The following is a 56,978-nucleotide window of genomic DNA, read 5'->3' on the forward strand; positions in this document are numbered from 1 at the left end:
CGCTGCTGCGGGCGCTGTCCGGCACCGACGCCGGGGTGACCGTGCTCGACCCGGACCAGGCGCCGGACCTCACCGACGGGGTCGGCGCCGTGCTGCGGTACGTGGACGCCAGCACGCCGGCCGGCGGTGGCCGTGGCTGAGCGGGGGAGGTCGGCGATGGGTCGGACGACGGTGGCCGGATCGACGCGGACGATCGCGGATCTCGTGGTGGAACGACTGCGGGCCTGGCGGGTGCCCCGGGTCTTCGGCCACCCCGGCGAGGGGGTGGCGCTGATCGTCGAGTCGTTGCACCGGGCCGGCGGCGACCCGGCCTTCGTACCCTCCCGGCACGAGGAGGCGGCCGGTTTCATGGCCTCCGGGCACGCCAAGTTCACCGGCGGGGTGGGGATCTGCCTGGCCACCCAGGGGCCCGGCGCGCTGCACCTGCTCGGCGGCCTCTACGACGCCAAGCTGGACAGCAAGCCGGTGGTGGCGATCGTCGGGCAGCAGACACACAGCGCGCTGGGCAGCGCCTACCAGGAGATCGAGCTGCCCCGGCTGTTCAGTGACGTCTGCTCCCAGTTCCTCCGGATCGCGGCGGTGGGCGAGCAGGTGCCGTACCTGGTCGACCAGGCGATCCGTACCGCCGTCTCGACCCGGAGCCCGACCTGCCTGGTGGTGCCGCACGACCTGCTCGGCCAGGCGGTGCCGGACGGCATGCCGCACCCGGACGGCGGCGGCGTGATCGCCGCGTCGCCCGGGTTGCCGCCGGCCCGGGTGGTGCCGCACGAACAGGACCTGAACGCCGCCGCCCAACTCCTCGCCGCCGGGCAGCGGGTGGCCATCCTGGTCGGTCAGGGCGGGTACGGCGCCGCCGACGAGATCGTGGAGCTGGCCGACCGGATCGACGCCGGAGTGGCCACCTCCCTGCTCGGCAAGCCGGTCCTCGACGAGCGGCTGCCGTACCACACGGGGGTGCTGGGACAGGTCGGCACCGAGGCCAGCGCGCAGTTGATGGCGGGCTGCGACACCCTGTTGATGATCGGCACCAACGACCCGTGGACCGGCTACTACCCGGTGCCGGGGCAGGCGACCGCGGTGCAGATCGACATCGACGGCAGCCGGCTGGCCACCCGGTACCCGATCGACGTACCGCTGATCGGCGACGCCCGGGAGACGCTGCGCGGGCTGCTGGACCGGATCCCGGCCCGCAACAACCGGGACTGGCGGGACACCATCGAGATCGCCGTCGACCGGGCCCGGACCGAGTCGAGCGCGCGGGCCGACGCACCGGCCCGGCGGGTGAATCCCCGGCTGGTCCTGCACGAACTCTCGTCCCGGCTGCCGGTCGACGCGTCGGTGACGGTCGACGTCGGCTCGGTGACCTACTGGTACGCCCGGCACCTGCAGTTGCCGCCCGGGGTCCAGGCGCACCTGTGCGGCACGCTGGCCTCGGTCGGCTCCGCCCTGCCGTACGCGGTCGCGGCCAAACTCGCCGCGTCGGACCGTCCGGTCTTCGCGCTGCTCGGCGACGGCGCCATGCAGTCCAGCGGACTGGCCGAGCTGATCACCGTGGCGCAGCGCTGGCCGGAGTGGCCCGATCCGCGCTTTGTGGTGCTGGTGCTCAACAACGGGGACCGGGGTGGGCGGGCCGGCGACCCGGACCCGGAGGAGCGTGGCGCGGTGGACGCGCCGGCCCGGGCGACCGGGGCGGAATTGGACCGGCCGGCCGGTTCGGGCCTGCCCACGCCCGAGGTGGTCCGGACCGGCGACATCCCGTACGCCGGCTGGGCCCGGCTGCTCGGTCTGCACGGCATCCGGGTCGACCGGCCGGAACTGGTCGGGGCGGCCTGGGAGGAGGCGATCGCGGCCGACCGGCCGACGCTGATCGAGGCGGTGGTCGACGCCACGATCCCGTTGGACCCACCGGAGCGCCCGTTCGCCGACCTGCGTGGGCTCGCCGCCGACGGCGCCGGTGCGGACGCCGCCGCCCTCCAGTCGCGGGCCCGGACCCTGCGGGAGCGGGCCGCACACGGCGCCAACCTGGGATAGCCGGACATAACGGCTGTCTCCCTGAATTTCCCTCGCATGGCGCCTTCCCGCCCGTTTAGACCCGATACGGGCGGGAAGGCGCGCGGCAGTGACCGAGGGAAGGTGAGCCCGGTGCGGGAGATGCAGGAGTGGCGGGCCGTCAACGGTGCCGTGCCACCGGATCCGGAGCGGGCCGTGTCGCCCGAGAGCACCGTCCGCGTGCTGCTCGCGGTGGCCTCCCGGGCTGTCCAGGGACGGGACTGCGCCGATCTCGGCTACCACCCGCTGCTGTCGCGGTTCCGCGGCGCTCCGGAGGCGGTCCGGCGGAACGCGCTGGCGAGGGCCGCGGCCCGGACGGCGCTGACCGCCGACCAGGTCGCCGCACTCGACGCCGAACGGGTGGCCCGGTGGATGGTGGAGCACTATCCGACGCGCGACTATCCCGGTGCTGTGCTCGGCTCGCCACACGGCGCCGCGGTCCACCTGGCCGCCGCGATGGGGATGCCGTGGCTGCCGGCCGGGTTCGACGTCGCGGCGCACTGGCCCGGCGGCGCCGTGGACAGCCCGGCCGGGGCACTCGCCTTCGGCGCCCGGGTGGCGGCCGCGGTACTGCGGACCAACCCCGGGGTACGGGTCCGCCAGGTACACGACCCGGCGGGACGGGGGGTACTGGCCGGATCCACGCTGTCCCTGGTGCTGCACTGGCACCGGCTGCCCGTGGCGTACCGGGAGTTCCTCGGCACCCGACTGACCCCCGGCGCGCCGGTGCTGCTGCTCCGCGAGGTTCGTCCCTGGCCGGTGCTGGACGTCGGCGGTGGGCACAGCTTCCAACTCGGCACCCCGGCCAGTGGCCTGGAACCCGGCGACTTCCGGCCGGACAGCGCGCTGCTCGGGCAGGTGCTGCGAGGGGCCGGCGGCGACGGCTCCAGTTGGGACGCCCCGGACTCGGGCCGACCGGGGCACGCCGAGCAGGGGGTGGAGGCGGGCTTCGAGAACAGCCTGCTGGACTGGGCGGGGGCGGCCGGCAACCCGGTCCACCGGGTTCTCTTCCCGGAGCCGGAGCTGTTGAGCGCGGCCACCGCCGACGTGTACCGGGGTTGGCTGCGTGGCGCCGGCAAGAGCGGTGACCGCTGCGTGGTGGAGTGTGGTCGGCTGATCGACCCGTGGCAGGTGATCCGGGCCGGCCTCGTGCCGTACTGGTGCGAGAACGCCAGTCGGCGCAGCGTGACCGGCGCGGAGTGGTGGCTCGCCGGCAGCAGCCCGTTCAGCTCGTTGGACGTCCTGCCCGAACCACCCGGGATGCGGTCACCGGCGTTCGCCGGGTTGCCGCAGTGGCTCGCGGTCGCCTCGTTCGGCCGGCGCCGTCGGTCCCTGGACCGGATGGCCTCGCGCGGTTACCCGGTGGCCTCGGTGGCCACCCGGCACGCCACCGAGGTGCTCCGGAACCAGCCGTACGACCTGCCCGCCCCGACCCCGCTGCGGGCGACTGAGGCGCTGGACGGGCTGCGGGACAACGGTTCCCGACAGGGGCTGCGGGTCTGCTGAGCCGGTGACCGGCGTCGTCCGGGCGTGCGGGAACGCGGCCGCCGGCAAAAGTCCGCGCAGTAGTCACGTCTCGTGATTGAGTACCTACAGAGCGGGAAGAACGCCGACTGCGACCGGTCGACCACGCTTTGTTGGGGTCAGCGGTGTCCGCTCGCACGTACTCGACTGCATGTTCGCTTCCGGCTGGCTGCCGTGTTCGGCATCCGATGACCGGTTGTGCATCCCGGGCGGGGGACTCCTGAGGGAGGCGCGGATGTTCGGACAGATCACCACCACCACACCACCGGCGGAGCGCGGACTGGAGGACCTGGACGCCGCCGCGCTGGCGTACGCCGCGAGAATCGCCGGCCTGCCACCGGAACGACGGCAGGAGGCCCGGGACGACCTCGTGCGGTTCGCCCTGCCGTTCGCCGGACGGCTGGCCCGCCGTTACCGGGGGCGCGGTGAGCCGTTGGAGGATCTCGAACAGGTGGCCCGGTTGGGTCTGGTCAACGCGGTCGACCGGTATGACCCGGAACGGGGTTCCTTCACCGCGTACGCGGCCATCACCATCGTCGGCGAGATAAAGCGGCACTTCCGGGACCGGACCTGGGGTGTGCACGTACCCCGACGGTTGCGGGACCTGATCCTGGAGGTGGGGCAGGCGACGGCGGCGCTGACCAGCGAGTTGTCCCGGGCGCCCAGCGTGGCGGAACTGGCCGCGCGGCTGGAGACCCCGGAGGAGGAGATCCTGGCCGCCCTCGAGTCCGCCGCCGGCTACAGCCCGGCCTCGCTCAACGCGCCTGTCGGCGGGGAGAGTTCGGCCGAGTTCGGCGACCTGGTCGGCGAATCCGACAGCGACCTGGAGTCGGTGGACGACCGGGTCACGGTCAGCGGACTGCTCGGCCGGTTGCCGTGGCGGGAACGGCGGATCCTCGCCATGCGCTTCTACGGCAACCAGACCCAGGCCGAGATCGCCGCCCGGTTCGGGATCTCGCAGATGCACGTCTCCCGGCTGCTCTCCCGCGCGCTCACCTGGCTCCGGCAGGCGATGCTTGCCGACGCGCCCGCGCCCTGGCAGTCCGGTAACGGGGAGTCGGCCGGTCCGTCGGCCCGGCTCTCGGTCCGGCAGACCGGCGACCGGGTGGTGGTCGAGGTGACCGGGGAGGTCGACCGGGACATCGCCGAGCAGTTGCGTCAGACGGTGGTGGAGGCGGTCTCCGACGGGGATCCGGCGGAGGTGGCGATCGACCTCACCGACATCGACCGGCTCGACGGGCCGGCGTTGGCCGCGCTGGTCGCCGGACGGGACGCGGCACACCGTGCCGGGGTGCGCTGGCGGCTGGCCCGGGCGCAGCCGGCGGTCCAGCCCGCGCTCAACTCCGCCGGCCTGGTCGCGCTGCCCGCTGACTGACCTGCCGGTCCACTGCTCACCGCTCTTCTTCCTCCGCCCTCGTCTCCTCCGCCTCGCTGCGGGCGCGTCCGGTCCGCCAGCGCGGACTCTCCGCGCCGCCCCGGTCGGCGCTGTCGATGGACTGGTCGAGTTCGGCCGGTTCGAACGCCGGCCGGCGTACCTCGTCCGGCTCCGGTACGTCGATGGGCCGGGCGCCGGAACGGGCCGGCGGGTGGTGGTCGACCGCCGCCGGGGCCCCGTGCGCGCCCTCCGGGCTCGGCACCTCCGCCTCCGGGTGCCGGGTCTCGTGGTGCAGTTCCTCGCGGAGGTGCTGGGGCGGCCGGGTGGTGCGTTGCGGCAGGTCCCGTCCGAGGTCGGCGACGAGGGGCCCGTACTTGTCGTCGAAGGCGGGGCGCTCGGAGCGGATCCGGGGCATCCGGTCGAAGTTGCGCAGCGGCGGGGGGCAGCTGGTGGACCACTCCAGGGAGTTGCCGAAGCCCCAGGGGTCGTCGACGTCCACCATCCGGCCGAACCGCCAGGACTTCCAGACGTTGTAGATGAAGAACAGGGTGGAGGCGCCGAGGACGAACGAACCGAGGGTGGAGACCGTGTTGAGCATGGTGAAGCCGTCGGTGGGCAGGTAGTCGGCGTAGCGCCGGGGCATGCCCTCGGTGCCCAGCCAGTGCTGGACCAGGAACGTGGTGTGGAAGCCGACGAACATCGTCCAGAAGTGCGACTTGCCGAGCCGCTCGTCGAGCAGGCGGCCGGTCATCTTCGGGAACCAGAAGTACACCCCGCCGAACGCGGCGAAGACGATCGTGCCGAACATGACGTAGTGGAAGTGCGCGACGACGAAGTAGGTGTCGGTGGTGTGGAAGTCGACCGGCGGGCTGGCCAGCAGGACGCCGGTGAGACCGCCGAGCAGGAAGGTCACCAGGAAGCCGATGGCGAACAGCATCGGTGTCTCGAAGGTGAGCTGCCCCTTCCACATCGTGCCGATCCAGTTGAAGAACTTGACGCCGGTCGGTACGGCGATGAGATAACTCAGGATGCTGAAGAACGGCAGCAGCACCTGTCCGGTGCCGAACATGTGGTGCGCCCAGACGGTCATCGACAGGATCGTGATCGCGATGGTGGCGAGGACCAGACCCTTGTAGCCGAAGATCGGTTTCCGGGCGAAGACCGGAATGATCTCCGTGATGATGCCGAAGAACGGCAGCGCGACGATGTAGACCTCAGGATGGCCGAAGAACCAGAACAGGTGCTGCCAGAGCAGCGGCCCGCCGGTCGACGGGTCGTAGACCTGCGCGTTGAGTCGCCGGTCGGCGTAGAGCGCCAACAGCGCTGCGGCCAGCAGTGGGAAGACCAGCACCACCAGCAGGCTGGTGAAGAGCATGTTCCAGGTGAAGATCGGCATCCGGAACAGGGTCATCCCGGGCGCCCGCAGGGTGAGGATCGTGGTGATCAGGTTGACCGCGCCGAGGATGGTGCCGAGACCCGACAGGACCAGCCCGATCACCCACATGTCCGGCCCGATGCCGGGGGAGTGCTGGTCGAGGCTGAGCGGGGTGTACGCGGTCCAGCCGAAGTCGGCCGAGCCGCCCGGGGTGAAGAAGCCACCCACCACGATCGATCCGCCGCACAGGTAGAGCCAGTACGCCAGCGCGTTCAGTCGGGGGAACGCCACGTCCGGCGCGCCGATCTGCAGCGGCACGATGTAGTTGCCGAACGCGAACGCCAGCGGCGTGGCGAAGAGCAGCAGCATGATCGTGCCGTGCGCGGTGAAGAGCTGGTTGTACTGCTCCGTGGAGAGGAACTGCAGCCTCGGCCGGGCGAGTTCGGCCCGCATCAGCATCGCCATGATCCCGGCGATGATGAAGAACGCGAAGCCGGTGGTCAGGTAGAGCAGCCCGATCTGCTTCGCGTCGGTCGTACCGAGTAGCCGGATCAGGGTGCTGCCCCGGATCGCCTTGCGCACCGGGCCCGGATAACCCCCGGTACGCGCCGGCGCCAGGATCAGCGGCCCACGATCCCGCCCCGGTTCGGTAACCACCCGTTTCGGCATCCCACTCACCCCGTGCGACAGCTCAGCTAGGACGGGAAGGCGGCTACCCGGTATCCGGATGGCAAAACCCGGCACTGCGGAAAATTACCATTTTTCTGCTATGAAAGCCCGAAAGCGGACTCGACCCGGTGCCGGGTCAGGAGCGGTCGCGGCGGCGGCCGGTCAACAGGCTGAGCCCGATCATCACCACCCCGAGCCCGAAGTGCAGCCAGTTGTCGGCGGTGTTCACCGGGATGAAGTTGGCGGCGCTGCCCTGGTCGATCGCCAACCCGTAGACCCAGAGCACCAGGTAGAACGCGCCGGCGCCGACCAGGAAGACCCGGGCCCCGGTGGCGGTACGCGCCAACGCCAGCCCGACCACCCCGGTCACCAGGTGGATGAGGTTGTGCAGCATCGAGACCCGGAAGATGCCGAAGAGGTGGGCCTCGGAACGCCGGGCGGCCATCCCCAGGTCTTCGAAGTCGCTGGTGACGTCCGGGATGAAGCCGAGCACCCCGATCGCCAGGAAGACGAAGGCGACCGTGATCGCGGCGGTGCTGAGCGGGGATTTCGCCGTTGTCGGCCGGGTGGCCGTGGAACTGTGCCGATTCATCTCCCACCACCTCCGGACGCGCTGGTCGTCGGCAACCGGCGCACCTGTTCGTACAGCTCGACGTAGCGCCGCGCCATGGTCGCCGGGGTGAACCGCTGACCGGCCTCCCGCCGGCACTCCCGCTCGTCGAGCCGGGCGACGTCGGCCACCAGGTCGGCCAGACCGTCGCCGTCGTCCGCGAGCAGCCCGGTCCGGCCGTGCTCGATGAGTTCGGGCAGGCAGCCGCGACCGACCGCGACCACCGGGGTGCCCAGGGCCAACGATTCGATCACCGCCGTTCCGCCCGGCTCCTCCCAGCAGAGCGGGAAGAGACTCGCCCGGGCGTTCGCCACCAACTCGTCCCGCGCGGCACCGGCCACCATGCCGACCCAGCGCACCCGTACGTCGTCGACCAGCGGCGCCACCTGCTCGCGCCAGTACCGGACGTCCGGGTTCTGCCCCGCCTCCGGCCCGGCGGCCGCCAGTTCCTCCGGTCGCCGGTACGGCCCGACCGGCCCGGCCAGCACCAGGTCGAACCCGGCCTCGTGGGCCAGCCGCGCCCCGAGATGCTGCCCCTTGCCGGGGGTGATCCGGCCGAGGACCACCAGATGGTCGGCCTTGTCGCCGGGCGGCCGGCGTTCCGCGTCGACGGCCAGCGGGGTGGCCAGGTGGACGTGCCCGACCGCGTGTTCGCGCAGCGCCTGCGGGGCCCGGGCGAGCTGGGCCGCGGAGACGCCGTTGACCCGTACCCGGTCGCCGCCGTCGACGTGACCGTAGAGGTCGGGGTGTTTGCCCAGGTCCCAGTGCAGGGTGTGCAGGGCGGGGCGGGCCCGTGGCCCCATCGCGGTGAGGACGGCCAGCCCGACCGCCTCGACGTGGTCGTGTACCAGGTCGATGTCGTCGCGTTCCCGGACCGCCCGGACCACCGCGTTCTGGTGTGCGTGGGCGACCCCCATCACCTGGTTGTACGGGCGCTGCAGCGCGGCGAACTGGCCGTCGGGGAAGACCGAGATCAGGTCGTCGACCTCCAGCGTGCTCTCCCCGACCGAGGCGAGCACCACCCGCACGCCGAGCCGGCGCAGCTCGGGTACGAGCGTGGCGACCACGTTCTCGATGCCGCCGTACCCGGGTGGCGGTACGGCCAGCCACGGCCCGGCGTTCATCAGCACGGTCAGCCCCATCCCCGGCCCCTCCCGTCCGGTCGCCCGCCGCCCGCACCGGCCCGGCCGGTCACACCGGTGCTCCGCGCAGCGACTCCCGCAGCTCGACCAGGGGCGGCCGCTCCCGGACCGAGACGTCGCTGACCACGATCTCCCGGTCGAGGTTCGGCAGCGCGGTACGACCGTCCCGGCGGAACTGGACGAGCAGGTTGGCCGGCGGCTCGTCCCCGTTGACCCAGCCACGCCGGCACAGCCGCTGCCACACCGTGTGCAGGATCTGCCCGGACATCCGGCCGAGCGCCTCGGTGTCCTGGTGCCGGTGCAGCCGTTCGCCGAGGTCGACCTGGGCGAGCGAGTCCAGGCCGCACATCTCCAGCAGGTCGATCAGCATCGCGGTCTCGACGCCGTACCCGGAGACGAACGGGACCCGCTCCAGCACGTCCCGGCGGCCGGCGTACTCGCCGGCCAGTGGTTGGACGAAGCCGGCCAGCTCCGGCCAGAAGAGGTTGAACAGCGGCCGGGCCACCAGCTCGGTCACCCGTCCGCCGCCCTCCGCCTCGATGCCGCTGGTGCCGACCAGCGGCCGGTGGTAGAAGCCCTTCACGAACGAGACCGACGGGTCGCTGAGCAGCGGGCCGAGCAGTCCGGTGACGAAGTGCGGGCGGAACTCCCGCAGGTCGGCGTCGATGAAGGCGACCACGTCACCGTCGGAACCGGCCAGACCGGCCCAGAGCGCGTCACCCTTGCCGTCGAGTCGCGGCAGGCCCCGGGTCATCTCGTCCTGGCTGATCACCCGCGCCCCGGCCGCCGTGGCCACCGCGGCGGTCGCGTCCCGGGACCGGGAGTCGACCACCACCAGCTCGTCGACCAGCGAGACCTCCTCGACCAGGTACGCCCGGATCGCCGCGACGATCGCCCCGACCGTCGCCTCCTCGTCCCTTGCCGGGATGACCACGCTGACCGTCCGGTCGCCCTTCATGTGGGCGAGTTGTCGGGCCGTCCACTGTTCGGCCGCGCCGGTACGGCGGGTGGACCATGCTTCGAGCGCTGGTGACACGGCCGTTCGCGAGCGCCGCATGGGACCGACCTCCCCAGAGTGCCTCGGCCGGAGCCCTGTCGGGCCTCCGGTGCAGCCCCACGGCTTTCCCCGCCGGCCGGTCTCTAACCGGCGCCGCGGCCGGCCCGTCTCCCGCCGACCGGGCGACCGGCCGCCGGCCCCGGCGGCCGGTGGCTCAGGGCCGTAGCACCACCTTTCCGAGGTTCGCGCGGGCCTCGATGAGCTCGTGTGCCGTCGCCGCCTCGGTGAGCGGTATCTCCGCGTGTACGACCGCCCGCAGCCCGCCGTCCCGGTGCAGTTGCCAGAGGTGCTCGTGGTGCCGGTCGTACAGGTCCCGCCTGGTGTCGACGAACCGGGCCATGGTGAATCCGGTGATGCTCTTGGCACCGGCGAGCAGGTCGAACGCGGGCACCGTGCCGCCACCGGAGTTGAAGAAGAGCAACCGCCCGCCGGGGGCAACCGCCGCCAGCGCCCGGGGCAGCAGGTCGCCACCGACGCCGTCGAGTACCACGTCGACCGGATCGCCCCAGTCGGCGCTCCCGTACGTGACCACCTCGTCCGCGCCGAGGCCGCGCAGGAACTCCGCCTTGGCCGGGCTGCTCACCGCCGCCACCACCCGGCTGATCCCCTGGCGCTTGGCCAACTGGACCGCCAGGTGCCCGGCACCACTCGCCGCTCCGGTGATCAGTACGGACCCGGTGGCGGCCGGCCCGGCCGTGGCGAGCAGGGCGAGGGCGAGGTGCCCGCCCCGGACCAGCGCGACCGCCTGCACGTCGCTGGCATGGTCGGGGATCCGGCTGGCCAGCGCGGCGGGGGCCAGCACCAGATCGGCGTAGGAGCCGGTGAAGGTGAGCGAGGTGACGCGGTCGCCGACCGTGAAGCCGGTGACCCGGGTGCCCACCGCGACGACCTCTCCGGCGATCTCCCCTCCGAGGACTCCGGGCAGCGGTGGCCGGCCCTCGCCGCGGACCCGGCGCACCGCAGGCAGGGTCACCCCGATCGACCCGGTCCGGACCAGCAGGTCGTCCGGTCCGGGCTTGGGGACGGGCGCCTCCTCGAGGCGGAGGACCTCCGGTCCGCCGTAGGAATGGAAGCGGATCTGACGCATGAGATCGTTCCTGTTCGTCGGGGAGGTCCGAATCTTCGTTGGATCCGGGCCGATCGGTTGGGACATCCCAACGATAAGCCCATTTCCTTGGGATGTCCCAACCGTTTTCGGTAGAGTGCGGACCATGGCCGAGATCCCGTACGCCCCCGAGCGGATCCGTGTCCTGCCGAGCTGGCTGCTGGGCCGGGCGGCGGCCCGGGGGCACCGCCTGGTCGGCGAGGCGCTGGGGCGGGAGGGGATGCGGATGATGCACCACGCCGTCCTGGCCACGGTCGCCGAGCTGGGGCCGGTCTCCCAGGCCGACCTCGGGCGGGTCCTCCGGGTCGACCCGAAGGACATGGTCGCGATCATCGCCGAGCTGCACCGGGACGGGCTGGTGCGGCGTACTCCGGATCCCGCTGACCGACGCAAGAACGCGGTCTCCCTCACCGGAGCCGGCACGGAGCGACTGCGTCGTACCGCTCGACTCGGGGACGAGGCGAACGACCGGTTGACCGCCGCCCTGACCGCGGACGAGCGGGCGCAGCTGGTTGATCTGCTCACCCGGATCATCACGCCACCGGACGGCGGCGGCGACTGACGCCGTGCCGGTCGTACCCGTGCCGGTCCGGCCCCGGGTCGAGCGGGAGCCCGGTCGCCCGACGCACTGACAGATGTAGATCGGTTCTGTCGCCGGGCCGGTCGTCCGGCCTGCCGGGCGGGACCGTTCCCGCCGGTTCCGACATCCGGTCCGAGTCCGGACGAGACACCGGCCCGGCCGGGCAGCACATTCGGCGGGCAGTCGCGTACCGTTGCCCGACATGGGTGTGTCGCAACGGTTGAAGACCAGGGTCCGGCGTTTCCTCCAACGGCCGGGCACCACAGTTGATCTGGCGCCGCTGGAGAAGCTGCTGCCCACGATCGAGGCACGCGAGGAGGACCTCACCGAGCTCACTGACGAGGAGCTCACCGAGGCGGCCGGGCAGGCCGTGGACTTCGTGGAGATCTGTGCGGTCGGCCGGGAGGCCGCCCGGCGCGGCATCGACCAGCGGCCGTACGACGTCCAGCTGCTCGGCGCGATGTCCCTGCTGGCCGGCAAGGTCGCCGAGATGGCCACCGGTGAGGGCAAGACGCTGACCGCGACGATCGCCGCGTACGGGCACGTTCGGCGCGGCAACGGGCCGGTGCACGTGCTCACCGTCAACGACTACCTGGCCCGCCGGGACGCGGAGTGGATGGAGCCGATCTACCGGCTGCTCGGCCTGACCGTCGGCTGGGTGACCGAGGCCTCCACCCGTGCGGACCGCCAGGCCGCGTACGCCTGCGACGTCACCTACGTCTCGGTCAGCGAGGCCGGCTTCGACTTCCTCCGCGACCAGCTGGTCACCGACATCGACGACCGGGTGCAGCCGCCGCTGACCACCGCGATCGTCGACGAGGCCGACTCGATCCTGATCGACGAGGCCCGGGTGCCGATGGTGCTCGCCGGCGCGGTCTCCGGTGAGCAGGACCCGGTGCACACCGCCGCCGCCGTGGTGCGCGGGCTGCGCCCCGGCCGGCACTACGTGGTCGCCGACGACGGCCGCAGCGTCGCCTTCACCGACACCGGACTGGCCGAGATCGAGTCCCGGCTCGGCGGGATCGACCTCTACGACGACGAGCACGTCGAACAGCTCTCCGCGGTCAACGTCGCGCTGCACGCGCACGCCCTGCTGCACCGGGACGTCGACTACATCGTCCGCAACGACGGCGTCGAGCTGATCGACGAGATGCGTGGTCGGGTCGCGCAGCGCCGCCGCTGGCCGGACGGGCTGCAGGCGGCCGTCGAGGCGAAGGAGGGGCTGGACGCCACCGCCGAGGGCGAGATCCTCGGCAGCATCACCGTGCAGGCGTACGTCGCGCTCTACCGCACCGTCTGCGGGATGACCGCGACCGCGGTACTGGTCGGCGACCAGCTGCGGGAGTTCTTCAACCTCGAGGTCGCGGTGATCCCGTCGAACACCCCGTGCGTGCGGGTCGACGACCCGGACCGGATCTACGCGACCCGGGCGGAGAAGGAGGAGGCCCTGATCGAGGAGATCAGGGAGCAGCACGAGACCGGTCGCCCGGTGCTGATCGGCACCCTCGACGTACGGGAGTCGGAGCGGCTGGCGGCGGCGCTGCAGGAGGCCGGGGTGCCGTGCACGGTGCTGAACGCGAAGAACGACGCCGAGGAGGCCTCGATCATCGCCGAGGCCGGCGCGTACGGCGCGGTCACCGTCTCCACCCAGATGGCGGGTCGCGGTGTCGACATCCGGTTGGGCGGCAGCGACCAGGCCGACCGTGACCGGGTGGCCGAACTCGGCGGCCTCTTCGTGATCGGCAGCGGCCGGCACGACAGCCGCCGGGTCGACGACCAGCTCCGCGGCCGGGCCGGCCGACAGGGCGACCCGGGTCGGTCGGTCTTCTTCGTCAGCCTCGAGGACGAGCTGGTCATCCGGCACGCGGCGGACGCGATCCCGCCGTCGCCCCGGATGAACGCCGACGGTCTGGTCACCGACGAGCAGGTCGACTTCGCGGTCGAGCACGCCCAGCGGATCGCCGAGGGCGTCAACCACGAGATCCACCGCAACACCTGGCGGTACAGCGTGGTGATCGAGCAGCAGCGTAAGGCGCTCGCCGAGCGCCGGGAGCGACTGCTCACCACCGAGGTGGCGGCGGAGATGCTCACCGAGCGGTTCCCGGACCGGGCCAAGGAGATGGACGAGGAACTGCTCTCCCGGGTGGGTCGCTCGATCGCCCTCTACCACCTCGACCGGCTCTGGGCGCAGCACCTGGCCGAGCTCTCCGAGGTCCGGGAGGGCGTACACCTGCGGGCGTTGGGCCGGCTCGACCCGCTCGACGAGTTCCACCGGTCGGCGGTGCCGGCGTTCAACGCGCTCGTACCGGAGATCGAGACCCGGACGGTGGAGACCTTCGACGAGAGCGAGTTCGCCGAGGACTGGGAGCCGGACGAGTCGAAGCTGGTGCGGCCGAGCGCGACCTGGACCTACCTGGTCCACGACAACCCGTTCGGTTCCGAGCTCGACCGGCTGATCGCCGCCGTGGGCCGGCGCCTCAGCTCCGGTTCACGCTGACGGCACGGTAGACCCTGACGGGGTCGTCGTGGTTACCCCGGTACCCACGTCGACCCCGTCGCCATATTCGTTCTCTCCAGGTACGCGCGGTTTGTCCCCCTGCTTGTCGGGGTAGAAGCGCGGGTCGTACCGGCGCGGGGCCGGTGACGCACGGGAGAGGCGACCATGACACAGGCGAGGACACGAACCGGACGTACCGCGCGGGGCGCGGTGGCGGCGGAGGCTGCGGCGCGGTGTTGAGGTCGGGTACGGACGAGATCTCGGACGACGTTCCGGGTGTGCTGGAAACCGCCGCGTTGCTGCGTGAGGTGACCGCGGGGCTGATCGCCAGCGACGACTTCGACGCCGCGCTGGCCCGGCTGGCCAGGACCGCCCAGGACGCGATAGCCGAGGTCACCTGGTGCGGGGTCACCGTGCTCCGGTCCGGGGCGCCGGCCTCGGTCGCCGCCTCCGAGGCGCGGCTGCGCGCGCTGGACGACGTCCGGTACGGCACCGACGGGCCGGCGATGACCGCGATCCGACAGCGGGAGCTGGTCTGGTCGGCGGACCTGCGCGGCGAGACCCGCTGGCGACGCTGGACCGGGCAGGCGCTGGCGCTCGGCGTACGGGGGGTGCTGGCGGTGCCGGTGGACGTCGACGAGCACGTGATCGGCTCGATCAACCTGTACGCCCGCCAGCCGGACGCGCTGGGTGCGGCACAGCAACTCACCGCCATGCTGCTCGCCGAGCATGCCGGACTGCTGCTCGGTGCGGTACGGGACCGGGACCGGCAGGCCGAACTGGTCGGCGAGTTCGTCCGGAAACCGTCAGCCGGCCGGATCGTCGACCAGGCAATCGGGGTTATCATGACTCAACGTGGCTGTACCGCCACGGAAGCTCTGCAGGTGTTGCGTTCCGCGTCGGCGGCCCTGGCCATGCCGGTGCGGGATGTCGCCGAGCGGCTGGTCACCTCGGTGGCCCGCCCCCGGGACACCTGAGCACCCAGGCGCCGTCCGGTCCGAAGGTGTCGTTTGTGCACGGTCGCGTGGGGGTAGCACGGGCAAGGCCGGTCGAGGGGCGAGCCGGGGAGGGCCACGTCATGCAGAGCCGCCTGAGGGTGCACGGGCACCCGATCCAGCCGATGTTGGTGACCTTTCCGTTCGGCCTGTTCGTCTGCGCCACCGTCTTCGACCTGGCGGACCTCCTCGGTGGACCGGTGATCCTCGGGCTGGTCGGCTACTGGACCACGGTGGCGGCGCTGATCGCCGCCGGGCTCACCGCCATCGCCGGTCTGGTCGATCTGTGGGACGTGCCCGGCGACCGGACCCGGCGTACGGCGGTCACCTTCAACCTGGTGAACGCCGCGGTGGCGGTGCTCTTCGTCTTCGCCTGCCTGATCCGCTCCGGTGTGCCGGAGCACGGTGCGACCGGCGGCCTGCTCACCGTGGAACTGCTCGGGCTGGCGCTCGGGGCGGTGGGTGTCCGGCTGGGCAGCACCCTGGTCCGGCAGTTCGACCCGCCGACCGGGGAACCCGCCGGCTTCGACGCTTTCGGCCCGCCCGCCACCTCGGTCGCCGGTGGCTTCGGCCGCCGCCGGGCCGGCTGAACCCGATCCGCCTGGCGTCGCCGGGGCGGGGTCAGGAGTGCGCGTCGGCCCGGTGCGCGGCCAGTACGTCGTCACCGAAGTCGCTGTACGGCCGGCGCAGCACGGTGTGCGTGTGGTTGCCGTCGTCGCTGGTGTTGTCGTACTCGATCAACAGATCCTCGCCCTGGATCCGGTAGTAGTGCCGGCCGCCCGGACCGGGTGGGCCCTCCCAGGCGAAGTGGAGGTCGGCCCGGCCGATCCGGGCCGCCTCGGCGGCGGCCAGCTCCGGCGGTAACCGGTCCAGGTACAGGGCGACGAGCTGGTCCAGCAGTGCCCTCGACGTCGGGCCCAGTGTGCCGGCCCGCAGCCCGACCGGCTCGATCCGACCGGCGAGGCGTGGCCGGGTGGCACTGCGGATGTCGTGGGGCGCCTCGTCGGCGACGACCGCGTCGGCCCGTCCTTCCGGCCCGAGCGCGTCGAGCAGGGCGAAGGCCAGATCCTCCTCGGGGGCGAGCGGCCGGCTCACCGGGCGGCCGGCGTAGCTCACCCGGGCCGGGTTGGCGCCCAGGAAGACCGGGGCGGGGGAGACCCGGTCGCCGGAGACGGTCATGCTGACCGAGAGGTGATGCCCCTCGAAGCGCCACGACCAGGTGTCGTCCCGGGTCGGGTCGCCGAAGACGACGACCCGGTAGTCGTCGCTGTGCCGGCCCCGCCGCCAGTCCTCCTGCCGGTCGAGGACCTCCTCCAGCGCCATGATCGTGGCGGCCTGGGCGTACGCGTGCGGGCTCAGCGCGGTGGCGAGCAGGCGGTGGGCGGCCTTGCGCGCGGTCCGGTCGAGGTCGGCCAGGCACACGCCGGGCCGGGGGCGGGGTCGGTACTCGATCCACCGACGGCCCGCCTCGTCGGTGAACGGCCGGGTGGCCGACTCCCGGGCCGGACCGGGCAACGCGTCGAGCAGGGCGGCCGCCGCGGTCCGCATCCGTGCGGCGACCGGGGTGTCGGGCAGGCTCATCCGGGTGCCGTCATCCTTCCCGCCGCAGGACGGCGAGCATCTCGGGGAGGTTGAAGAAGGCCGCGGTGTCGATCGCGGAGGGATTGCCGTGCGCGGCGTCCGCACCCGCGTCGAGCAGCGCGGTCACCGCCCCGACCGACTGCCGGAAGGTCGCCGCGGCCAGCGCCGTCTGGCCCCGGTCGTTGGTCCGCGAATGGTCGGCTCCCCGGTCGAGCAGCGCGGCCACGGTCTCCGGGTGCGCGTGGTAGGCGGCCAGGATCAACAGGGTGTCGCCCTTGTTGTTGGTCAGGTTGACCGGTAGGCCGGCGTCCACCTGGCTGATGAGTTCCTCGGTCCGGCCGGCCCGCGCCAGGTCGAACATCCGGTGCGCGAAGGCCAGCGTCTCGTCGTCCAGTTCCTCGGCCACCTGACCAGCCTAGTTGTCACGCGCCGCGGGCCGACAGGGACGGGGTCGCGCGGAGCAGGGCGGCGGCCCGGGCCAGGTACCGGCGGTACAGGCGGACGGCGGGTGTCGGGGGACAGCTCGGGAGCCAGGGTTTGTCGCTGCCGACGAAGTGCAGCAGGGCCGGCGACGTCGGCGGTGGTCGCAGCCGGATGACGGAGACGATCCAGTCGCCGGTCTCCCGGTAGCGGTCGGTCTCGAAGGTGTTGAACTCGGCGCCGAGCGGTTGGGCGTTGTCGCGGTGCAGCACCGCGAGGTTCAGTGCGTCCTGGTCGTTGAAGTGGATGTGCCGACCGGCCCGGGACATGATCGCGGCCGCGTCGGAACGGAGCCGGGCCAGCAGCCGGGTGTGGCACCACATGACGCCAGCGTTGAAGTACGGCCGGCCTCGGAACGGCGGCCACCGCTCGGCCGCTCCGGGCAACGCGGGACCCTGCCCGACGGTGTGGTTGAAGAGGTCGCGGACCAGGCCGATCCGGGGTTCGGCGAGCCCGTTGAGCGGCGCGGTGATGTCACCCAGGACGAGGGTGTCGCTGTCCAGGTAGACGAGGTACGGCCGGTCGAGGAACCTCTGGTCGAAGTGGAACCGCAGGTACGTGGCGGCGGAGATGTACCCACCCTCGACCACCCGCCAGTGGGCGGCGGGGGTCTCCCGTCGTGCTTCGAAGGAGGCGAATCCGAGCCACCTGACGGCCGCCGCCAGGGCCGTCACGTCGGCCCGCGACAGGTCGGTGGTGATGACCCGGACCGCGATGGCCGCCCGGTCGTTGCCGGGGGTGGCCTCGGCCAGTGACACCAGCGTCACGAGTGACGGCAGCAGGTACCGCTGGTCGACGCAGAGCCCGACGGCGAGCATGTCAGTAGGGGAACCGGCGCAGCGCCAGCAGGGGGCGACCGCGACGGAGGGCCTCCCACGCGACCCCGGCGTCGAACGAGAGGTCCACCAGCACCCCCGACACGTGGCGGGCGAGGTGGGCCAGCCACCCCCCGGTACGCGGTGGGAACCCGTCGCGCCGTGCCGGGTCGGCGGCCCTGCCCAGGTCGCGGCGGGCCAGGTCGACGGCGAGGTACGCCAGCGGCGGCCCGAGGAGGACCAGTATTCCGATCAGGGGTGCCGGACCCGTGAACGGTAGGCAGGCCAACCCGGCGAGGACACCCAGGACGAACGGGTTGGCCCGCCACCGGCGCCGGGCGCGGTGGCGGGCGGTCAGGAAGACGTCGGCCCGCCCGTACATGAACTGCTTGTTCAGGATCTGGGGAAGTCGACCGGTGGCGTCGCGCCGGTGCAGGACGACCGCGCGCGGGCTGGCCGTCCAGCGGTAGCCGTGGTCGCAGAGGCGGGCGCCGAGGTCGACGTCCTCGCCGCCGACGGGGGTGAAGATGTCCTCGTCGAATCCGCCGAGGCGCAGGAAGACCGCGCGGAGGATCGACAGGTTGCTGGTCGGCCCCCAGACGACCGGCCCCTTCGGCGGGTCGGCGTCCGCCCGGCACCAGCGGCTGAAGTCGATCGGCTGCCAGGGCCGGGGTCCGTCGTCGAGGGCGACGGTCGCACCAACCACTCCGGCCACGTCCGGCGCGGCGGCCCGGAGCGCGTCGACATGGGCGGTGAGCAGATCGGCGGTCGCGAGGCAGTCGGAGTCGATGAACAACAGGAGGTCGAAGCGGGCTTCCCGGGCGGCGAGGTTGCGTTTCGCACCGGCCGGCCGGGGGCCGCGCAGGTGCCGGACGGCCAACTCGGCGCAGTGGCGGTCGAGTGCGTGGAACTCCTCGTCGGGTGAGTCGTCGACAACGATGATCTCGACCGGGACGGACAGCGTCCGCCGGGGCGCGGCCAGCGACGTGAGCAGGGCCGAGACGTAGCGGCCGCGACCCCGGTGGGTGGGAATGCAGATGGTCAGCCCCCGTACCTGTACCAAACGAACCTCCTCGGCCTCCGGTCGGTCGGACCCGGCCTGCGCACTACCTACCCTCCGGGCGGTGGCAGGTCGGCGGTCAGGTCGCCGACCCGGCTGGTGAGCCGCCGCGCCGCGTCGAGGTACGTACGGTAGAGCGTCACTGCGCGACACGGTGGACAGGTCCGCTGCCAGGGCTTGTCGGGCCCGACGAAGTGGAGTACGGCGGGGTCGGCCCGGTCGGGGTTGCCCGTCAGGTGGGCACCTCCTTCGAACCGCTCCAGTTCGAAGGTGTTCAGGGCGTCCCCGGCCGGCACGACCGCACCGGAGAACAGCGCCCACAGGTTCAGTGCGTCCTGGTCGTTGAAATGTATGTGCTGTTGCGCGCGGGCCATGATGGCGGCGATGTGCCCCCGCAGCCCGGGCAGGGTTCCGCTGGGGCACCACATGACGCCGGCGTTGTAGTACGGCCGGCCGGCGAACGACGGCCAGCGTTCCACCACCCCGGGCAGGGCCTGGCCCCGACCGACGGCGTGCACCAGCCTGTCGCGTACGAGGGCGATCTGGCCGGTGGCCAGCGAGTCGAACGGACCCGTGAGGTCGCCGAGCACGAGCAGGTCGGCGTCGAGGTAGACGAAGTACGGGCGGTCGACGAACCGACGGGTGAAGCCGAAACGCAGGTACGTCGCCGCCGAGATGTGACCGCAGCTCGCCAGGCGCCAGTTCGGGTCGGTGCGTTGCCAGCGCAGGTCGAAGGAGGCGAAGCCGAGGCGGTCGACGACGGCGGCCATGGTGGCTGCCCGGCTGCGGGCGAGGTCGGTGGTGAGGACGCGCACGCTGATGGACCTGACCTCGGCGGGTCCCCGGCTGTCGGCCAGGGAGGTCAGGGTGGCCAGCGCGGGCAGGAAATAGCTTTCGTCGATGCAGATGCCGACGGAGTACATCGACTCCTCCTCGCGCCCGGAGTCCTCATCCTACGGTCCTGTCTGGCCGGACGATCGAGGTGAACACGTGGAGTGGTCACGTGTACTGCTCGTGCCGGTTCGGTCGCAGGCTGCGGCGGCCGGCGCCGGTCCTGTCGGTGGGTCCGGTCGACGAGTTCCGATCATGGTCAATAATGTGAGCTAGATCACATCGACGGCAGGCTGGTCCAGGTAAGGTCTGGACATTCGTAAACCCCTTTCGAAGGGTGCCGCCAGATGTTCAAATTTCCCCCACAAGGGCCGCGGCGACTCCGGATCGTCGGGCTCGGCGCGCTCGCTCTCCTGGTGGCGAGCGCGGCCGTAGCCCCGGCGAGCAGCGCCAATCCGGCAGCGTCCACTGCGGAAAAGGCCACAGTGGACGTCGCCGCCCCACCCGGTGTGGACGAGATCGCCAGCAGTTCCAACCTGCGGCAGATCGCCAACATCCCCAAGCCGGGGCCGTTCAACACCACCGCCGCGCTCAACTCCGACCTGGCCTTCCAGGACCGGTACGTCTTCGCCGGCAACTACGACGGCTTTGTCATCTACGACGTCAAGAACCCCGCGCGTCCGTCCATCGTGTCCCAGGTGCTCTGCCCGGGCTCACAGAACGACATCACCGTCTACGGTGACCTGCTGTTCCTCTCCACCGACTCGCCGCGCAGCGACGACTCGTGCAGCAGCACGGGCGTGCCGAGCAGCCAGACGGTGTGGGAGGGCATCAAGATCTTCGACATCAAGAACAAGAAGGCGCCCCGGTACATCAAGTCGGTGGAGACCGCCTGCGGTTCGCACACCCACACCCTGGTGCCGGGTAAGGACCGCAAGTCGGTCTACCTCTACGTCTCGTCGTACGGGCCGTCGAGCACCTACGCCGGTTGCCCGACGCCGCACGACTCGATCTCGATCATCAAGGTCCCGGTGAAGAAGCCGACCGATGCCGCCGTGGTGGCCGTGCCGGACCTCTTCGCCGCGGACGGCGGCGGTAACCCGGGTGGCAACGGCAGCTCGACCACCAGCGGCTGCCACGACATCACCGTCTTCGCCAGCAAGGACCTGGCCGCCGGTGCCTGCATGGGCGACGGGATCCTGCTGGACATCCGCGACCGTGAGGCACCGCGGGTGATCAACCGGGTCCGGGACACGACCAACTTCGCGTTCTGGCACTCGGCCACCTTCAACAACGCCGGCACCAAGGTGGTCTTCACCGACGAGCTCGGCGGCGGCAGCGGCGCGACCTGCGTCGAGTCGGTGGAGCCGACCCGGGGCGCCAACGCGGTCTACGACATCACCGGTCGCGGTGACGGTCGCAAGCTGGTCTTCAAGAGCTACTTCAAGATCCCGCGGCTGAACACCTCGCTGGAGAACTGCGTCGCGCACAACGGCTCGCTGATCCCGGTGCTGGGTCGGGACATCATGGTCCAGGCGTGGTACCAGGGCGGGATCTCGGTGTGGGACTTCACCGACTCCGCCCGTCCGGTGGAGCTCGGCTACTGGGAGCGGGGCCCGCTCTCCGAGACCGAGCGGATCATCGGCGGATCGTGGTCGGCGTACTGGTACAACGGCCACATCTACTCCAACGACATCCAGAAGGGTCTGGACGTCCTGGAGGTGCGGGACTGGCGACTGTGGAGCGCGCAGTTGACCAAGTACAAGGAGTTCAACCCGCAGACCCAGCCCACCTACTGGGGCGGTCTGTAGGCACGACGGCACCACGGTACGGCCCGGTTCCCGCTTGCGGGGGCCGGGCCGTACCGCGTCCCGGGCCGGTCGCGACCGGTCGACCTGGGTCATCCAGGGGTGCTCCTCCCGGGAGGCGGAGTTCGCCGGCAGGCCGGCCGGGACCGGTACCCGCTCCCGTGGTAGCTTGCCCGACCGTTGAGGGGAGGGCGGTTGGACGAGGGCATCTACGTCGGCAACGCGGCCAAGGACGGCGCCGGCAACGGAGGCTGGTTGCTCGGTCACTTCATGCCGGCCGGCCTGGACGTGCGGCACAGCACCGACGTCGAGGTGAAGTGGGGAGTGCACCCGCCGGGCGACACCCGGGCGGAGTGGGTCACCGGCGAACGCCGTACCGCCCTGCTGGTGCTGGTCTCCGGTCGGTTCCGGATGGAGTTCCGGGGCCGTAGCGTCGTGCTCGCCGAGCCCGGCGACTACGTGGTCTGGGGACCGGGTGTCGACCACTCGTGGTACGCGCCGGAGGAGGCGGTGGTGCTCACCGTCCGGTGGCCCTCGGTGCCCGGTTACCGGGTGACCTCCGGGTGACCTCCGGGCTCGTCGTCCCACGCTGACCGGGGCCGGTTCCCGGACGGGTACGCCGGGAGACCGGCCCCGGCCAGCGCAGGCGGAGCCGGTCAGCCCAGGGCGCAGGTGACCGTCGGCGCCGGGTTGCTGCCGGTCCAGTTGCCGACGAAGCCGAACGTGGTCGACGCGCCGCCGGCCAGGGCCCCGTTCCAGCCCACGTTCCGGGCGGTGGCGAGGTTTCCGCTCTGGCTGAGTTCGGCGTTCCACGCCTGGCTGACCTGCTGGCCCGCGCCGAAGGTCAACTGGGCCGTCCAGGACCGGCTCGGCGAGGTGCCGTTGTTCCGGACGCTGACCTCACCCTGGAAGCCGCCCTGCCACTGGCCGATCGTCCGGTAGGTGGCCGCGCAGGCGCCATCGACCGGAGGGGTGCTGGGCGACGCCGTCGGTGACGTGGGAGGCCGGGTGGGCAGCGTGGGCGGGGTACCGGTCGGCGTGGTGGGCGGGACGGTCGGTGGCGGGGTCGGGATGACCCCGTCCAGTACGGCGGTCAGCGCCGGATACCACCGGTCGGACATCTTCTGGTCGCCGGCGGCGTTGGGGTGCACGCCGTCGTAGGTGTCACTGCCGGTGCTGAAGCCGGTCCACTGGTCGACCACCACGATCGGCGACTGCGCGGTGGTCTTTGACGACGCCCAGCCGCCGATCGCGTTGTTCAACGCCACCACCCGTTGGCCGCACTCGGCACAGCTGCTCGGCGCCATCGGGATGATCTTCGCGACCAGGATCCTCATGCCGGGGTTGCTGGCCCGCATCTGGTCCACCAGTTTGCCGTACGCCGCCAGGATGGTGGCCGGTGCCCGGTTGCTCCAGACGTCGTTGGTGCCGAAGTGCATCAGTACGACGTCCGGTCGGGTGGCGGAGAGCCAGGCCGGCAGCTGGTTCTGGTCGGCCACGGTGGTGACCAGGGCGCCGCCGTGCCCTTCGTTGTCGCCGTCGTACGGCTGGCCGCACCCCTGGGGGCCGAGGGTGCCGACGAAGTCGATGTTGGTGTATCCCGTGTTCTGCAGTCGGTTCCAGAGGATGGACCGCCAACAGCCGGGCGATCCGGTGATCGAGTCGCCGAGCGGCATGACGCGGACCGGGGCCGGGGCGGCCGGTAGCGCCGGTCCGGCGACGACGATCGTGCCGAGTGCGGCGACGAGCGCGGCCAGGACGGCGCCGAGCAGGGGCCTGCGGAGCATGGTGATCTCCTGTCACGGTGATGGGGTGGTACGTGACGGCCCGGTGCTCCCGGTGGATATTGAAGCAGGTAACTGTCGTGGAACTCAACCGGTCAAGTGTCCGCTCCGCTGGGCTGCCGGGCGGGGCCGTTACGCCCGCGGTGAACCGGTCTTGACGGTCCGCCGCCACCACCGAGAATGAGGTGATGACCGACGGCGGCGGCACGGTGCGACGACTGGACCTCGGCTATTTCGTCAGGCCGGCCGAGGAGGCGGGCCGGCCGCATCCCCGGGTCGAGCCGGTGTACGGCTACCTGGTCCGCCGGCCCGAAGGGTTGGTCCTCTTCGACACCGGGATCGGTGAGGTCGACCCGGGGACCGAGGCACACTACCGGCCACGGCGCCGTCCGTTGGCCGCCGCGTTGGCCGCCGCCGGGGTGCGTCCCGAGGACGTCTCGCTGGTCGTCAACTGCCACCTGCACTTCGACCACTGTGGCGGTAACCGGTCGCTGCCCGGGCGCCCGATCGTCGTCCAGCGGGCCGAGCTGGCCGCGGCCCAGGCTCCCGGGCACACCATCGCGGAACTTGTCGACTTTCCCGGTGCCCGCTACGAGGAACTCGACGGCGAGGCCGAACTCTGGCCCGGGGTGTGGGTGATCCCCACCGCCGGGCACACCGTCGGACACCAGTCCCTGGCCGTACGGCAGCCGGACGGCACGGTGGTCCTCGCCGGCCAGGCCCGGGACTTCGCCTCCGAGTACGCCTGGGACGTGCTGGCCCTGCGGGCGTCCCGGGACGGGGTCGCCGACCCGCTGCCGCCGGTGCCGGGATGGCTGGCCCGGCTGGTGGACCTCGATCCGGCCCGGGTGCTCTTCGCGCACGATGGCGCCGTCTGGGAGCCGTCGTAGGCGCGCCGGTGGGTCGCGGTGACGGGCTTCGCCCCCGGCCGGTTGGCGGCTTCCCTCGACCGGGCCTGCACGGGGGCGGCTCACCGCCCGGGTGTACCCGTCAGCCGCCGGTCGGGGCGGTCGCCCCGGGGCAGCCGCTGCCGGCGTAGCGGAAGAGGGAGTCGGAGATGTCGCTGCGGAGCGACTGGCGCCGGGTCAGCGTGTACGTGCTGACCACGGGTTCGGCGGCCAGCGGGTCCGGTCGGACCGGGCAGGCGTCGAGGCGGGTGAGCAGCCGCACCTGCTCGCCGCTCGGACCGGTGCCGTTGACGAAGGACAGGGTCAGCGCCGTGGTGCCGGTGTAGCGCGGTGGCGGGGCCGACTCGAGTGTGGGGCGGGTCAGGCAGGCCGGCGTGGTGTCGACGACGCGCGCCGTGATGACGGCGTGCCCGTCCGGGTCTTCGGTCGTCCGTACCGACCGGGGTTGCGGGGCGACCTCGATGCGCTGCCAGTCGTCCCAGAAGTTGCCGGTCGGGCCGGGCGTCGCCGCCGGTGGCGCGCTGCTCGGCAGGAGCACCTCGCACCGCCGCGCGTTGCGGTGCAGTTCCTGGAGGGCCGTGCTGTAGACGTTGTCGTGGTGCAGTGCGTCGAGGTACGGCGTGACGTCACTCGGGATCCGCGCGTCCAGCAACGTGAAGAGGCGGTCCAGATAGGCGTTCAGGAGTTCCGGTCCCGGGTCGACCTCGTCCGCCGGTATCGACAGCAGGTGACGCAGGCCGATCGGACACGTGCTGGCGAGGGACGGGGTGTTGGTGACGAGCGCGGCGGCCCGGACGGGATCGTTGCAGACCTCGGCGAACGCGGCCCGGTCCCGCGCGTCCTGCTCCGCGTCCAGCGACTCGGTGCGATGGTCGATGTACCAGGTCGCGACCGAGGCGAGCGCGATGAACGCGGCGCCGAGTACGGCACCTGTCGACCGCTTGCGGTGTCCGCCGGTTTCGGCGGGCTTCGAGCCGGTCTCCGCCGGCTCGGCGGGTTCGTGGTTGTCGTCTGTCCGTTCTGCCACGACAGGCACCTCCTGATCGTCCCGGCCTCACGGTAGCCAGCTACCACAAGATCGAGATTGGCTGACGCCCGTCGCTGGGGAGTGGGTTGTGGAAAACCCTACAAAGCAGATAGGTTTTATGGGCTATCATCGTGACCGGCCGTACCACCCGCTCCCGAGGACGTACCCATGATCTCCGGACCCTCCGATCCGCTTGCCGTCGCCCGCCGGTACGCCGCAGGCGCCAGCGGCCTGGCCGGTTGGCCGGTGCCGCTGCGGTTCGACCCGGCGCGGCGCTGGTACCACCGACTCGCCACCGCGACCGACCACGAGGTCTGGTTGCTCACCTGGCTGCCCGGGCAGCACACGGAACTGCACGACCACGGGGGATCGGCCGGGGCCTTCCTGGTCGCCGACGGCACCCTGACCGAGGAGACGGTGGTGGGTGGCCGGTTGCGCCCACGGGAACTCGGGCCGGGCACCGGGCGCCGGTTCGGTGCCCGCCACGTGCACCGGGTGGCGAACAACTCGGCGCGGCCCGCGGTCAGCGTGCACGTCTACCGCCCGGCACTGCGCCGGATGACCAGTTACCGGCTGGAGGCCGGTGTACTGCGGGTCGTCGAGGTGGCCGAGGCGGGAGTCGCCTGGTGAACACCGACGGCGCCGCGCGCCGGAGGTATCCGGCGGGTGTGGACGTGTCAGGGTCTGCGACATCGCCGGACAGGACGGGAAGGACCGTACGAGTGGAACTGACCAATCTCCGGGAGCCGACCGAGGGCTGTCGTGGCCCGGCGGCTCCGGTGGGTTCGCGGAGCATCGACGAGATCCTCGCCGCCGCGCGGCGACGGCTGCGTCGGCGGGAACCGGAGCAGGCGCATCTGGCCGCGCGCGCCGGCGCCGTCCTGGTGGACATCCGCCCCGCCGCCCAGCGGGCCGCCACCGGAGCCATTCCCGGCGCACTCATCGTCGAGCGGAACGTACTGGAATGGCGGTTCGACCCGCGCAGCTCCAGTCGGCTGCCCGTCGCGGACCGGTACGACCTGCCGGTCATCGTCTTCTGCCAGGAGGGCTACACGTCCTCGCTGGCCGCCGCAGCGCTGCAGGACCTCGGTCTGCACCGGGCCACCGACGTCGTCGGCGGCTTCGTCGCCTGGCGGGTGGCCGGTCTGCCCGCGTTCGGACCGGACGACCTCTTCGCCCAGCGCACCACCCTCGTGCCGGCCACCGCCCGGCGCGCCTTCACCTGACCCGTGCCACCGCGCGGGACGGACCGGGCAGTAGTCCACCGAGGAGCTTTCCATGTCGGTCATCGCCATCCACCCGCGCACTCCCTCCCCGGGAGGACCGGGCCGTAACACGACCCGTCGACGGCCGGTGCCGTCCAACGTCCCCACCCTCCGGCTCACCCTGGAGCTCCCGCTGGCCGGCGAGCGGCTGCCGGCCCAACTCGCACTCCTGCTCGAACTGGCCCGCGACCTGGCGGACCAGGGGGACGGCACCCTCGCGGTGACCGGCGTGGCCGATCCGTCTCCGGTCGCTGAGCTGCTTCCGGTCCGTACCGCCGGTGCGGACCGGGCGGCTGGTTCCGACGGCGGCGGCTCCACCGGAGGCGTGACTGACGCTGGTGGCCGGTCGATGGTCGGCGCCGACGAGACCGACCGGCGCGCTGTCGGCGCCACCGGCGTCGGTGGCGCCATCGGCCATGAACCCGTACGGCTCCTCACCGGACCACGGGTGGTGCTCCGTGACGGGCTCGCCCTGCCGTTGACCCGGCTCGAGTTCGACCTCCTGCTCTTCCTCGCCCGGCACCCCCGCCGGGTCTTCACCCGGACGCAACTGCTGGCCGGCGTCTGGGGCTACCAGCACGCGGTGGCCCGTACCGTGGACGTGCACGTCCGGCGGTTGCGGGCCAAGGTGGGTGACGGGGTGCCACTGGTGACCACGGTGCACGGGGTGGGCTACCGGCTCGCCGACGACGCCCGGGTCCGGGTCGAGGATCTGGAGTGAACTGTCGGTCGGGGACGGACGGCTGAGCCGACGACGGTCGGAACCGGCCCGGGCGGCATGCCGCGGACCGGCCCGGGCGACCGCCGACGCCAGTCAGCCCAGCCAGGCGGCGATCACGACGAGCGAGACGGCGGCGGCGACGGTGGAGAGCACCACCGCGTCCCGGGCCAGTGACCGGGCCTGCCGGTAGTGGGTGGCGAAGACGAAGACGTTCTGTGCGGTCGGCAGTGCCGAGGTCACCACGGCGGCCAGCAGGGCCGGCCCGGTCAGGTGCAGGACGAACCGCGCCAGCAGGTACGCCAGGGCCGGCTGCACCAGCACCTTGAGGACGACCGCGACGTACCGCTGTCCGGCGTCGGGGGCGTTGGCCAGCGGGCGGCTGCCCGGCAGGGACATGCCGAGTGCGAGCAGCGCCAACGGCACCGCGGCCGAACCGACCAGTTCGAACGGGCGGAGCACCTCGGCCGGCGGCGTCCAGCCGGAGACGGCGACGGCCAGCCCGGCCGCGCAACCCAGCATGATCGGGTTCCGGGCCGGCAACAGGACCAGCCGACGCGGCGAGGGTCGACGGTTGGCCGCGGTGAGGTCCAGTACGGCCAGCGCGAGCGGCGCCGCGATCAGCACCTGGAAGATCAGGACCGGGGCGACGAAGGAGACGTCGCCCAGCACGTACGCCGCGACCGGGATGCCCAGGTTGGCGGCGTTGACGTACGAGGCGCACAGTGCCCCGACGACCGCCTCCCCGGTGCTGCGGTGCCAGAGGTGGCGGGCGATCAGCAGATAGGCCGCCGCCACGATCAGAGTGCTCAGCACGAACGCGGCCAGTGCGGGGGTGACCATGCCGGCCACTGTGGAACGGGCGAGCGTGCTGAACAGCAGCGCCGGGGTGGCGATAAGGAAAACGAGGCGGGCGATCACCGCGGTGCCCTCGGGGCCGAGCAGGGTGTACCGACCGACGAGGTAGCCGACCAGGGTGACCGCCCAGATCACCGCGAATCCCGTCAGCACCTCCCGCATGCCGACCATCCTGCCGGGTGCGTCGTGATCGACAAGATCTGGTACTAAGAGCAAGCAAGTGATTCCGTTGAGTTTGTCGATTGTCACAGTCACGCAACGCCGTGTCCCCTTGACCCTCGCCCTGGTGCCCGGAAGCATCGACCAGGCGGCGTTTCGGGCCGCGGGGGGAAACATCCGGAGCAGCCAAGGAGAAGCATGTCGGTCAGCCCCACCTCGTCACGTGCCGGGTGGCAGCTCACCCAGCCGGCCGGACCCGGCAGGCCTCCTGCAGCGTCGCGACGTCCCGGTCCCGCCTCGCCGACCCTGACGGTGACCCTCTCCATCCCGCTCGTCGGCTGCGAGGAGTCGTTGACCGCCCCGGCCCGCCGGCTGCTCGAGGCCGCCCGTGAACTCGTCGAGCGGGGCGAGGCGACGGTCAGCGGCACCCTTCCCCCCGTCGTCGAACGGCGGCCCGAGCCGGCTCCCGCGCCGGCGGTGCCCGACACCGATCCGGGTGGCCTGCACATCCTCGCCGCGTCCCGGTCGGTCATCCGGGGGCGCGAACCGCTGCCGTTGACCCGACTCGAGTTCGACCTGCTGATGCACCTGGTCGACAACCCCCGCCGGGTCTTCACCCGGCTCCAGCTGCTGGCGGCGGTATGGGGATACGAGCACACCGGGCTGCGTACCGTCGACGTGCACATCCGTCGACTCCGGGGCAAGGTCGGCACCGACGTACCCCTGATCACCACCGTCTACGGAGTGGGCTACCGGCTCGCCGACGAGGCCCTGGTGACCGTCGACCGCAACGGCTGAGCCGCTCCGTCGTCCCGGCCGGCGCGGGCCACCGGCGGCCCGCGTGGGCGCCCTGGCCGCGCGGCCCGTGGACCGGGTGGGCCTGCTCGTGCCCTGGACCACGGCGGCACTGCTCGGCGGCTGGCCGACCCTGCGCCGCCGCGACGCGCGACAGAAGGCGGCGAAGGGGCCACGGTCGGCGGTAGGGGGCTCCTCGTCCACGGTTCCCGCCGAACCGGCAGGATGATCGGGTGCGGGTCCGACCGATCACTCCGGAGCTGCTCGTCGCCGAGTTGGCCGAGCGGCTGGCCGGCGAGCGACCCGACGCCCGGCTCCGGGTCGCGGTCGACGGCCCGCCGGCCGCCGAACCGGACCGGCTCGCCGACGCGCTGGTCGACCCGCTGCGGGTCCGGGGCCGCCCGGCCGTACGCGTCGACAGCCGGGACTTCCTGCGGCCGGCGTCGCTGCGCTACGAGCAGGGTCGGACCAACCCCGACGCCTACTACCTGGGCTGGCTCGACGAGGCGGGCCTGCGGCGCGAGGTCCTCGACCCCGCCGGCCCGGCCGGTTCGGGCCGGATCCTGCCGTCGCTGTGGAACCCGGAGACCGACCGGGCCACCCGGGCCGGTTACCGGTCCCTTCCGCCGAACGGTGTGGTGCTGGTCAGCGGCGCCCTGCTGCTCGGCGGCGGCCTGCCGTTCGACCTGACCATCCACCTCGTGCTCTCGACCGGTGCGCTCGCCCGACGTACCCCCGGGGAGTGGCACTGGACGCTGCCGGCGTTCGCCCGCTACGCCGAGGAGGTCGACCCGGCCGCGTTCGCCGACGTACTGATCCGGATGGATGACCCGCGCCATCCGGCCATGGTCGACGCCCTGGACGGTTGACTCCGCGGAATCGTCGGTTTGGCGCGCCTGGCCGCTGGGTATTCGCGCTGCTCGTGACGGACCGCACCGGACAATCCCGTCCTGGAGGGCGGATCCGTCGCCCCGACGGAAAGGCAGGCAGCGCATGCTCGTCAACGAGGCAATCGGTACCGGCCGTTCTGCGGCGGACATGGACGAGATCCGCCGTGCCCTGAAGGCCCGCTACGACGAGCTGACCGTCGAGTACGACGAGGCGATGGCGCAGAGCCAGGTGCTCCGTCTGGTGGAGATCGGTGACACCGCCGGCGACGACCAGGCCGACAGCGGCACGAAGACCGCCGAGCGGGACACCGCCCAGTCGCTGCTGCGGGCCATCCTCGACCGGCGGGCGCAGTTCGAACACGCGCTGGGCCGGCTGGAGGAGGGGACGTACGGCTGGTGCGAGGGGTGCGGGAACTCGATCCCGGTCGAGCGGCTGGAAATCTTCCCGGCGGCGACCACCTGCGTCTCCTGCAAGCAGAACCGGGAGCGTCGGGCGGCCTGAGTCGGGGCGCCGGGAACCCTGGTCGGGTACACGTCCGGCCCGCTGGTCGGTGACGGGACGGGTGCACGGGAGCGATGGGCGGCATCAAGGTCGGTACCGCGTCGTGGACGGACCGGACCCTGCTGGAGTCCGGTTGGTATCCGGCCGCCGCGGACACCCCGCAGCGGCGTCTCGCCCATTACGCGAGCCGATTTCCGCTGGTCGAGGTGGACGCCACCTACTACTCCCCACCGGCGGAGCGGACCGCGCGACTGTGGGCGGAGCGCACCCCGGCCGGTTTCACCTTCAACGTGAAGGCGTTCAGCCTGCTCACCGGACACCCGACCCGGGTCTCCGCGCTCTACAAGGACCTCCGACCGGAGACGGAGAAACGGAACGTCTATCCCGGTGACCTGGACGCGCAGACGTACGAGGAGGTGTGGACCCGGTTCCTGACCGCGTTGGAGCCACTGGCCCACGCCGGTAAGTTGGGTGCCGTGCTCTTCCAGTTCCCGCCGTGGTTCACCATCCGGCGGGACAACAAGCAGTACCTGCTCGAGGTGCGCGAACGCTGCGCGCCGATCCGGGCTGTCTTCGAGTTCCGGCACGCCTCCTGGTTCGACGGCGACAACGAGGCGGAGACGCTGGACTTCCTACGCCGGCACCGGCTGCCCTACGTCTGCGTGGACATGCCGCAGGGGCACCGGTCGTCGGTGCCGCCGGTGTTGGCCGCGACCGCCGAACTCGCCGTGGTCCGGTTTCACGGACACAGCGAGAAGTGGGACAGCAAGGACATCTACGAACGGTTCGGCTACCGCTACTCCGAACGGGAACTGGCCGACTGGGCGCCGAAACTGCGTGAACTGGCCGGCCAGGCCGAGCAGACGCACGTGCTGATGAACAACTGCTACCGGGACTACGCCCAGCGTGACGCCGAGCGGTTGACCGACCTGCTGGGCGAGTGACCCGGCGGCCTGCGGGCGGATTCACCCGGGGCGGGTGAGCGGGATTCACCCGTACGGCGGCGAGCATGGCGAGGGTGTGGAGTGGAAGGCGTACCCGGGTGACGTCCCGGGCGCCTGGTCACGGGCAGCGCGCCGGCGTCGCCGGTCGCCAGACGGGACGGGGGATCAGTCGTGCCGAACAATGCGTACTCGGCCTTCGAGTCGTCGATAGACAAGACCAACATCATTCTGAAGGACATCGAGCAGGCGTACGGGTGGCCGAAGGAGCGCCGCAACCAGTCGTACGCCGCCCTCCGTACGGTGCTGCACCTGCTGCGGGACCGGCTGCCGGTGCAGGAGAGCGCGCACTTCGCGGCCCAGTTGCCGGCACTGGTCCGGGGCATCTACTTCGAGGGTTGGGATCCGAGCGTGGTGCCGATCAAGCTGAACCGGGAGGAGTTCCTCTACGAGGTGCGGGCCGGTTTCCCGTTCGACGTCGAGGGTGGCCCGGCGACGGTGGTGAACACCGTGCTGAACGCGCTGCGCAGGCACGTCACCGACGGCGAGTGGGACGACGTCAGGTCGAGCATGCCGAAGGACCTGACCACGATCATGCCGTGATCCCGGGTGGCCGGATGGCGCCGCCCCGGACGCGGACGCCGGACCGCCGAGCCGCTACGGCGCGGGACCGACAACGGCGTCGGTCCCGCGCCGTGGTGTCCGGCCGACCGGTATGTTCCGGCGTCGAGCGGTTCCGGCGAGTGCGACCGCGTCGACGACGGCGGCTCCGCCGGGGTCGTTGTTGAAGTAGACGTACGCGGTCTCGTCGTCGGTGAACGTGGTGGTGATCCGGTCCAGCCAGGAGCGCAGCGCGGCCCGGCCGTACCGGGGACGAGGGTGGGCGCGACCCTCGTGCAGGCGGAGGTAGCCGAAGTCCGCGGTACGCCACAGCGGCGTCACCGGCCGGCCGCCCCGGTCGGCCCAGCACAGCGCCGCACCACGGCGCTCCAGCACCCGCCGGACCGGCTCCACCCACCAGGACGGATGCCGGGGCTCGACGGTCACCCGGACCTCGGCGGGGAAGAGCGCCAGGGCCGCGTCCAGGATCGCGGTGTCGGCCGGCAGGGTGGGTGGCAGTTGCAGCAGTACCGGGCCGAGCCGGTCGCCGAGCGCGGTGGCCCGGTCGAGGAAGCGGGCGACCGGTTCGGACGGGTCGCGTAGCCGCTTGATGTGGGTCAGGAAGCGGCTCATCTTGACGGCGATCTGGAAGTCGTCCGGGGTCCGGTCCCGCCACCGGGCGAAGACCTCCCGCTCCGGGAGCCGGTAGAAGGCGTTGTTCACCTCGACCGTGCCGAAGCGTGCGGCGTAGTGCTCCAGCCAGCGCGCCTGCGGCACGCCGGACGGGTAGAACCGGCCGCGCCAGTCGGTGTACTGCCATCCGGAGGTGCCGACGAGGATCATCTCGGCTCCACTGGCCTTGAGCCCGGGTGGCCACGAGCTCGCTGATTCTGCGCCTTCAGCCTGGGAGCTGAAGGCGCTTGTGGCAAGACCCGTAGCGTACCGGACTTTTCGGCGCCGCCTCTCGCGGCGGCGTCGGATGACGTACGGCGGCAGCGCCGCGCGGTGGACCCGCAGGGGGCCGGGGTGGGACCGGACCCCGCCGCGGGCCCGGCCCCACCGACGCGGCTACCGCAACGCCACCTCGCAGACGCGGCGGCGGTCCAGGCCCACCTGGCGTTCCGGGCCGACCAGCCGGACCGCGACGGTGTGCCGGTGCTCCGCACTGGAGGCGGAGAGCCGCAGTTCCAGGTCGCCAGGTTCGACGATCTGGTGTCCCTGCCGACCGGTGAACGAGGTGAGGTCGGCGTGCACGTCGAAGTCCACCTGTCCGGTCTGGCCGGGGGCGAGGGTCACCCGGGCGTACCCGATCAGCCGGACCACCGGCCGGGTCACCTGGGCGACCGGATCGTGCAGGTAGAGCTGCACCACCTCGGTGCCTTCGCGGTCACCGGTGTTCCGTACGGCGACGGAGACCGTGACCGCGCCGTCGGTCGGTACCTCCACCGGCTGGTCGGCCACCGGGACCACGCCGTCCACCCGGACCTCCGGCCAGACGAACTCGGTGTACGACAGGCCGTGCCCGAACGGGAAGAGCGGCGTCGGGTCCACGCTGCTGACCTCGGTACGCCGACCCAGCGCCGGGGTCAGATAGCTGGCCGGCTGCCCGGCGGGGCCGTGCGGAACACTCACCGGCAGCCGGCCCGACGGGCAGACCCGGCCGCTGAGTACCCGGGCGACCGCCGGGCCGCCCTCCTCGCCGGGGAAGAACGCCTGCACGATCGCGGCCAGCCGGTCGGCCCACTCTCCGAGCGCGTACGGCCGGCCGGCGAGCAGGACCAGGACCACCGGCGTACCCGTGTCGAGCAGCGCGTCCAGCAGTTCCGCCTGGGGCGGGAGCAGCCGCAGGTCGGCGGCGTCCGAACCCTCGCCGGAGGTGCCGTTGCCGAAGAGGCCGGCCCGGTCACCGAGGACCGCGACGCAGACGTCGGCGTGTCGGGCCGACTCGATCGCGGCGGCGAGATCGTCGGCCGCCCCGGTGCCGTCGATCGGCGCGCCGACGACGTGCGTGACGGACGTGCCCGGCAGTTCGTCGCGGAGAGCCGCCAGCAGGGTCGGGATCTCGACGCCGTCCGGGAGTTCCGGATGCTGGCTGCCGACGTGGCTGGGGAACGTGTAGCAGCCGAGCATGCCGGTGACACTGTCGGCCAGCGGCCCGACCAGGGCGATCCGGGACTCCGGTCGCAGTGGCAGCGTCCCGGAGTTGGCCAGCAGCACCACCGACTCCTCGGCCAGTTCCCTGGCCAGCGCCCGGTGGCTGGGCGGGTCGAGGTCGACACCCGGGTCACCGGTGGCCGGCCCGTCGCCGTTGACCCGGTCGGCGCCGGCGGTCAGCGCGGCGGGCAGTGGTGACCAGTCGGGGTCGAGCAGGCCGAGCTCGCACTTCTGCCGGAGCACCCGGGTCGCGGCCCGGTCGACCAGGGCCTCCGGCACCGTACCGGCGCGGACCGCGGCGATCAGCGGGGCGCCGTAGCAGTGCGCGGCGGGCAGTTCGACGTCCACCCCGGCGGCGAGGGCGAGCGCGCCCGCCTCGGCGAGGTCGGCGGCGACGCTGTGCAGCCGTTGCAGGAAGCTGATGCCGAAGTAGTCGGCGACGACCGTGCCGGTGAAACCCCACTCGTCCCGGAGCAGCCGGGTCAGCAGTTCCGGGTCGGCCGCCGGCGGAACACCGTCGATCTCGGTGTACGCGTGCATCACCGAACCGGCACCGCCGTCCCGGAGCGCCATCTCGAACGGCGGCAGCAGCACGTCGGCGAGTTCGCGGGGGCCGACCCCGACCGGTGCGAAGTTGCGGCCGGCCCGGGAGGCGGAGTATCCGACGAAGTGCTTGAGGGTGGCGATCACCCCGGTCGACTGGAGGCCGCGGACGTACGCGGTGCCGATGGTGGCGACCAGGTAGGGGTCCTCGCCGATCGACTCCTCGGTCCGTCCCCAGCGGGGATCCCGGATCACGTCCAGTACCGGCGCCAGCCCCTGGTGCACGCCGACCCGGCGCATCGACGTCCCGATCTGCGCCGCCATCCGTTCGACCAGCGCGGGGTCGAACGTGGCGCCCCAGGCCAGCGGCGTGGGGTAGACGGTCGCCTTCCAGGTCATGAAGCCGGTGAGACACTCCTCGTGGGCGACCGCCGGGATGCCGAACCGGTTGGCGGCGGTGATCTCCTCCTGCATCCGGGCCAGTGCCCGGGCGCCGTCGGCGGGCTCCACCGGCGCGGTGCCGAAGGCCCGGGTGAGCTGCCCGAGGCCGGCACCGATGACGTCGCGCCAGTCGGGCGCCTCGTTGACCATCTCGTGCTGGTGCGGCGCGAGGTCGTCGCCGGTCGAGTTGCCCCCGACCCAGACGCCGTACAACTGCGCCACCTTCTCCTCCAGGGAAAGCCGGGGGAGCAGGTCCTCGACCCGGCGGTCCACCGGCAGGCTCGGGTCCTGCCAGACCGGCAGCGGGTCGGGCAGCGGGGCGGCGTCCGGCAGCCCGCTCGGCGGGGTGTGGTCCGCCGCGATGATGTTCACGGATGGTGGGTCGTCCGCCGGGATACCGGGCGCGGTGGCGGTGAGCTGTCCATCATGGGGACGCCCGTCCTGTACCGCGCTGACCTCAAGCCGACCGACCTCGCTGGTTGTCCGACGGGTATCGGCGGCGTTGCGGTTGCTGCTCACGAGCAGCCTCCTGTCGCTTGTTCCTGGGCCTGTTCCAGAGCCGGCGCACGTCGGTGTGTGACTGGGGTGGTGGTCGCGCGCGTACTTCCGACATGTTTCCGGAAAGTCCGGCCCGCGTCGAGAGGGTAGTGCGACTGAAAGTAGCTCGCAAGTTTCCTCGAGACATAGGTATTGACCGTTCTATCATCGAGTCGTAGCGTGCGCCGCATCACGACGAATTATCGGGCCGGCACCGAAAACTTGCGGACACTTCGGTTCCGCCCGGGCGTGAGGGGGCGCCGGCCGCCGTACGTGGGTCAGGTGCGGCGGCGATTCGAAGGGACGGCGGGGCATGCGGAAGCCCAGGGGGAGCACGGTATCCCAGCCGCGTGTCCCGACGAAGGTGATCATCATCTCTGTTGTGCGGGTCTGAACCCGGCGCGGCGCGCGCTGGCCGCGCGCGAGGACCGGGCCCCCGTTCCGGGGGGTGAGACGGGCGGGGGACCGCCGAGGACGCGGGCGGGTCGGCCGGGCGGGGACCGGCCCGCCCGCCCTCGGTGGAGGAGTTCACCCCGCAACATCCGTGATACATTCACGTTCATCTTTGTCTCAGTGGTCGGCCCGGGGGACCAGGCCGGCCGGTCTGGAGGTGTGGCATGCGGAGCCGCCTTCTCGTCGCGGGAGCGGCCCTGGTCATCGGGCTGAGCGGGGCAGGACTCGCGGTCGCCGGGACAACACCACAGGCGGGCGACGTGTCGGTGCTGGCCGCCGGGGAGTTCGACTTCAGCCGTCCGGAGACCGTCGCGGCCAACCTCAACACGCCCTGGGGTCTCGCCTTCCTGCCCGACGGCAGCGCGCTGGTCGCCGAACGCAACAGCGCCCGGGTGCTGCGGGTGCGTCCCGGGCAGAGTCCGCAGCAGGTGACCACCATCTCCGGCGTCTCGGCCGGCGGTGAGGCAGGACTGTTGGGCCTGGCCGTCTCGCCGACGTACGCCCAGGACAACTACGTCTACGCGTACTTCACCTCGAGCAGTGACAACCGGATCGTCCGGTTCCGGCTCGACGCACCGCAGACCCAGACGCCGATCCTCACCGGGCTGGCCCGGGCCAACTTCCACGACGGTGGCCGGATCGCCTTCGGTCCCGACGGGATGCTCTACGCCGGCGTCGGTGACGCTGGCCAGACCGCCAACTCACAGAACCCGCAGAGCCGCAACGGCAAGATCCTCCGGCTCCGTCCGGACGGCGGTGTTCCCGCCGACAACCCGACCGCCGGCTCACTGGTCTACAGCCTCGGCCACCGTAACGTCCAGGGACTCGCCTGGGACGCCCAGGGCCGGCTGTACGCCAGCGAGTTCGGGCAGAACACCTGGGACGAGGTCAACTACATCGTGCCCGGCGGCAACTACGGCTGGCCGACCGTGGAGGGCCGGGCCAACGACCCGCGCTTCCGGGACCCGATCGTCACCTGGACGACCGCCGAGGCGTCACCGAGCGGCGCCACCATCGACGGCAACGTCCTGTTCGTCGCCGCGCTGCGGGGAGCCCGGCTCTGGACGGTGCCGCTGACCGGCAACGGCGGCGCCGGTACCCCGGTCGCCCAGCTGGTCAACGCCTACGGCCGCCTCCGTACGGTCGAGCGGGCCCCCGACGGCTCGCTCTGGGTGACGACGAGCAACCGGGACGGCCGGGGTACGCCGGCCGCCACCGACGACCGGGTGCTGCGGTTCCCGCCGGCCGGGGCGACCCCGACGCCGACCCCGACCACGCCACGGCCCACCACCCCGCCGCCGACGAACCCGCCGACCACGCCGCCCGCCACCCCGCCGACGAACCCGCCGACGCAGGGTCCGGGTGGCTGCTCCGCCTCGGTCTCGCTGAACTCGTGGAACGGCGGCTTCGTCGCCACGGTACGGGTGACCGCCGGCTCGTCCGGCACGAACGGCTGGTCGGTGGGCGTGACCCTGCCGTCCGGTGCCGCCGTCACCAATTCCTGGAACAGCCAACGCAGTGGCACCAGCGGCGCGGTCACGTTCACGAACGTGAGCTACAACGGTCGGATCGCCGCCGGACAGTCGACCGAGTTCGGCTTCCAGGGCACCGGCAGCGGAACCGGTATGACACCCACCTGCACGGCCAGCTGACCACCCCGGTCAGCCCTCGCCCTGAACCGCGACCAGTTCAGGGCGGGGCTGCCGGATCGGGGTCAGCGTGGCGGCGGCGGCGATGCCCAGGCAGAGCAGGCCGGCCACGAGGCAGACCGGGGTGGTGCCGTAGCGGGCCACCGCGGCGGTGAGCACGGCCGCGCCGAGCGGGCCCAGCGCCGAGTGCAGGGTCCAGAACGCCGAGGTCACCCGGCCGAGCAGCGGCTCCGGGGTGACCTGCTGACGCAACGACACCGAACAGATGCCGGCGGTCGCGGTGCAGAACGTGTATCCGGTGACCAGTGCCGCGAGGGCGGGGACGTTCCCGGTCAGTCCCACCCCGGCGACGGCGAGCCCGGCGAGCGCGAACGCACCGATCCAGCAGATCCCGAAACCGAGTCGGCGGCGTACCGGGGCGACCAGCAGCGCCGCCACGATGGTGCCGCCGGCCGCCGCGGCGAACACGTAGCCGACGGCCGCGTCCGACCGGCCCAGATCGTGCTTCACGTGATAGATGAAGATGTCGGTCAGGCCGATGGTCAGGAAGGTCAGGAACGACAGCGCCACGGTCAGCGCCCGGAGCACCGGATGGCGCCAGAGGAAACGGGCACCCACCAGCAGGTCCGACCAGCGGGCGGTCCCACCGGCGGTGTCGCCCGGCTCGGCGTCCGGCGGGGTGGCGGCGCCGGGCCCGACCCGGTGGTCCGGCTCCACCGGCCCGACGGCACGGGCGCGGAACCGGACGAGGCGGAGCCCCAGCGCGGAGCAGACGAAGGTGCCCGCGTTGACCGCGACCGCGGCGGTCGGGCCGATCGTCGCGGAGAGCGCCCCGGCCAGTAGCGGCCCGGCGATCCCGGCGGCGGCGTAGCTCGCGTATAGGTGGCCGTTCGCCCGGGTGATCTGCGCGTGGTCGACCAGCGCCGGCACCGCGCTGACGTAGCCGACCTGGAAGAGCATCCCGACCGCCGCGCCGGCCGGCGCCACCAGGTAGAGCAGCCAGACCTGCGGCGACCAGAGCCAGACGAGCGGGATCAGCGCGTAGCCGACCGCCCGGGCCAGGTCGCAGCCGATCAGCAACCGCTTCCGGTCGACCCGGTCGACGAGGAAACCGGCGAAGACCCCGGCGACGACCGACGCGCCGCCGGCCAGGCCGGTCAGCAGCCCCATCTGGGCGATCGATCCGGTGGCGTGCAGCACCAGCAGCGGTACGGCGATCAGCGAGAACGAGTTCCCCAGCGCGGCGAGGGTCTGCCCGGCGAGGAACAGCGGGAAGTCCCGGCCGCGCCACAGCGCCCGCCCGTCCGGCGGTTCCGCCACTCCCGGCGGTTCCGCCGCCCCTGCCACCGCCGCCCCTGCCACCGCCGGCGGTGCGGGCAGCCCGGCCGGCTCCGCCACTCCCGGCAGCTCAGGTGGCACCGGCGTCGCGCCGGCCCGTGCTCCGCTCACCCGGGCCGGGAGCCGGAACCGGCGCGGGGACCGCGTTGCGGACTGACCCGGCCCGCGGTGCCAAATGACGCCTCCCGCAGGCCGCGTACCGCGAGCCGGTCCGCCCGCTCGTTCTCCGGATGCCCGGCGTGCCCCTTCACCCAGTGCCAGCGCACCTCGTGGCGGTTGGCCGCCGCCTCCAGCCGTTGCCACAGGTCGGCGTTCTTCACCGGCTGCTTCGCGGCGGTCTGCCAGCCGTTGCGCTTCCAGTTCGGCAGCCACCGGGTGATGCCGTCGCGCAGGTACGTGCTGTCGGTGTGCAGCCGTACCGACACCGGTCGGGTCAGGCTCTCCAACGCCTGGATCGCCGCCATCAGCTCCATCCGGTTGTTGGTGGTGGCCGTCGCCTCACCGCCGTGGATCTCCTTCTCCCGGGTGCCGTACCGCAGCACGGCGCCCCAACCGCCCGGGCCGGGATTGCCGCTGCAGGCGCCGTCGGTGTAGATGTCGACCACCGGCGGGATTGGCTGCTCCGTCACCTGGGCAACATACCCGGCGTACCGGATCGTCCGACGCGGGTGGGCGACGGCGCGCCCGCCGGCCTTGGGAGCCCGGGTGGCCGGCGGTCTGCCGGCGCGTCGCCGGGTTGGCGGCGGTGTGCCGGCGTTGTCGGTTTGAGCAGCGGATCCCAATTGACCGGCGGAGCGGATTGTGCCGTCGACGGTGCGGGGTAAGGGCGTCGATCACTCACTGATCGATCAACTTTGCATCGATCGTCCTCGAGCAGAGAGGGACACGATGGCTCTCACCCGCCGTGGCTTCCTGGAAGCGTCCGCCGCGACCGCCGTCGGCGCACTGTGGATGTCGACGGAATCCTCGTCGCCGCCGGGATTTCCGGCGGACGTCCCGATCCACCGCGAGGTCTACCGGAACTGGGCCGGCGAGATCCAGGTCACCGGGGCCTGGACCTGCGTGCCGCGCTCGCCCGCGGACGTGGTGACCGTGGTCAACTGGGCCCACCGGAACGGCTGGGCGGTACGCGCGCGCGGCTACCGGCACACCTGGGCCCCGCTGACGGTTCCGAACGGCGACCCGGACGCCGACCGGACCGTCCTGGTCGACACCACCCGCCACCTCACCGCGATGACCGTGCTCTCCACCACGCCCGGCACGGCGGCGGTCCGCGCGCAGACCGGCGTCACCATGGAGGAGTTCCTCGGCTACTGCGAGGAGCACGGGCTCGGGGTGACCAACACGCCGGCGCCGGGTGAGCTGAGTCTCGGCGGGGTGCTCGCGATCAACGGCCACGGCACCTCGGTACCGGCCGACGGCGAGACCGCGCCGCCCGGCCACGGCTACGGATCGCTGAGCAACCTCGTCCTCTCGCTCACCGCCGTGGTCTGGGACGCCTCGGCCGGCGGCTACGTCCTGCGTACCTTCGACCGGGCGGACCCCGACTGCGCGGCGTTCCTGACCCACCTCGGGCGGGCCTTCGTCACCGAGGTGACGCTGCGGGTCGGGGAGAACCAGAACCTCCGCTGCGTCAGCATCGTCGACATTCCCGCCACCGAACTCTTCGCGCCGCCCGGCAGCGGTGCCCGCCGTACCCTGGCCAGCTTTGTCGGGGCCGCCGGACGGGTGGAGGCGATCTGGTTCGCCTTCACCGAGAATCCCTGGCTGAAGGTCTGGAGCGTGGCCCCGACCCGGCCGCTCACCTCGCGACCGGTTGTCACGCCGTACAACTACCCCTTCTCCGACAACGTGCCGCGGCCCGTCGCCGAACTGGCCGAGCGGCTGATCGGTGGCGCCTGGGCGCTGTCCCCGACGTTCGGCCAGCTGCAGTACACCACCGCCGTCACCGGGCTGACCGCGACGCTCGGCCATGACCTGTGGGGTCCGTCGAAGAACCTGATGCTCTACGTCAAGCCGACCACGCTGCGGGAACACGCCAACGGCTACGCGGTGCACACCAACCGCGCGTCGCTGCAGCGGGTGGTCAGCGAGTTCGCCCAGTTCTACCGGCGGCAGCTCGCCGCATACCAGGCCCGGGGCGAGTTCCCCGTCACCGGGCAGGTGGAGATCCGGGTCGCCGGCGTGGACCGGGCCGCGGACGTCGGCGTACCCGGGGCGCGGCCACCGGCGCTCTCCGCCGTCCGACCCCGGCCGGACCACCCCGAGTGGGACACCGTCGTCTGGTTCGACGTGCTCAGCTTTCCCACCGCGCCGCGTCTGCACGCCTTCTACCGGGAGATGGAGCGCTTCTTCTTCACCAACTACACCGGCTCGTACGCCTTCTGCCGGGCGGAGTGGTCGAAGGGCTGGGGGTACACCGACGAGGCCGCCTGGGCGGACCCGACCATGCTGACCAGGACCGTGCCCGACTCCTACCGTCAGGGGCCCGACCCGAGCTGGGAATGGGCGGTGGGCACCCTCGACCGGTACGACCCGCACCGGCTGTTCAGCAACAGCTTCCTGGACGTGCTGCTGCCCGGCGCGGCCTGACCCGGCGTCCGCGTCGGCACGTCACCGTGTCGACCGTCGGCACCGGTGGCCACTGCGCTCTGCGCGAACAGTCCGGCCGCCGGTGCCCGGCGGGTGCGTGAATGGGGATCGGAATCGGCGAGCCCGGGGAGGACGGATGCGCGGCGGTGCGGCGTACGACGAGATCGCGGACTGGTACGCGAACGAGTTTCTCGGCGCCCAGGCGGCGTCCGGCGACCCGCTGGAGATCAAGTCCACCCTGCGTCGGCTGCTCGGCCCGGGCGACGGCCGGTGCCTGGAGATCGGCTGCGGCACCGGCGTGTACGCCGCACCCGTCAGCGCCCTCGGCCGTACGCCGTTCGGCGTCGACCTCTCCGCCGGCATGCTGCGGTACGCGGCGGGTCGGCTGCCGATCGCCCGGGCCGACGCCGGCCGGCTGCCGTTCCGGGACGGGTCGTTTCCGGCGGTCGTCGCGGTGATGGTGCACACCGACATGCCGGACTATCCGACGGTGCTGGGCGAGGTGGCCCGGGTCCTGGCCCCCGGCGGCGTGCTCGTCCACATCGGAGTGCATCCGTGCTTCTGCGGCGGGTTCGCCGACCGCGCCGACCCGGAGGGGGTGGTCATCCGGCCGGGGTACCTCGACCGCGGCTGGACCACGGAGTCCTGGACCGACCAGGGCATCCGGGACAAGGTCGGGGCCAACCACGGGCCGCTGCCCGAGCTGCTGCACGGATTCCTCGACGCCGGACTGGTGCCCGACCGGTTCGCCGAGGGCGGCGCGCCCACCCCGACCATGCTCGCGGTCCGGGCCCACAAACCGGGCTGAGCGGCCGCCCACACCGCCGGCCCCGCGCCCACCGGAGGGTGACCGGCGGCGGCACCGGCGGTGTGGGCGGAGCCCGGCGGGTCGGTCACTCCACCGGGAGCAGTCGCAGCGCCAGCTCCGGACACATCCGGACCGCCTTGCGGGCGCCCGACTCCAGCCAGGTCGGCACGGGGGAGGAGGGGAACGCCGGGAAGCCGTTGGCGTCCAGCCGGACGAACTCCGGTACGACGTGGGCGCAGAGCCCGTGCCCGTCACAGCGCGACCAGTCCACCACCAGCTTCGACGTCGGGCTGTCCGGGGCGGAGGGCAGACCCAGCACCCCCTTGACCCGCTTGCCGCAGCCGCCCCGGGTGGCGTGTGCCTCCAGGTCCTCGAGGAAGACCTCCAGGGCCGAGGTGGCGAACCGGGACGTGCCGTCCGGGTGGCTGCACGCGCCACGGCCCCGGACCGCTCCGGCGGCCGCCCGGACCGCCTCCGCGGAGGCGCTGCCGCCGACGATCAGATCCAGCGACCGGGCCAGGTCCGGCAGCCCCATCCGGCACGGTCCACACTGGCCGGCGGACTCGCCGGCGAGGTACTGCACCACCTGGGCGGCCTCGCCGAGCGGGCAGACGTCGGTGCCGAGCGGCATGATGATGCCGGCGCCGAGGCTGCCGCCGGCCTTGGTGAAGCCGGCCCGGGAGACCTCGGCGTTCGCCGCCGCCTCCGCCGTCATCCACTTGCCGTGGTAACCACCGGTCAGCACACCCGGCCCGTCCGGTGCCTCGCAGAGTTCCAGCACGTCCCGCAACGGGATCCCGGTCGGGCACTCCACCACCGCCGGACGGCCGGCGGCCCCGGTCACGGTGAGCAGCACGGTACCGGGCTCGTCCGGGGTGCCGACCGTGCCGTACTCGTACGGTCCCAGTCGGGCCGCCACCGCGAGCTGGGCGTACGTCTCCGCGTTGGAGAGCAGCGTCGGCAGCCCGCCCACCCCGGCGTCGCTGGCCCGCTGCTTGCGTCCGGGCGGGATGTGCGCCTCGCCGTTGATCCCGCGTACCAGCGCGCCGCCCTCGCCGGAGATGAACCGGTGCGGCACGGTGACGATGCCGGTCCGAACCGGCATCCGTCGCTCGGCCAGGGCGGCGGTCAACGAGGCCTCGCCGATACCGTCGTCCGCGACGCCGATCACGATCTCCTCGGCGTCGAGCGCGTACGCGGCGATCGCGGCGCCGTCCAGGATCAGGTGCGGCGCACGGGTGAGCAGGGCCTTGTCCTTCCAGGCACCCGGCTCGCCCTCGGTGGCGTTCACCACCACGACGGTCGGCAGGTCCTGCCGGTCCGCGGACTCCAGCACCGCCTTCACCTTGCGTCCGAACGGGAACCCGGCGCCGCCCTTGCCCTTGAGCTCGATGCCCTCGACCAGTCGGATCAGACCCTTCGCGGAGAGCGGATTCACCGCGCCGTGCACCATCTCGTGCGCGGTGAGGTCCAGCCGGCCGAACTCGTCGAAGCCGGCGGTCAACCGGGGCTCGCCGAAGCAGGCGACCGGGGGTACCGCGGTCAAACTCATCTCGTCACACCTTCGGTTCGTCACGGGTGGGGCTCGCACACCGGCTACCGCCCGCGCTCAACGGGCCTCACCCTTCAGGCTGGTCCAGTACGCCCCTTCCTCGGCCGCCTCGTCGGACTTGCGGCGTCGGGAGGAGCGGCTGGTGGCGCCGCTGCCCCGGCGGGCGCGCCGGGCGGCGAGGTTGACCAGCGTGGGGGTGTCGATGTCGTCGTCATCGTCGTCGTCGCGGCGGGCCACCAGGTTGGGTTCGTACCGGGCCGCCCGACCCCAGCCGAGGGTGCTCTCCTCGGCGTCGGTCTCGTCGCGTCGCCGGCTGTGCCGGCCGCCGCGCTCGTCGACCGGTTCCTCTTCCGGGTCACGGCGTCGACGGCCGGCCCGGGGCGCCCCGGTGGTCGGCGCCTCCTCGTCCGGGTCCCGCCAGGGGCGTCGTCCGGCCCGTCCCGGATCGGTCCCGGACAGGTCGAGCGCCGCTCGTGACCCGGTGTCGTACAGACCGCTGGCCGGAGGTTCGTCGTCGGCGCCCGGCCGGCGGTAACGGGCGTCGTCGGAGCCGCGTTCGGGCCGGTCCCAGGAGTCGTCGGCCTCGCCGGCCGCCCAGCGGCGTGGGCTGTCCCAGGGCAGCTCCGGTTCGGGGACCGTGTCCCGGCGGCCCGGTTCGGCGGCCGCGTCCCGGTCCAGCGGCACCTCCGGCACGGTGAACCGGTCGGTGCGGCGCGGCCCGCCCATGGTGTCGGACCCGCCGGCCCGGGTCCAGGAGTTGACGCCGTGATCCGTCGTGTCGCCCCGCAGGTCGTCGAGGCTGTTGCGGCGGCGCCGGCCGGCCTGGGGCTCCCGCTCCTCGGTGCTGGCCGTCCGCTCGGCGCGGGTGCTCCGTTCGGTCCGTCGCTCGACGCCGGTGTCCCGTCGGTCGTCCGGGGCCGCCGCGCCGCCGCGCCGGCCGTCCCGGGTTGCCGCGTTCTGCCGGCTGGCCCGGATCTCGTCGGCGGTACGACGTCGGGCGGGCGCGGCCGAACTGGTCCGCGCCCCACCGGCGGACTTGACCGGCCGACCGACCGGGGCCATCGTGCCGGTGGTCTGGGACTGCTCCTGACGCTTGCGGCCGAGGCTGACCGAGAGCCGGAGCAGCAGGAGGACGACCACCATGGCGACACAGAGCAGGTAGCTGGCGGTGACCCAGGTGGCCGCCGCCCGACCGGCCATCAGACCGTGCACCAGTGCGACCGGCCAGGCGGCGTACGCCACGCTGTGCAGAGCCCGCCACATCCACGGCTTGCCGATCCCGGCGAACCGGGCCCGGATCAGTCCGGTCCAGAGCACGCCCATCATGAGCAGGCCGGCGATGGTGCCCAGTCCGACGTAGACGTCCGCGCCGTTGACGAACGGCAGGAACGCGGTGGTCGGGCTGATGTGACCGGCGGAGATCTTCGTCAGTACGTGCAGCACCAGCCCGAAGACCGCGATGATGCCGAGGCTCCGGTGCGCGGACTGCAGCAGCACCCGGTGCCGGATCAGCAGCACGATCCGGTCGGTGGCCACCAGCCCGGCCATCACCGTCAGACTCAGCGAGACCAGGGTGACCGGCCCGGCGTAGAAGACGATGAAGACGAACATGTACGCGTCGATGAGTTCGCCGAACGGGCTCAGCATCGCCACCGCCCAGACGGCGGTCAGGGCGGAGACGACAAGCAGCGCGACGGCCGACCTCGGTCGGGGCGCGGTGGCCCGGCTGGTGAAGCTCTTCGGGATGCTGGCTCGCTGAAGCTGTCTCGTCCCGGCCATACGCTCCTCGATCTTCCACCTCGGCGCCCACGTCACGCCTCACCCTGGCCGGCCGCGTCGTCGTCGACGGGCCGACCGTGCCGCTCGACCCGACCGGACCACGTCGGTCGTGTGTCGTGCCGCTGGCGTACCGCGGCCCGACCCACCTCAAGTACGTGGAAACCGGTCGGGCGGATGAGTCAGTGCCGATTATGTTTCACGATCGATGGGGCGGGTTGTCCCGGGGTGGGATCTCGCGTCAGCCGGTGAAGAGTTTCGCCGCGGTGATGATCGTCTGTATCACGCCGTAGCCGAGCAGGACGGCGACCAGCAGCCAGGAGATCCAGAGTCGGCCGGTCTGGCCGGACGGGTCCGGGGTCATCGGGTGGTGCTCCTCTCGATGTCGATGTCGCCGGCCGGCGTGCCGGTGCCCGCCCCGACCGGTTCGTGGAAGCGTTCCGGGACCGGCCGGACCAGCAGGTTCGCCACGAAACCGACGGCCAGTACGCCGACCATGGTGAACAGTGCCGGCCGGTACGCGGCGGCGGTGAGGGTGCCGGGCCGGCCCTGGGCGTCGAGGAAACCGTTGATGATCAGGGGGCCGGCGATTCCGGCGGCGGACCACGCGGTCAGCAGCCGGCCGTGGATGGCACCGACCTGGTAGGTGCCGAACATGTCCCGCAGGTAGGCGGGGACGGTGGCGAAGCCACCGCCGTAGAAGGACAGGATGACGCAGGCGAGCAGCACGAACAGCGCGGTGGCGGTGGAACCGACCAGGGCGAGCAGGGCGTAGAGCACCATGCCCACCCCGAGGTACAGCACGTAGATCGGCTTACGGCCGATCAGGTCCGAGGTCGACGACCAGACGAACCGACCGGCCATGTTGAACAGGGATAGCAGCCCGACGAACCCGCCGGCCGCGGCGATGCTGACCGTGGAGATCCCGTCGCTGCGGAAGAAGTCCTGGATCATCGGACTGGCCTGTTCGAGGATGCCGATGCCGGCGGTGACGTTGCAGAACAGCACGATCCAGAGCAGCCAGAAGGTGCGGGTCCGGATCGCGTTCGACGCCGAGACGCTGGCCGTGGTCACCAGCGGCCGGGCGGCCACGGTCGACGGGTCGAAGCCGGCCGGACGCCACCCGGGCGCCGGAACCCGGACGTTGACCACACCGAACATCATGATCGCGAAGTAGCCGAGACCCAACGTGACGAAGAGTCCGACCAGGGCGCCGCCGGAGGCGACCGAGGCGGCGTTGGCCGGGTCGTAGTTCGGGTCGTACAGCGACAGCAACTGCCGGGACAGTGGGCTGGCCAGCATCGCGCCGCCGCCGAAGCCCATGATGGCGAGCCCGGTGGCCAGGCCGGGACGGTCCGGGAACCACTTGATCAGGGTGGAGACCGGCGAGATGTAGCCGATGCCGAGCCCGATGCCGCCGAGGAAGCCGTAGCCGAGGTAGACCAGCCAGAGCTGACGGGTCGCGATGCCGAGGGCGCCGACGAGGAAGCCGGTGGCCCAGAAGCAGGCCGAGACGAACATCGCCTTGCGGGGGCCGTTCGCCTCGACCCAGGTGCCGCCGATCGCGGCGGAGAGGCCGAGCATCACGATCGCGATGCTGAACACCACCCCGATCGCGGTCTGGCTGGTGTCGAAGTGGCTGATCAGGGAGTTCTTGTAGACGCTGGTGGCGTACGCCTGACCGATGCACAGGTGTACCGAGAGCGCCGCCGGTGGGATCAGCCAGCGGCTGTATCCCGGGCGCGCGACGGTGTGCTGGTGATCGAGTGCGGACAGCAACGGCACGGTCGCACCTCGCTTGGGGGTGGGCGGGTGGTGCGGTGCGGAGGCGCTGGACCGGGGGGTGGCGCGGGCGCATCGTCCGTTCCGCCGGAATCTTTTGGTTATCGCCCGGAACCTAACCGCCTCCGGACCGGCTAAGTGATCTTCATGGCCCGGTTGATCGCCCGGCGGTCGGTCGGCTGAGCCGAGCGGTCGGTTCCGCACCGGCGCGCGGGATGCGTACCAACGGCGGCGGTGCGGTCACGACGAGGGCCGGGAACGGGGTGACCAGCGACGGTACCGTCCCTTCGCGACTGGGCGGACCGGCCCGCCGGGGAAAGCGCTCAGTCCGGTACCCGCAGTGTCGCCACCTGATGGCCGGTGCCGTCCCGCTGGACCAGGAGCAGCCGGCCGTCCGTCGAGGTGGCCAGGGCGACCGGTCCGGCGGCGCTCGCCCGGTGCAGCCGTACCGGACGGCCGGCGGCGCAGTCGTCGACCGGGCAGACCCACAGCACGACCCGGCCGGGTGGATCCGGCGCCGGGCCGACCCGGAGCGTTGCGGCGCCGACCCGTACCGTGCCGTCGGTCCGCCGCGTCGGATCGCCGACCAGTCCGACCAGTGCCCGCCCGTCGGGGGTGACCGCGAGGCCCGGCCAGCCCGGGCCGGGGGCGGGCCACATCCGGTCCCCCGCGCACCGCGGCTCGGCGCACCGCCACAGGCGCGGCGTCCCCCGCGTCTCGTCCAGCAGCACCGGCGCCCCGTCCGGGGTGACCGCCACGGTGACCCCGTCGGGCGCGGCCGGACCGTCGGCGAGCGGTTCGGTGCCGGCGAGGGTGGTCCCCGGGCCGGCCGGGGACGGCACGTCGTCGAGCAGGGACCCGGGGGCGAGTTGACGCAACCGCGGTTGCCCGCAGCGCGGCGACTCGCAGGTGCCGAGCCAGGTCCCGCCGTCCGGGTCGCGGTAGCCGACCACCGGACGTCCGGCGGCGTCGCCGGTGACCGCCAGCGGACGTGTCCGGAACGTCAGGTTGTCACCACCGCGTACCCGGCCGAACAGCACCTGCTCGCGGCTGCGGCAGGTGGCGTCGGCACACGGGTAGCCGGCGAGTTCGTCCTGGCCCGGACCGCTGTCCAGGACGGCGGCGACGATCGGTGTCCCGGTCGGTCCGACGGCCACCGCCAGCACCGCCGGGCGGGGACCGGTCCCCGGCCAGGCGTACGACGACGGCGACTCGTCGCACCAGCCCGCGCGGGTACACCGGAACAACCGCAGTCGGGTGTCGGCCGACAGCCCCCGGCCCAGGTCGGCGACGGCGTACCAGACCGTGCCGTCCGACGCCACTGTCGCCGCCCGGATCCCGCCCGCCGCCATGATCGTGCTGTCGGTGTGTGTCCGCGCCGAACGGCAGCCGTCGTCGGCGCAGTCGACGATGCCGACGCTGTCCACCAGCACCGGCGGGCCATCGGTCGGCAGGCCCACCGCCAGCAGCGGCCCGATCGTCGGCGGGTGACCGGTCCGGACGGTCGGCACCTGGTAGGGGTTCACCATCGGGACCGCGGCGGCCAGCACGGCCGGAGCCAGCAGCGCGAGGCCGAGCCCGGCCAGGCCGGCCCGGGCGGGCCGGCGGGCCGGCGGGGGTGGTGACGGCGCCGGGGCGGGCCGGACCGCGTCGATCCGCTCCGGACCGAGGTACGCCACCGCCAGGGTGGCGGCCTGGACCGGTAGGACGGCGGCCAGGACCACGGTGAGCAGCAGGGTGCGGACGCCGGCGGTGAGTGGACTGGCCGCGCTGGTGGCCAGGCCGTCGGCCACGGCGTCCGCCAGGGCGACCGTGACGAGGAGGACCAGGGACGGCGCCACACCGGCGCCGATCAGTACCGCCGCCGAGGACCGCCCGGCCCGGCCCCGGCTGACCGCGAGGGCGCGGTCGACCGCCGGCCCCGCGCCGAGGGCGTCCAGCACCGTCGCCGGCAGACTCAGCGCGAGCCGGCAGAGCACGAGCAGGCCGGCGAGCACCCCGGCGCCGAGCAGCACGACCGCCGGGTACGGCGGGAGGACCTGGAGCAGCAGGCCGGCGACCACCACCAGCCCGGCCCCGCCGAGGACCGCCGTCAGGCCCAGCAGGCTCGCCGTCCCGGCCACGGCACGCCACCGCCGGGCCCGCGTCCGTGGTTCCGTCGCTGCCGCCGACGCGCCGGCGATGGCGGCCTGCCCGGCGGCCATCGCGACGCACCAGGCGGAGAACGTGACGGCCAGCGCGGCGAGGGTCGCCGGCGACTGGTGACGGCCGCCCCCGTCCAGCAGCGGCACGCCGTCGACGATCGCGGCCCGGTCGCCGCTGGCGACCACCCGCAGGACCAGCACCACCAGGGACGCCGGAAGGAGTACCGGCAGCGTCGCCCGGACCAGCTCGCGCCGCCGTCCGGCGGCCAGCCGGTACGCCGTGCCGAGGAACCAACGGACGCCGGGTGTCGACGGCGGGGGCGGTGTCACGGCCACACGGTACGGGACCGTCGCACCCGGTCGAGGCCCCCAACGCCGACCATCGGGTACGGCCGTGGCAGCCTCCGTCAGGCCCGGCCGATGGTGGGCGGCGGCCGCCGCTGCCGGCGACGGATGACCGCCGGCCCCGCCGTCGGCCGTACCGTCGGTGCCGATACGGTCGGATTCGTGGCCTACGCGCCTCGCGGGCGTGGCGACCGACGGAGGAGAGGGACCGCATGACCGTGCACATCGACCTGACCGGCCGGACCGCCCTGGTGACCGGCTCGACGCAGGGCATCGGGGCCGCCATCGCGACCCAGCTCGCCCGGGCCGGCGCCCGGGTGGCGGTCAACGGGCGCGGCGCCGACGGTGTCCGGCGGGCGGCGGACGCGCTGCGTGCCGACGTCCCCGGTGCCGACGTGCTGGAGATCGCGGCCGACGTCGCCAGCGACGAGGGGTCGGCCCGTGCCCTCGAACTCCTGCCCGAGGTGGACATCCTGGTCAACAACCTCGGCATCTTCGGCGCCCGGCCGCCGTTGGAGATCAGCGACGAGGAGTGGCGCCGGTACTTCGAGGTGAACGTGCTCGCCGCGGTCCGACTGACCCGGGCCTACCTGCCCGCCATGATGGATCGGGGCTGGGGACGGGTGCAGTACATCGCCAGCGACTCGGCGGTGGTGATCCCGGCCGAGATGATCCACTACGGTGTCTCCAAGACGGCGCTGCTGGGCGTCTCGCGCGGTTTCGCTAAGGCGGCGGCCGGCACCGGGGTCACGGTCAACACCGTGATCGCCGGCCCCACCCACACCGGCGGCGTCGAGGACTTCGTCTACCAGCTGGTCGACCGGAGCCTGCCGTGGGCGGAGGCGCAGCGGGAGTTCATGCGGCTGCACCGGCCGCAGTCGCTGATCCAGCGGTTGATCGAACCCGACGAGATCGCCAACCTGGTCACCTACCTGGCCTCCCCGCTGGCCTCGGCCACCACCGGAGCGGCGCTCCGGGTCGACGGCGGGTACGTCGACGCGATCGTGCCGTAGCGGAGGCGCCGCAGCTCTACCGGATCGGCGACACCTGGATCGGTCCGGTCCGGCCCACCCGCCGACCGGCCCGATTCCGGGCGAACGCGGGGAATCACCGGACCGGCGGACCGGTTTGTCGCAGTCTTGCCAGGTGAGGGCAAGCACCAAGGCGGCGATGGAACGCGACCCGGAGGGATCCCGCCGGGTCTCCCTGCTGGAACTCTTCTTCGACCTCGTCTACGTCGTCGCGCTCGCACTGATCTCCCGACACCTGGTGGAGAACCTGACCTGGGCCGGGGTCTTCCAGACGGCGGTGCTGCTGGCCGCCCTGTGGTGGGTGTGGGCGATCACCGCGTTCCTCACCGACCTCTACGAACCGCAACAGGTCTCGATCCAGCTGCTCATGCTCGCCGCCATGCTGGGCAGCCTGCTGCTGGCGGCGACCGTGCCGCACGCGTTCGGTTCGGGTGGCGTCGTCTTCGCCTGCGCGTACGTCGGCATCCACTTCAGCCGTGGTCTGTTCCTGGTTCCCACGTTGCGGGGCCAGGAGGTGCAGAAGCGGGCGGTCCGGATCTTCTTCTGGTTCAGCGTCTCGGCCGTACCGTGGATCGTCGGTGGTCTGATGACCGACGAGGTCGTCCGGGCGGCCTGGTGGGCCGGTGCGCTGGCCATCGACTACGTGGCGTTCAGCCTGGGCTATCCGACGCCGGGACTCGGCCCGCTGCCGACGACGCAGTACAAGGTCACCGCGGCACACCTGGCCGAGCGCTACCAGCAGTTCTTCATGATCGCGCTGGGCGACGCGATCCTGGTCAGCGGATTCACCTACAGCGAGGCGCACGCCGGCCCGGCCTCCTCCGGGGCGTTCCTGGTGGCGTTCGTCAGCACCGTGCTGCTGTGGCGGATCTACACCCACCGGGCCGGCGAGGTGCTACCGCTGGCGATCGAGTCCGTCGTCGAGACCCGCCGGTTCTTCCGGGTGGCGCCGTACACCCACCTGGTGATGGTCACCGGGGTCGTGGTCAAGGCGGCGAGCTTCGAACTCCTGATCGCGGACCCGCTCGACAACGCCGGCTGGGCGATGGTCGGGCTGCTGCTCGGCGGACCCGCGATCTTCCTGATCGGCCGATCCCGGTTCGAGTACGAGGTCTTCGGCCGGGTCTCGCCGTCGCGGATCGTCGCGCTTGTCGTACTGGTGGTGATCGCCCCGGTGACCGTCATGCTGCCGGTCCTGGCGATCGCCGGCTGCGCCTGCCTGGTGCTGCTCGGCATGGCCCTGGCGGACACCCTGCGCAGCTGGGGCAAGCACCCCGAACCCCCGAAGCCCGGCCTGTGACGGCCGGACCGTCCACGGCGGTGGAGCCGGGTACGGCACGGCGGGCACCGGATCCGGTGCCGGTACGGCCGCGGCCGTCGACCGCCACCGGCGAGGGAGGACGACGTCGCGCCGTTCGAGTGGTTCTGTCCGCACCCCGGTTCGGTCGGTGTGACAACAGCGGTTCCGGGTAGGCGGGGCGGACAGTGGCACGGCAGAGGAGTGGAGCCGCCAGATGAACCTGTCCCATCTTCCGCTGCGCGTCACGATCGGCGCGTACGTCCTGAACTCCGGCCTGTCGAAGCTGAACCTGGAGGGTGAGGCGGCCGTCAGCGTGCACGGCATGGCGGTCGGCGCGATCCCGCCGGTCAAGCGGGTACCACCGGAAACCTTCGCGCGGCTGCTCGCCGGCACCGAGATCGCGCTCGGCGCCGCGCTGCTGCTGCCGGTCATCCCCTCCGCGCTGGTCGGCGCGGGGTTGGTCGGGTTCGGTGGGGGCCTGGTCCGGCTCTACTGGGCGACCCCGGGCATGCACGGGCCGGGCGACCCGCGACCGACCCAGCACGGCACCGGACTGGCGAAGGACTCCTGGCTGGTCGGTGCCGGTCTGACCTTGCTCCTCGACGACCTGTTCGGGCGAGCCGCGGGCAAGCGTCGCGCCCTCGGCCGACGCCTCGGCGGTCGTCCGCGTCGGGGCTGACCCGACCGCGCCCCACCTGCGGCTCGGGGCCGTCGGCGGGTTTGCGCGGGCGGGCCGCGGGTAGGCCAACGAACCAGGGGTCGCGGACCCGGCGGGCCGCCGTGCGGCCGTGCCGGACGAGCGCGACCCGACCGCACCGAACCGGGAGGGGACGACGTCATGGCTGGGATCAACCTGCGCAGCGTCGCCTTCAACGACCATGACCGGCTGCCGGACCGGTTCTCCCGGACCGGCGGCAACATCTCGCCACCGCTGGAGTGGTTCGACGTACCCGAGTCGGCCACCGAGCTGATCCTGCTGGTGGAGGATCGGGACGCCGGGCGGACGCCGTTCCTGCACTGGTTGGTGACCGGGATCGAGGCGGACTCCGGCGGCGTGGCCGAGGGTGAGACACCGCCGGGTGGCCGGGTCTGGGTCAACGGCTTCGGCACCACCGGCTGGGCGGGTCCGCATCCACCGGTGAACGACGATCCGCACCGGTACTTCTTCCGGCTCTACGCGGTGAACCAGCCACTGGAGCTGCCGGCCGCGCCGCAGGTGCCGGACGTGCACGCCGCGATCAGACAACTCGAGTTGGCCAGCGGGAACATGGTCGGCACCTTCGCCCGCTGACCCCGCTGAGCCCGCTGAGCCCGCTGACCCGGCTGACCCGGCTGACGTCGCTGAGCCTGGCGACGGCCGGTCGCCGCAACGTCGGCGTCGGCGTCGCACCGGTGGCGGGCGAAAATCGGCGGCCGCGCCGGTGGTGGCGATGGTTGGATGCTGCCCATGCGGCTTCCCTCCGGCTGGTCGGCGCGCCGGCCGGTCCTCGACGACGTACCGGCGATCCTCGCCGTGGTGCACGCCAGCGACATCGCGGCACTCGGTCACCCCGATTTCAGCGCCGACGACGTCCGGGAGGCGCTCACCGCGCCCGGGCTGGACCCGACCCGCGACTCCTGGCTGGCGGTGGCTCCGGACGGCGAGGTGGTCGCCTGGTCGTACCTGGAGGACTCCACCGGGGGACCACGGGAGAGCGTCACCGTCTACGTGCACCCGGTGCGGGGCGTCGCCGCCGAGCGGCCGCTGCTGGCCGGTCAACTCGCCCGGTCCGCGCAGCGCGCGGCGGAGTTCGGGTACGACCGGATGACGGTGCGGGCGATGGCCATCCCGACCGAGCTGCGGTGGATCGGCACGCTCCGCGACGCCGGGTTCGGCTTTGTCAAACGGTACGCCCGGATGCGCCGGCCGCTCGCCGGGCTGACCGCCGTGCCGCCACCCCCGCCGGCGGGTGTCACCATCCGCCCGGTCGACGCCTCGGACGAGGCCGAACTGCGGATCTTCCACCGGATCCTGGACACCGCGTTCCGGGACACCGGCGACCACCAGCCGACCAGCTACCAGCAGTGGCGAAGCCAGGTCGCCGCACTGCCGAGCGTCTCCTGGGACGAGTGGCTGCTGGCCACCGTGGACGGGGAACCGGCGGGGGCGCTGCGCTCCGCCGACCAGAACCTCGACCAGAACGAGGGCTGGGTGAAACAGCTCGCCGTGCTGCGGCCCCACCGTCGGCGGGGAGTCGGCGCCGCCCTGCTCGGCCACGCGTTCGCCCGCTACGCCGGCAAGGGACGCGAGTACGCGGGCCTCGGAGTGGATCTCAGCAACCCGAACCAGCCGGTCCGGCTCTACCGGTCCGTCGGCCTCACCACCCGCTACGAGGTGGACACCTTCGAACGGACCGTCGAGGCGGGCCCGGGGGACGCCGGAGCGCTGCCGGCCCCGGTTTCAGGCGTCGACCAGGTCGTCGGCGAGGGCGAGCCGGTCCAGTGACAGGAAGCGGTAGTCGTACCAGTCGATCTGGATCACGCCCTCGGCGGCGTAACAGCCGATCAGCCGGCCGGTGAAACCACCGGCGACCTCGGTGGAGAGATAACGACCGTCGAGTTCGGCGAGGGCCACGAAGCCGCCGTCGGGCGTCTCGAAGCCGAGCCGTACCACGTCCGGTTCCTGCCGCGGGTGGTCCATGCCGGGGCCCGACGCCCACGTCTCGACGCAGAGCACCACCGGGCCGGAGACCGGCTGGCTGGCGAGCCGCTGGGCGAGTGGACCGATCCGGGCCCGTACGCACACCTCGCCGCCGCCCACCTCGACCGCGTAGTGGTGCTGCTCGTCGAGCCGTACGGCCAGTCCGCCCCGGCCCCGCCCGGCGTCGACCAGGGCGCGTACCCGGACGTCGTGCTGTTCCTGCCGGCGCCCGACGAAGGTGGCACTCGGATCGTCGAGGGAACCGCCCCGGGCCCGCAGGGTCAGCCAACCGGGCCGCTCGACCAGGGAGACGTCCTCCGGCCGTCGGGACCGGATGGAGATCCACCGTGGGTGCAGCGCGACCGCGTCGAAGTCGTCCCGGGCCGGCGCGGCGGCCACCGGCGCGGGAGTCAGGTCCGGGGCCCGCATCACCGAATCGACCGGGCCGACCACCGGCCAGCCGTCGGACCAGGTCACCGGGGCGAGGAAGGTCTCCCGCCCGAGTACGTGCCAGCCGGGTGTGCCGCCCCGCGGGCGTACCCCGAGGAACACCAGCCACCATGAGCCGTCCCCGGCCTGGACCAGGTCGCCGTGTCCGGTGTTCTGGATCGGGTGGTCGGTGCTGCGGTGGCTGAGGATCGGGTTGGCCGGGCAGGCCTCGAACGGTCCGTCCGGGGCGGGGCCCCGGGCGACGGAGATGCCGTGGCCGCGTGCGGTGCCACCCTCGGCGATCAGCAGATACCAGGTGTCGCCGATCCGGTAGAGATGTGGCGCCTCCGGCAGCTGGGCGCCGGGGGAGCCGGACCAGATCCGTTTCGGTCGGCTCAGCACCGCTCCGGACACCGGATCGATCCTGCGCTGGTCGACGCCGGCGGTGGTGCACCAGCAGTTCCCGTCGTCGTCCCAGGCCAGGTCCGGATCGATGCCGGTGACGTCCGGCAGCGGCACCGGTTCCGACCAGGGCCCGGCCGGGTCCTCCGCGCTGACCAGCAGGGTCCCGCCGCGCGGGATGTTCGAGGTGATCAGCCAGAACCGGCCGTCGTGGTGCCGCAGGGTCGGTGCGTAGATGCCGCCGGACGACGGTGTGCCGGGCGAGAGCGTGAGTTGGCTGGGCCGGTCGAGCACGTTGCCGAGCTGGTTCCAGGAGACCAGGTCCCGGCTGTGGAAGATCGGCACCGCCGGGAAGTACTCGAAGCTGGAGCAGGCCAGGTAGTAGTCGTCGCCGACCCGGCAGACGCTCGGATCCGGGTGGCAGCCGGGGATGACCGGATTGGCGAAGGTTCGCATGGGTCGTCGGTGGCCCGGGTGGGCTACCGGTCGCCGGTCGTTCGGAGTGCGGGGGTGCCGGTCCGGCCGCCGGGGCGTGGTGCCGGGTGCTCGGCCGGAGCGGCGCGGAGGGTCGTCCTCGTGGCAGTACGGGTCACCGTCATTACCGATCCCTCCGGCGAAAACTTTCCGGAATAATTCCGTAACTGGATCGGAACGTTATGGCCCGTTGTGCGGACAGTCAACCCCGGAAGCTGGGGCAAAATACGGAGAACGCGCGGTGGGGACGCCGGTTCACCCTCGAAAGTGTTTCGGTCGTAGGCTGGAGCCTCAACGAAGGAGCTGCCCCGTGACGGTCGACGAAGGACGAAGGATCACCATCACCGCCATCGCCCAGGAGGCGGGGGTATCGGTGCCGACGGTCTCCCGGGTGCTCAACGGCCGCAACGACGTTGCCCCGCAGACCCGGGAGCGGGTGGAGGAGCTGCTGCGCCGGCACGGCTACCGGCGCCGGGCGACCCGACCGCGGGCCGGGGCCAGCCTCGTCGACCTGATCTTCAACGACCTGGACAGCCCGTGGGCGGTCG

51 protein-coding genes (2 of these 51 only partly in view) are annotated in these 56,978 nt (G+C 72.5%); 28 read left to right on the forward strand and 23 right to left on the reverse strand.

What is annotated here, in order from left to right; all coding sequences use genetic code 11:
* The 4 genes from V1633_RS15190 to V1633_RS15205 form a co-directional block, all read left to right on the forward strand.
* Positions 1-140, forward strand: partial view of a baeRF2 domain-containing protein gene (locus tag V1633_RS15190; RefSeq protein ID WP_331214952.1) — the 3' portion only. 988 nt of this gene lie to the left of the window's left edge; the window shows 140 of its 1,128 coding nt (coding positions 989-1,128); its start codon lies beyond the left edge, outside the window; its stop codon occupies positions 138-140.
* Positions 141-156: 16 nt separating this feature from the next.
* Positions 157-2,031 carry a thiamine pyrophosphate-binding protein gene (locus tag V1633_RS15195; RefSeq protein ID WP_331214953.1) on the forward strand — a complete coding sequence of 625 codons (1,875 nt, stop codon included), beginning with the start codon at positions 157-159 and terminating at the stop codon, positions 2,029-2,031.
* 120 nt (positions 2,032-2,151) lie between these two features.
* Positions 2,152-3,555 (forward strand): hypothetical protein, encoded by a 1,404-nt coding sequence (locus tag V1633_RS15200; RefSeq protein WP_331215201.1) that lies wholly within the window; start codon positions 2,152-2,154, stop codon positions 3,553-3,555.
* 253 nt (positions 3,556-3,808) lie between these two features.
* Positions 3,809-4,948, forward strand: coding sequence for a SigB/SigF/SigG family RNA polymerase sigma factor (locus V1633_RS15205; protein ID WP_331214954.1), 1,140 nt, complete (start codon positions 3,809-3,811; stop codon positions 4,946-4,948).
* 16 nt (positions 4,949-4,964) lie between these two features.
* On the opposite strand, the gene ctaD is transcribed toward V1633_RS15205, so the two are convergent.
* The 5 genes from ctaD to V1633_RS15230 all read right to left on the reverse strand — a co-directional run bounded on the left by ctaD (position 4,965) and on the right by V1633_RS15230 (position 10,888).
* The gene (ctaD, locus tag V1633_RS15210) at positions 4,965-6,992 is read right to left on the reverse strand and encodes an aa3-type cytochrome oxidase subunit I (RefSeq protein ID WP_331214955.1); all 2,028 of its coding nucleotides are present in this window, start codon (positions 6,990-6,992) and stop codon (positions 4,965-4,967) included.
* A gap of 136 nt (positions 6,993-7,128) precedes the next feature.
* On the reverse strand, positions 7,129-7,584 hold the full coding sequence (locus tag V1633_RS15215; protein WP_331214956.1) for a DUF4383 domain-containing protein: 456 nt from the start codon (positions 7,582-7,584) through the stop codon (positions 7,129-7,131).
* A complete protein-coding gene (locus V1633_RS15220; RefSeq protein WP_331214957.1) occupies positions 7,581-8,744 on the reverse strand; it encodes a glycosyltransferase in 1,164 nt (387 codons plus the stop codon). The genes V1633_RS15215 and V1633_RS15220 overlap by 4 nt, the downstream gene beginning before the upstream one ends.
* Positions 8,745-8,793: 49 nt before the next feature.
* Positions 8,794-9,801 carry a glucosyl-3-phosphoglycerate synthase gene (locus V1633_RS15225; protein WP_331214958.1) on the reverse strand — a complete coding sequence of 336 codons (1,008 nt, stop codon included), beginning with the start codon at positions 9,799-9,801 and terminating at the stop codon, positions 8,794-8,796.
* Between the two features lie 154 nt (positions 9,802-9,955).
* Positions 9,956-10,888, reverse strand: coding sequence for a quinone oxidoreductase family protein (locus tag V1633_RS15230; protein ID WP_331214959.1), 933 nt, complete (start codon positions 10,886-10,888; stop codon positions 9,956-9,958).
* A 124-nt stretch (positions 10,889-11,012) separates the two neighbouring features.
* Between V1633_RS15230 and V1633_RS15235 the strand changes: the two genes are divergently transcribed.
* From V1633_RS15235 to V1633_RS15250, 4 genes are all read left to right on the forward strand, one after another.
* Positions 11,013-11,468: a MarR family winged helix-turn-helix transcriptional regulator gene (locus tag V1633_RS15235; protein ID WP_331214960.1), complete on the forward strand. Its 456-nt coding sequence runs from the start codon at positions 11,013-11,015 to the stop codon at positions 11,466-11,468.
* A 220-nt stretch (positions 11,469-11,688) separates the two neighbouring features.
* Positions 11,689-13,983: an accessory Sec system translocase SecA2 gene (secA2, locus tag V1633_RS15240; protein WP_331214961.1), complete on the forward strand. Its 2,295-nt coding sequence runs from the start codon at positions 11,689-11,691 to the stop codon at positions 13,981-13,983.
* Between the two features lie 236 nt (positions 13,984-14,219).
* A complete protein-coding gene (locus tag V1633_RS15245) occupies positions 14,220-14,960 on the forward strand; it encodes a GAF and ANTAR domain-containing protein (RefSeq protein WP_331215202.1) in 741 nt (246 codons plus the stop codon).
* 101 nt (positions 14,961-15,061) lie between these two features.
* Complete coding sequence (locus V1633_RS15250) at positions 15,062-15,568, forward strand: DUF2231 domain-containing protein (RefSeq protein WP_331214962.1); 507 nt, start codon at positions 15,062-15,064, stop codon at positions 15,566-15,568.
* A gap of 31 nt (positions 15,569-15,599) precedes the next feature.
* Here the strand turns inward: V1633_RS15250 and V1633_RS15255 are convergent, their stop codons facing one another.
* Genes V1633_RS15255 through V1633_RS15275 form a run of 5 tightly spaced genes read right to left on the reverse strand, consistent with a single transcriptional unit; the run spans position 15,600 to position 19,837 of the window.
* On the reverse strand, positions 15,600-16,559 hold the full coding sequence (locus V1633_RS15255) for a DUF3500 domain-containing protein (protein WP_331214963.1): 960 nt from the start codon (positions 16,557-16,559) through the stop codon (positions 15,600-15,602).
* A 10-nt stretch (positions 16,560-16,569) separates the two neighbouring features.
* Positions 16,570-16,965, reverse strand: a complete 396-nt coding sequence (locus V1633_RS15260; protein ID WP_331214964.1) for an ankyrin repeat domain-containing protein — start codon at positions 16,963-16,965, stop codon at positions 16,570-16,572.
* 16 nt (positions 16,966-16,981) lie between these two features.
* The gene (locus V1633_RS15265; protein WP_331214965.1) at positions 16,982-17,857 is read right to left on the reverse strand and encodes a glycosyltransferase family 8 protein; all 876 of its coding nucleotides are present in this window, start codon (positions 17,855-17,857) and stop codon (positions 16,982-16,984) included.
* 1 nt (position 17,858) lies between these two features.
* The gene (locus tag V1633_RS15270; RefSeq protein ID WP_331214966.1) at positions 17,859-18,917 is read right to left on the reverse strand and encodes a glycosyltransferase family 2 protein; all 1,059 of its coding nucleotides are present in this window, start codon (positions 18,915-18,917) and stop codon (positions 17,859-17,861) included.
* Between the two features lie 47 nt (positions 18,918-18,964).
* Positions 18,965-19,837, reverse strand: a complete 873-nt coding sequence (locus V1633_RS15275; protein WP_331214967.1) for a glycosyltransferase family 8 protein — start codon at positions 19,835-19,837, stop codon at positions 18,965-18,967.
* A 255-nt stretch (positions 19,838-20,092) separates the two neighbouring features.
* On the opposite strand from V1633_RS15275, the gene V1633_RS15280 reads away from it, so the two are divergent.
* A complete protein-coding gene (locus V1633_RS15280; protein ID WP_331214968.1) occupies positions 20,093-21,556 on the forward strand; it encodes an LVIVD repeat-containing protein in 1,464 nt (487 codons plus the stop codon).
* Positions 21,557-21,748: 192 nt separating this feature from the next.
* Positions 21,749-22,120, forward strand: coding sequence for a cupin domain-containing protein (locus V1633_RS15285; RefSeq protein WP_331214969.1), 372 nt, complete (start codon positions 21,749-21,751; stop codon positions 22,118-22,120).
* Positions 22,121-22,209: 89 nt separating this feature from the next.
* On the opposite strand, the gene V1633_RS15290 is transcribed toward V1633_RS15285, so the two are convergent.
* Complete coding sequence (locus V1633_RS15290) at positions 22,210-23,340, reverse strand: cellulose binding domain-containing protein (protein WP_331214970.1); 1,131 nt, start codon at positions 23,338-23,340, stop codon at positions 22,210-22,212.
* Between the two features lie 185 nt (positions 23,341-23,525).
* Between V1633_RS15290 and V1633_RS15295 the strand changes: the two genes are divergently transcribed.
* Positions 23,526-24,227, forward strand: coding sequence for an N-acyl homoserine lactonase family protein (locus V1633_RS15295; protein ID WP_331214971.1), 702 nt, complete (start codon positions 23,526-23,528; stop codon positions 24,225-24,227).
* Between the two features lie 100 nt (positions 24,228-24,327).
* Here the strand turns inward: V1633_RS15295 and V1633_RS15300 are convergent, their stop codons facing one another.
* Positions 24,328-25,272, reverse strand: coding sequence for a hypothetical protein (locus tag V1633_RS15300; RefSeq protein ID WP_331214972.1), 945 nt, complete (start codon positions 25,270-25,272; stop codon positions 24,328-24,330).
* A gap of 168 nt (positions 25,273-25,440) precedes the next feature.
* Here V1633_RS15300 and V1633_RS15305 point away from each other — a divergent pair, with 168 nt between their 5' ends.
* From V1633_RS15305 to V1633_RS15315, 3 genes are all read left to right on the forward strand, one after another.
* Complete coding sequence (locus tag V1633_RS15305) at positions 25,441-25,902, forward strand: cysteine dioxygenase (protein ID WP_331214973.1); 462 nt, start codon at positions 25,441-25,443, stop codon at positions 25,900-25,902.
* A 92-nt stretch (positions 25,903-25,994) separates the two neighbouring features.
* Positions 25,995-26,498, forward strand: coding sequence for a rhodanese-like domain-containing protein (locus tag V1633_RS15310; protein ID WP_407952018.1), 504 nt, complete (start codon positions 25,995-25,997; stop codon positions 26,496-26,498).
* Positions 26,499-26,550: 52 nt separating this feature from the next.
* Positions 26,551-27,258 carry a winged helix-turn-helix domain-containing protein gene (locus V1633_RS15315; RefSeq protein WP_331214974.1) on the forward strand — a complete coding sequence of 236 codons (708 nt, stop codon included), beginning with the start codon at positions 26,551-26,553 and terminating at the stop codon, positions 27,256-27,258.
* A gap of 93 nt (positions 27,259-27,351) precedes the next feature.
* On the opposite strand, the gene V1633_RS15320 is transcribed toward V1633_RS15315, so the two are convergent.
* A complete protein-coding gene (locus V1633_RS15320; protein WP_331214975.1) occupies positions 27,352-28,275 on the reverse strand; it encodes an AEC family transporter in 924 nt (307 codons plus the stop codon).
* A gap of 195 nt (positions 28,276-28,470) precedes the next feature.
* On the opposite strand from V1633_RS15320, the gene V1633_RS15325 reads away from it, so the two are divergent.
* The 5 genes from V1633_RS15325 (at position 28,471) to V1633_RS15345 (ending at position 32,003) form a co-directional block, all read left to right on the forward strand.
* Positions 28,471-29,070 (forward strand): winged helix-turn-helix domain-containing protein, encoded by a 600-nt coding sequence (locus tag V1633_RS15325; RefSeq protein WP_407952019.1) that lies wholly within the window; start codon positions 28,471-28,473, stop codon positions 29,068-29,070.
* 230 nt (positions 29,071-29,300) lie between these two features.
* A complete protein-coding gene (locus tag V1633_RS15330; RefSeq protein ID WP_331214977.1) occupies positions 29,301-29,936 on the forward strand; it encodes a nucleoside/nucleotide kinase family protein in 636 nt (211 codons plus the stop codon).
* A gap of 124 nt (positions 29,937-30,060) precedes the next feature.
* Positions 30,061-30,459 (forward strand): TraR/DksA family transcriptional regulator, encoded by a 399-nt coding sequence (locus tag V1633_RS15335; protein ID WP_331214978.1) that lies wholly within the window; start codon positions 30,061-30,063, stop codon positions 30,457-30,459.
* Between the two features lie 74 nt (positions 30,460-30,533).
* Entirely contained in the window at positions 30,534-31,403 is an 870-nt protein-coding gene (locus V1633_RS15340; RefSeq protein WP_331214979.1) for a DUF72 domain-containing protein, read from the forward strand.
* Between the two features lie 171 nt (positions 31,404-31,574).
* Positions 31,575-32,003, forward strand: coding sequence for a DUF2267 domain-containing protein (locus V1633_RS15345; protein ID WP_331214980.1), 429 nt, complete (start codon positions 31,575-31,577; stop codon positions 32,001-32,003).
* A 54-nt stretch (positions 32,004-32,057) separates the two neighbouring features.
* Here V1633_RS15345 and V1633_RS15350 read toward each other — a convergent pair whose 3' ends face one another.
* Positions 32,058-32,843, reverse strand: coding sequence for a DUF72 domain-containing protein (locus tag V1633_RS15350; protein ID WP_331214981.1), 786 nt, complete (start codon positions 32,841-32,843; stop codon positions 32,058-32,060).
* 225 nt (positions 32,844-33,068) lie between these two features.
* Positions 33,069-35,657 carry a beta-xylosidase/alpha-l-arabinosidase gene (locus V1633_RS15355; RefSeq protein WP_331214982.1) on the reverse strand — a complete coding sequence of 863 codons (2,589 nt, stop codon included), beginning with the start codon at positions 35,655-35,657 and terminating at the stop codon, positions 33,069-33,071.
* Positions 35,658-36,292: 635 nt separating this feature from the next.
* Here V1633_RS15355 and V1633_RS15360 point away from each other — a divergent pair.
* On the forward strand, positions 36,293-37,780 hold the full coding sequence (locus V1633_RS15360) for a PQQ-dependent sugar dehydrogenase (RefSeq protein ID WP_331214983.1): 1,488 nt from the start codon (positions 36,293-36,295) through the stop codon (positions 37,778-37,780).
* Positions 37,781-37,789: 9 nt separating this feature from the next.
* On the opposite strand, the gene V1633_RS15365 is transcribed toward V1633_RS15360, so the two are convergent.
* Both V1633_RS15365 and rnhA read right to left on the reverse strand, forming a co-directional pair.
* Complete coding sequence (locus tag V1633_RS15365; RefSeq protein WP_331214984.1) at positions 37,790-39,226, reverse strand: MFS transporter; 1,437 nt, start codon at positions 39,224-39,226, stop codon at positions 37,790-37,792.
* Entirely contained in the window at positions 39,223-39,744 is a 522-nt protein-coding gene (rnhA, locus tag V1633_RS15370) for a ribonuclease HI (protein WP_331214985.1), read from the reverse strand. Before rnhA ends, V1633_RS15365 begins: the two co-directional genes overlap by 4 nt.
* Positions 39,745-40,003: 259 nt before the next feature.
* Between rnhA and V1633_RS15375 the strand changes: the two genes are divergently transcribed.
* Both V1633_RS15375 and V1633_RS15380 read left to right on the forward strand, forming a co-directional pair.
* Positions 40,004-41,707: a cholesterol oxidase substrate-binding domain-containing protein gene (locus V1633_RS15375; RefSeq protein ID WP_331214986.1), complete on the forward strand. Its 1,704-nt coding sequence runs from the start codon at positions 40,004-40,006 to the stop codon at positions 41,705-41,707.
* 136 nt (positions 41,708-41,843) lie between these two features.
* Positions 41,844-42,515, forward strand: coding sequence for a class I SAM-dependent methyltransferase (locus V1633_RS15380; protein WP_331214987.1), 672 nt, complete (start codon positions 41,844-41,846; stop codon positions 42,513-42,515).
* An 85-nt stretch (positions 42,516-42,600) separates the two neighbouring features.
* On the opposite strand, the gene V1633_RS15385 is transcribed toward V1633_RS15380, so the two are convergent.
* The 5 genes from V1633_RS15385 to V1633_RS15405 all read right to left on the reverse strand — a co-directional run bounded on the left by V1633_RS15385 (position 42,601) and on the right by V1633_RS15405 (position 50,099).
* Positions 42,601-44,067: an NADH-ubiquinone oxidoreductase-F iron-sulfur binding region domain-containing protein gene (locus V1633_RS15385; RefSeq protein WP_331214988.1), complete on the reverse strand. Its 1,467-nt coding sequence runs from the start codon at positions 44,065-44,067 to the stop codon at positions 42,601-42,603.
* Between the two features lie 57 nt (positions 44,068-44,124).
* Positions 44,125-45,846, reverse strand: coding sequence for a hypothetical protein (locus tag V1633_RS15390; protein WP_331214989.1), 1,722 nt, complete (start codon positions 45,844-45,846; stop codon positions 44,125-44,127).
* A 238-nt stretch (positions 45,847-46,084) separates the two neighbouring features.
* A complete protein-coding gene (locus tag V1633_RS15395) occupies positions 46,085-46,207 on the reverse strand; it encodes an MFS transporter small subunit (RefSeq protein WP_331214990.1) in 123 nt (40 codons plus the stop codon).
* On the reverse strand, positions 46,204-47,622 hold the full coding sequence (locus V1633_RS15400) for an OFA family MFS transporter (RefSeq protein WP_331215204.1): 1,419 nt from the start codon (positions 47,620-47,622) through the stop codon (positions 46,204-46,206). Before V1633_RS15400 ends, V1633_RS15395 begins: the two co-directional genes overlap by 4 nt.
* Before the next feature lie 326 nt (positions 47,623-47,948).
* On the reverse strand, positions 47,949-50,099 hold the full coding sequence (locus tag V1633_RS15405; protein WP_331214991.1) for a hypothetical protein: 2,151 nt from the start codon (positions 50,097-50,099) through the stop codon (positions 47,949-47,951).
* 227 nt (positions 50,100-50,326) lie between these two features.
* On the opposite strand from V1633_RS15405, the gene V1633_RS15410 reads away from it, so the two are divergent.
* From V1633_RS15410 to V1633_RS15430, 5 genes are all read left to right on the forward strand, one after another.
* A complete protein-coding gene (locus tag V1633_RS15410; RefSeq protein WP_331214992.1) occupies positions 50,327-51,127 on the forward strand; it encodes an SDR family NAD(P)-dependent oxidoreductase in 801 nt (266 codons plus the stop codon).
* Positions 51,128-51,260: 133 nt separating this feature from the next.
* On the forward strand, positions 51,261-52,445 hold the full coding sequence (locus V1633_RS15415) for a low temperature requirement protein A (RefSeq protein ID WP_331214993.1): 1,185 nt from the start codon (positions 51,261-51,263) through the stop codon (positions 52,443-52,445).
* Between the two features lie 214 nt (positions 52,446-52,659).
* Complete coding sequence (locus tag V1633_RS15420) at positions 52,660-53,124, forward strand: DoxX family membrane protein (protein WP_331214994.1); 465 nt, start codon at positions 52,660-52,662, stop codon at positions 53,122-53,124.
* Positions 53,125-53,283: 159 nt separating this feature from the next.
* Entirely contained in the window at positions 53,284-53,736 is a 453-nt protein-coding gene (locus V1633_RS15425; protein WP_331214995.1) for a YbhB/YbcL family Raf kinase inhibitor-like protein, read from the forward strand.
* 156 nt (positions 53,737-53,892) lie between these two features.
* The gene (locus tag V1633_RS15430; protein ID WP_331214996.1) at positions 53,893-54,930 is read left to right on the forward strand and encodes a GNAT family N-acetyltransferase; all 1,038 of its coding nucleotides are present in this window, start codon (positions 53,893-53,895) and stop codon (positions 54,928-54,930) included.
* Here V1633_RS15430 and V1633_RS15435 read toward each other — a convergent pair.
* The gene (locus V1633_RS15435) at positions 54,886-56,412 is read right to left on the reverse strand and encodes a glycoside hydrolase family 43 protein (protein WP_331214997.1); all 1,527 of its coding nucleotides are present in this window, start codon (positions 56,410-56,412) and stop codon (positions 54,886-54,888) included. The genes V1633_RS15430 and V1633_RS15435 overlap by 45 nt on opposite strands.
* Before the next feature lie 328 nt (positions 56,413-56,740).
* Between V1633_RS15435 and V1633_RS15440 the strand changes: the two genes are divergently transcribed.
* Positions 56,741-56,978, forward strand: the beginning of a protein-coding gene (locus V1633_RS15440) for a LacI family DNA-binding transcriptional regulator (RefSeq protein WP_331214998.1). Its footprint extends 785 nt past the window's final position; only the first 238 of its 1,023 coding nucleotides appear in the window; its start codon is at positions 56,741-56,743; its stop codon lies off the right edge, out of view.

Source organism: Plantactinospora sonchi, from assembly GCF_036422035.1.
GTDB lineage: Bacteria > Actinomycetota > Actinomycetes > Mycobacteriales > Micromonosporaceae > Plantactinospora > Plantactinospora sonchi.

Coding starts and splice junctions, on each gene's coding strand:
- V1633_RS15195 (WP_331214953.1), top strand. CDS start 157: ATGGGTCGGACGACGGTGGCCGGATCGACGCGGACGATCGCGGATCTC.
- V1633_RS15200 (WP_331215201.1), top strand. CDS start 2,152: ATGCAGGAGTGGCGGGCCGTCAACGGTGCCGTGCCACCGGATCCGGAG.
- V1633_RS15205 (WP_331214954.1), top strand. CDS start 3,809: ATGTTCGGACAGATCACCACCACCACACCACCGGCGGAGCGCGGACTG.
- ctaD (WP_331214955.1), bottom strand. CDS start 6,992: ATGCCGAAACGGGTGGTTACCGAACCGGGGCGGGATCGTGGGCCGCTG.
- V1633_RS15215 (WP_331214956.1), bottom strand. CDS start 7,584: ATGAATCGGCACAGTTCCACGGCCACCCGGCCGACAACGGCGAAATCC.
- V1633_RS15220 (WP_331214957.1), bottom strand. CDS start 8,744: ATGGGGCTGACCGTGCTGATGAACGCCGGGCCGTGGCTGGCCGTACCG.
- V1633_RS15225 (WP_331214958.1), bottom strand. CDS start 9,801: ATGCGGCGCTCGCGAACGGCCGTGTCACCAGCGCTCGAAGCATGGTCC.
- V1633_RS15230 (WP_331214959.1), bottom strand. CDS start 10,888: ATGCGTCAGATCCGCTTCCATTCCTACGGCGGACCGGAGGTCCTCCGC.
- V1633_RS15235 (WP_331214960.1), top strand. CDS start 11,013: ATGGCCGAGATCCCGTACGCCCCCGAGCGGATCCGTGTCCTGCCGAGC.
- secA2 (WP_331214961.1), top strand. CDS start 11,689: ATGGGTGTGTCGCAACGGTTGAAGACCAGGGTCCGGCGTTTCCTCCAA.
- V1633_RS15250 (WP_331214962.1), top strand. CDS start 15,062: ATGCAGAGCCGCCTGAGGGTGCACGGGCACCCGATCCAGCCGATGTTG.
- V1633_RS15255 (WP_331214963.1), bottom strand. CDS start 16,559: ATGAGCCTGCCCGACACCCCGGTCGCCGCACGGATGCGGACCGCGGCG.
- V1633_RS15265 (WP_331214965.1), bottom strand. CDS start 17,857: ATGCTCGCCGTCGGGCTCTGCGTCGACCAGCGGTACCTGCTGCCGTCA.
- V1633_RS15275 (WP_331214967.1), bottom strand. CDS start 19,837: ATGTACTCCGTCGGCATCTGCATCGACGAAAGCTATTTCCTGCCCGCG.
- V1633_RS15280 (WP_331214968.1), top strand. CDS start 20,093: ATGTTCAAATTTCCCCCACAAGGGCCGCGGCGACTCCGGATCGTCGGG.
- V1633_RS15290 (WP_331214970.1), bottom strand. CDS start 23,340: ATGCTCCGCAGGCCCCTGCTCGGCGCCGTCCTGGCCGCGCTCGTCGCC.
- V1633_RS15295 (WP_331214971.1), top strand. CDS start 23,526: ATGACCGACGGCGGCGGCACGGTGCGACGACTGGACCTCGGCTATTTC.
- V1633_RS15305 (WP_331214973.1), top strand. CDS start 25,441: ATGATCTCCGGACCCTCCGATCCGCTTGCCGTCGCCCGCCGGTACGCC.
- V1633_RS15315 (WP_331214974.1), top strand. CDS start 26,551: ATGTCGGTCATCGCCATCCACCCGCGCACTCCCTCCCCGGGAGGACCG.
- V1633_RS15320 (WP_331214975.1), bottom strand. CDS start 28,275: ATGCGGGAGGTGCTGACGGGATTCGCGGTGATCTGGGCGGTCACCCTG.
- V1633_RS15325 (WP_407952019.1), top strand. CDS start 28,471: ATGTCGGTCAGCCCCACCTCGTCACGTGCCGGGTGGCAGCTCACCCAG.
- V1633_RS15335 (WP_331214978.1), top strand. CDS start 30,061: ATGCTCGTCAACGAGGCAATCGGTACCGGCCGTTCTGCGGCGGACATG.
- V1633_RS15340 (WP_331214979.1), top strand. CDS start 30,534: ATGGGCGGCATCAAGGTCGGTACCGCGTCGTGGACGGACCGGACCCTG.
- V1633_RS15350 (WP_331214981.1), bottom strand. CDS start 32,843: ATGATCCTCGTCGGCACCTCCGGATGGCAGTACACCGACTGGCGCGGC.
- V1633_RS15360 (WP_331214983.1), top strand. CDS start 36,293: ATGCGGAGCCGCCTTCTCGTCGCGGGAGCGGCCCTGGTCATCGGGCTG.
- V1633_RS15375 (WP_331214986.1), top strand. CDS start 40,004: ATGGCTCTCACCCGCCGTGGCTTCCTGGAAGCGTCCGCCGCGACCGCC.
- V1633_RS15380 (WP_331214987.1), top strand. CDS start 41,844: ATGCGCGGCGGTGCGGCGTACGACGAGATCGCGGACTGGTACGCGAAC.
- V1633_RS15385 (WP_331214988.1), bottom strand. CDS start 44,067: ATGAGTTTGACCGCGGTACCCCCGGTCGCCTGCTTCGGCGAGCCCCGG.
- V1633_RS15390 (WP_331214989.1), bottom strand. CDS start 45,846: ATGGCCGGGACGAGACAGCTTCAGCGAGCCAGCATCCCGAAGAGCTTC.
- V1633_RS15395 (WP_331214990.1), bottom strand. CDS start 46,207: ATGACCCCGGACCCGTCCGGCCAGACCGGCCGACTCTGGATCTCCTGG.
- V1633_RS15410 (WP_331214992.1), top strand. CDS start 50,327: ATGACCGTGCACATCGACCTGACCGGCCGGACCGCCCTGGTGACCGGC.
- V1633_RS15420 (WP_331214994.1), top strand. CDS start 52,660: ATGAACCTGTCCCATCTTCCGCTGCGCGTCACGATCGGCGCGTACGTC.
- V1633_RS15425 (WP_331214995.1), top strand. CDS start 53,284: ATGGCTGGGATCAACCTGCGCAGCGTCGCCTTCAACGACCATGACCGG.
- V1633_RS15430 (WP_331214996.1), top strand. CDS start 53,893: ATGCGGCTTCCCTCCGGCTGGTCGGCGCGCCGGCCGGTCCTCGACGAC.
- V1633_RS15435 (WP_331214997.1), bottom strand. CDS start 56,412: ATGCGAACCTTCGCCAATCCGGTCATCCCCGGCTGCCACCCGGATCCG.